Consider the following 57,671-nt stretch of genomic DNA (forward strand, 5'->3'; position numbering starts at 1 on the left):
TTTTTATTAAAAGCCTCAAGAAATAATCTTGAGGCTTTTTTTGTGGTTATACTTTTTTGTAAAAAGTACAATGTACAAAGTAAAATGTATTAAGTATAATGTAATTCTTACTTCAACGCATCTCCAAACTATGTTTTATAAAACAAGAAGCTTCCTTTTTACAACTAACTCAGAACTTACTACTCATAACTCTAAAACATGCTTATAATCCCCTCAAGGGGATATTGTTTAGAATTTTATTTTGTTAGCCTTAAATCTTACGTCTCATAACTTATCAATCAAAACTTATAACTTGAAAAAGATTCTTCACTCCGTTATCGCTACATTCTGAATGACAGTTTTTATTTTTGCTTACAACTTACAACTTACAACTTACAACTTACAACTTACAACTTACAACTTACAACTCAACCCGCGTTAGGGATAGTAGTGGAAATCCTTTTGTAAGAATTGGATTTTCTGTAATCACCTCAATCTTCTTCTACAAAAGATTGCAACGCATAGTCCGACCGAAGGAACGCCCAAATTAATTTTTGTTAGGCACTATAAATTATTTGAAATTTATTAATTTATATAGATCATTTACTTTTTTAATAGAATCATTATCTAAATAATATAGGAAAAATAGGTTCTTGTCTATCTCAACAAAACCAGTAATCATATAAGATTTTTCGTTTTTTGATTCAATTAATAAATCAGGTTTATAATCATTGTTAATATCTAGCTCAACTATACCTTTTAAAGCATAAAGCTTTATTCTATCATTTATAATTGAATCGATGGGATTTCCTTTTATATTATAATTTACAATGGGTTTATGTATAAAGAAATCATCTGGAAAGTACATTTCTTCATATTTAGTATTTTCAAAATTATATACATCAGGACTCCGAAAAAATGATATTTTTTTCATCATTCTTTTATTAATTTCGATAATTTCTCCTAAGTTATATATCCTTATGATTGATTTTATTTTATCATCAATTGTTTCAGGATTGTATGTGTAATTTAAATTTACTTGCCTTACTTTATTTGATTTGGAATCGAAATTTACTGTAATATTCTTTAAGTTTTTATCGTCAACAATTGAAAACAAGTGAGAATTAAAAGATTTTAACGATTTAAATTGTGCATTATTTACAGGTGGAACTTTATAATAAAGTTCATTATAAGATTCAAATTGATAATTATTAAAAGTCTTACGAACTAAATATAAAGTATAAGTTGCAGAAAGTACCAATAATATAAAGGATAGAAATATAAATATCTTTTTCATAATTAATTATTATCGAAATATCAATTGTAGTAGCTTTCATAGATGCTTTTAAAAGTGTTATCCATTCATATTCATTATCCATAAATATATGAATAAAAAAGAATTACACATACAAAAAAAAGCCCAACCGAAGTTGAGCTTGTATTTATCCAAAATAAAATGAATCTCTATCATTTAGAAAATTGAAATGCTTTCGAGTTTTATCTTGTTCTTCTTTATCAATTTCGAATTGTAAAATTTCGGGATGATTGTTTATTGTTTCCAAATCTTGTCCCAATGTATCAAATAAATGTGAATCCCCTTGATACTGGAGATTATAGCCATCTACTCCAATTCTATTTACGCCAGCAACAAAAGCCATATTTTCGATTGCTCGTGCTTTTAGAAGTGAAATCCAAGCTTCTCGACGCGCTTTGGGCCAACTTGCGTTACAAAGTATCAAATCGTACGGATCTTCTTCTGTATTGCGAATCCAAACAGGAAATCGTAGATCGTAGCAAACAATAGGACGAATTTGCCATCCTTTATAATCTATCGTTACAATTTTATCCCCTGCAGAATATACCCCAGCTTCTTTTCCGTAACTGAACAAATGTTTCTTATCGTAAATGTAAATAGAGCCACTTGGACAGATGAAATAAAATCGGTTATAGTATTTATCGTTTTCATGCGTAGAAATGCTTCCAGCAATCGCAGAATTTAATTCTTTGGCTTTATGTTGCATCCATTCGAAGGTTTCTCCAAAAGGCTTTTGACCAATTTTTTCTACATTCATCGAAAATCCCGAAGCAAACATTTCTGGTAACAATATAATATCAGTTTGATGATTGGCTAATAATTCATCTAAATAAGCGTGATTAGCTTTTGCATCTTCCCAGATTACATCGTATTGTATTAATGATATTTTAAGTTTATTCTGAATTTCCATTGTTAATAAATTTTTGATCTAATTTTGGTTTATTAGATTGATTGATGATGTAATACATAAAGATAAATATAAAAAAACCAATAAACGAACCACCAACAGTATCAATCGCAAAATGACGCGATAAGTAGATTCTACTAATTGCGATACTCGGAAAATGGAGTGCGAAAAATAATTGTAACCATCTGTTTTTGGTTAATAAACATAATGTCATCGAAATTATTGCGGCTGTTAATGAATGCCCTGAAGGAAAAGTTGAAGCCATTTGTATCGCATAATCTTTGACTAGAATAATGTCTATTTTTTTCTGCGTAAAATAATATCCAGGACGTAAAACTTGTTCGAAATAGACATTCTTAAAGAAAACACTAATTGTTGTTGCAACTGCTCCAGAAACTAATAAATAATAAAAATATCTTCGAGTTGTTTTCCAAAATAGATAACCAAGAAGTATAAAAAATAAATAATAGGTTCCGAAATCGGTATAAAAAACAAAGAGTTTATCGAGATAATGATTGCTGTACTGATTGAAATGCAGATGTAATTCGTCGCGTCCATAATATTGCGTCATAGCAATTACAGCAAAATTGTAGATGAAAAATACGACAAAAAATGGCCAAATTCTTAGAAATAAATCTTTTTGTTGATTCATTTGAGTTGGGTTTTTAAATAAAATTTATGATGAGATTCCAAATAAAGTCTAGAATGACATTCATTCAAATTTAAGCAAAAAAAAACTTGACTAAATAGCCAAGTTTTAAAACGTTTTAATATTGTTTAAAAAAATTATTTTACTTTTTCTACGATTGCTTTGAAAGCTTCTGGATTGTTCATCGCTAAGTCAGCTAAAACTTTACGATTTAATTCAATTCCAGCTTTGTGGATAGCTCCCATAAATTTAGAGTAAGACAATCCGTGTAATCTTGCTCCAGCGTTAATTCTTTGAATCCATAACGCACGGAAATTTCTTTTCTTTTGACGTCTATCGCGGTAAGCGTATACTAAACCTTTTTCTACTGCATTTTTAGCAACAGTCCAAACGTTTTTTCTTCTTCCGTAATATCCTTTTGCAAGTTTTAAAACTCTTTTTCTTCTAGCTCTTGACGCAACTGCGTTTACTGATCTTGGCATAATTTTTAATTTTTTTGTAGTGGGCGAGATTGCTCTGCTTTAAGGCCCATCGACAGGGTTAATAATGAATTAATAAACCAAATAAGAACACGTTCTTATTTTAATCTTAATTGTTGTTTTACTGAATGAACATCAGCTTGATCAACTAAACCAGTTTGAGTTAAATTTCTCTTTTGTTTAGTCTCTTTTTTTGTTAGGATGTGGCTTTTAAAAGCGTGTTTTCTTTTAATTTTACCTGTTCCTGTTAATTTGAAACGTTTTTTCGCTCCAGATTTTGTTTTTAATTTTGGCATGATTACAAATATTTAAAATTAAAACGTTTTTTATTTTTTGTAAGATGATAAGAACCTAATTATTTCTTAGGTCCCATCATCATAATCATTCTTTTACCTTCAAGTTTTGGCATTTGTTCTACTTTTCCAACATCTTCCAATTCTTGAGCTAAACGTAACAATAAGATTTCTCCTTGATCTTTAAAGATAATAGAACGTCCTTTGAAGAAAACATATGCTTTCAATTTTGAACCTTCTTCTAAGAAAGATCTTGCGTGACGTCTTTTGAATTCGTAATCATGATCATCTGTTTGAGGACCGAAACGAATTTCTTTTACGACAACTTTCTGCTGTTTAGCTTTAAGTTCTTTTTCTTTTTTCTTTTGTTCGTATAAGAATTTTTTGTACTCTACGACACGACAAACAGGTGGAATGGCTTTTTCACTGATCATTACCAAATCTAAACCTTGTTCTTCTGCAAGTTCTAAAGCTTTAGCTATTGGATATACACCAGGTTCTATACCTTCTCCAACAACGCGTACTTCTTTCGCGTCAATCTTATCATTGATCTTGTGTTGATCTTCCTTAATTACTCTGGCTGGACCTCTGCCGCCTTTTCTTCTAATTGCGATAGTTATTCTGTTTTAAATTATTTTAATTTGATTTGTTCTTTCATGAAGTCGATAAATGCTTGAATCGTCATCTCTCCTAAATCACCTTCTCCGTGTCTTCTTACAGAAACTGTACCGTTTTCTGCTTCTTTTTCACCGATGATTAACATGAAAGGAATTTTACCGATTTCGGCATCACGGATTTTTTTACCAGTTTTCTCGTTTCTACTGTCAATCAGTCCGTTAATTTCTTCTTCGGCCAGCAAATTTAATACTTTTTCTCCATATTCCACATATTTTTCACTAATTGGTAAAATTGTGAATAAATCTGGTGTTAACCAAAGTGGTAAATTACCTGCTGTATTTTCTAACAAAATGGCAATGAAACGTTCCATAGAGCCGAATGGCGCACGGTGAATCATTACTGGTCTGTGTTTTTCGTTGTCTGCTCCAGTGTAAGTTAAATCAAAACGTTCTGGTAAGTTATAATCCACTTGGATTGTTCCTAATTGCCATTGACGTCCTAATGCATCTTTCACCATAAAGTCTAACTTAGGTCCATAGAATGCAGCTTCGCCATATTCTACAACTGTTGGTAAACCTTTTTCTGCTGATGCTGTGATAATTGCTTGTTCAGCTTTTTCCCAGTTTTCATCAGATCCGATGTATTTTTCTTTATTCTCTGGATCTCTTAATGAGATTTGAGCCGAATAATTATCAAATCCAAGATTTGTAAATACATATAAGACTAAATCAATTACTTTTTTGAATTCTTCTAATAATTGATCTGGTGTACAGAATAAGTGAGCATCATCTTGAGTAAATCCACGAACACGAGTTAAACCGTGTAATTCTCCTGATTGTTCATAACGGTAAACTGTACCAAACTCTGCATAACGCTTTGGTAAATCGCGGTACGACCATTGAGAAGTTTTGTAAATCTCACAGTGATGTGGACAGTTCATTGGTTTTAACAAGAATTCTTCTCCTTCGTTTGGCGTTTTAATTGGCTGAAAACTATCTGCACCATATTTAGCGTAGTGACCAGAAGTTACATACAATTCTTTTTGACCAATGTGCGGAGAAATCACCATTTCGTAACCCATTTTTTGTTGCTCTTTCAATAAGAAGTTTTCTAATTTTCTTCTCAAAGCAGCTCCTTTTGGTAACCAAAGTGGTAAACCTGCACCAACTTTTTCTGAGAAAGCAAATAAACCTAGTTCTTTCCCTAGTTTACGGTGATCACGTTTTTTTGCTTCTTCTAATAACTCAAGATATTCTGTTAAATCTTTTTGTTTTGGGAATGTAATACCGTAAACACGAGTCAACATTTTGTTTTTCTCGTCTCCACGCCAATAAGCTCCGGCAACATTCAAGATTTTTGCAGCTTTCACAATTCCAGTGTTCGGAATGTGTCCACCACGACATAAATCTGTAAAATTATCGTGAGTACAGAAAGTAATATCTCCATCATTTAAGTTAGAGATTAATTCTGTTTTGTATTCATTGTCTTTATACGTTTCTAATGCTTCTGCTTTCGAAACTGAATATAATTTGAATTCAGCTTTTTTCTTTGCATTCTCTAACATTGCTTTTTCTACTTTCGCAAAATCAGCTTCTGTAAATTTATCCTCACCAAAATCAACATCGTAATAGAAACCTTTGTCAATCGCAGGTCCAATTGTTAATTTAGCATTTGGATAAAACTCTAAAATAGCTTGCGCTAATAAGTGAGCAGATGAATGCCAAAAAGCTTTTTTACCCATTTCATCATTCCAGGTTAACAATTTGATCGTTGCATCTGTGGTGATTGGGGTTGTTGTTTCAACTTGTTGATCGTTTACTATAGCCGAAATTACATTACGTGCTAAACCTTCACTAATGCTTAGCGCCACGTCCATAGGAGTTACGCCACTCTCATACTGTTTTACACTTCCATCTGGAAGAGAAATGTTTATCATCTTACTTTTAGAATTTGTACTAAGATGCAAAATTACGAATTTTCTGTAAGTTGACGAAATTTTTGAAGAGTTGATTTTAGCTAAAATATTAAGTAAATAGTTGAGCTATTGTTTTGAATGAAATTATCTTGTTTTAGATAAAACTTATATTGAATTATTTTTTTATAAACTTTAAAATTTCGTTCGATTCTTTTGTTTTAATATAATAGATTCCAGCCGCTAAGCCTTGACAATCAATTGTTATATTTGATTGATTATTAATGCGAACCGATTGTATAATTTGTCCAACTGAATTGTAAATAAAAAGTATATTATTTTGAGCATTTAATTGAGTTTTATCAACTCCAATTATAATTTTATCATTCGTAATGTTTTCTGATTTTAACCAGATAAAAGGTTTTGATTCAATTGATTTTGTACTTAAATTCTCATGAATTTTAAATTGCATCACAATAGGTAAATGATCGCTCATATTGTACAAATTAGTTCGCAAAGTTTGTGAGTAGATACCTGTACAATCAGAATCTTTAACATCTTTATTCAAGCAATCTCCATTATTTCCATATGCTTTATAACTATCATTTACAAAAGAAAAACGTGTGCTTTTTTTGAAGTTTTCGCTCATCATAATAAAATCAAAACGATCATCCAAACCGCCACTTGCTCCTGCATTAGTTCCGCTTCCAAAACCTATGTTAGAAACGCGTGTACTTTGAGTGTGTAAATAACTAAAAGCTGGATTATCTTGCCAACTTCCAGGCGCATTGAGTGGATCAATCATCAAAATAGCATTTGCTGGATTGATGATTTCTTGATATGCTGGTTCTGATGAATTATAAAAATTAAAATCTCCAGCAAAAAGAACATATGTATTAGGTTGTGTTAATTTTTTCAAAGATTTTGTGACTTCTTGCACCATTTCCAAACGCATTTGACGATTTGCAGGTCCTGTACTCGATTTTAGATGCGCAACAAAAACTTCTAAATGAATAGGATCGTTTGAAGTAATATTTAATTGAAAAGAATATTGATTGATGTCACGATAAACTGTGGGGATTTTTTGTTGATTAACTAACGTCAATTTGCGTGTGTTATAAAAAACCATTGTTTGTAACGGATCATCTAATTTTGTTGTGTCAGCTACAAAAAGTGCGCGAGCAAATTTATCCGGTTGATTTTGCAAAGATGTATTTAAGATTAAATCAGCGCCATTTTCTGTTACTAATTCACAAATCATAAATAAATCTGGTTTGTATTCGTCTAAAATATCTCTTAAGATCAATTGACGATTTTGAGGAAGTGAATTCGGAAATTTGAACACATTATAAAACATTGTATTTAATGTTTCTTGCGAAAAAATAGAAACCGAAAGGATTAAAAATAAAAGGAGTAAATTTTTTTTCATGTCAATTGATTTTAGTTTTACACTTCAACTTTTTTTAAATCTAAGAAATTAATTTAGAATATCTTAAAGTTATTAATTATCAATTGAATAAAAAATTTTATTTCTGAAAACTGATGAATTTAAAAAGAATTATTTTAGTTAAATTATGGTGAGTTTTTAGATGGATTCAATAAATTATTTACTTGTATTGTTGATACAAAAAAAATCCAGTTCGAAAAGAACTGGATTTTTGAAATATTTTATGAACGTGCTCGTCTGAAATATAAAAACAAAGTTAGTAATCCGAAGACGATGTTTGGTATCCACGAGGCGACAAGTGGCGAAACATATCCTTTTTCGGAAAACGTAGACGTTGTTTGCGAGAAGAAAATGTAGACAAACGCTAACGAAATACCAACTGCAAGATTGATTCCGATTCCTCCACGACGTTTTTTAGATGAAAGCGATAGAGCCAAAAGTGTCAAAATAATAGTTGAAAATGGACCGCTCAAACGGTTATTTAATTCATTTTCGTATGTATTTACATTGGCCGAACCTTTTGCTTTTTGTTTCTGAATAAATTCATTCAATTCGAAGGTATTCATTGTTTCAGCAACATATTCTTCTGGTAAAATTTCGTCAGGAGAAGCTGGCAACTTCAAATTTGTATTGGCTTCGTAATTTAACTTTTCTGTTTTATCCTTGTTAATATCACGCGTGTAAACACTCATTAATGCATAAGTAGAATCTTTATCATTCCAATTAAAACTTGAAGCAATGATTTGTTTTTTCAACTCAGTCGAATCAAATTTTTGATACATAAAAGAACTTCCTAACTTTTCTGTTCTGTCATAACTATCAACAAAAACAAATTCGTCAGGAGAAATTTGCGAACCGATACGTTGTCGTTTATAATATTCTTCCTTGTCGTTATTACTCAATAAATGGGTGTATTGGTATTTATTTTTTTTAATATTTGCCCAAGGCAAAACCACATTTCCTACTACCAAAGCAGAAACAGCTAAAAATATAGCAACCCAAATATATGGAAGTGTAAATCGATAAAAACTAATACCACCCGAAAGTACACCTACAATTTCGGTTTGCATCGTCAGTCGTGATGTAAAATAGATCACAGTGATAAAAACGGCAATTGGTAAAAAGGTGTTAATAATCCAAATAGACCAATAAGGGTAAAATTGGGTTAAAGCCGAAAAAGCTGTAGAACCACTATCATTAATACGTCCTAATTTTTGACTAAGATCGACAATAACGGCGATAGTAGACAAAATCAAAACCATGAAGATAAAGGTTCCGATAAAGTTTCGGATGATGTATTTATCAATTATTTTCAAACTACAGACGTTGTTTTAATTGTGGAACAATTTGTTCTTTCCATTGAGCGAAATCTCCTGCTAAGATATGCTGTCTTGCAACTCTTACCAAATCTAAATAAAACGCAAGGTTGTGAACAGATGCAATTTGTTTTCCTAACGCTTCGTTGGCATTGAACAAATGACGAACATAGGCTTTTGTGTAATAACTATCCACATAGCTTGTTCCGTTTTCGTCTAATGGTTCGAAACAATCTTTCCATTTTGCATTTTTCATATTCATAACACCATTCCAAGTGAATAACATTGCGTTACGCGCGTTACGTGTTGGCATAACACAGTCGAACATATCAACTCCAAGAGCAATACATTCGATGATATTCCAAGGTGTTCCAACTCCCATTAAATAACGAGGTTTATCTTGTGGAAGAATTTCGGTTACGATATCCGTCATTTCGTACATCACAGGTTCTGGTTCACCAACAGATAATCCACCAATTGCATTTCCTTCTGCACCGAAATCTGCAATATATTTTGCTGATTCTTGACGCAAATCTTTGAAATCATTTCCTTGTACAATAGGGAAAAGCGTTTGTTTGTGATCGTAATATTCAGGATTATTGTTTAACCAAGTTCTACAACGCTCCAACCAACGATGTGTGACATGCATCGCACGTTTTGCATCATGATATTTTGCTGGAATTCCTGTTAATTCATCAAAAGCCATAAAAATATCAGCTCCGATATAACGCTGAATTTCCATTGATTTTTCTGGCGTAAACATGTGGTAAGAACCATCGATATGCGATTTGAAACGCACACCTTCTTCAGATTTTTTACGACTTGTTGCCAAAGAATACACTTGGAATCCTCCAGAATCTGTCAAAATTGGTTTTTGCCAATTCATAAATTTATGTAATCCACCCGCTCTGTGCAAAATATCAGTTCCTGGACGCAAATACAAATGATAAGTATTTCCAAGAATGATTTGGGCTTTAATATCTTCTTCTAATTCACGTTGGTGAACAGATTTTACTGTACCAACCGTACCAACTGGCATAAAAATAGGTGTTTCGATTTTACCATGATCGGTTTCTACAACACCAGCTCTTGCCTTAGAAAATTCGTCTTTTTTATCGATTGAAAATTTCATAGTGTGCAAAGATATTAATTGTTTAGCTTGTTGCGAGTTGGTTTCGAAAAAAATAACAAAAAAATAAGGATAAAGTTGCCTTTACCCTTATTTAGAAATTTTATGAAATGATTATTTTGTAAAACGTAATGACATTTTGCGATCAGAAGCTCTTTCTGCGTCAGAAGCTGTTTCAGCTACTTTTGCAAATTCTTCTCCGTAACCTTCGGCAGCAATAACTTGTGCACCAACACCACGTTTTGTTAATTCAGCTTTTAAGTAATCTGCTCTTTTTTGAGAGATTTCTTTGTTTTTCGCATCATCACCAACTTTATCTGTGTATGCTCCAAGTTTAATTTTTGCAGTTGGATATTTTTTCAAAATTGCAGCAACATTATCTAATTGAACGTCAGAACCTGGCTCTAATTGATCAGTTTTACCAAAAACGAAGTTAACATTATCAAAGTTGAACCATTTTTCTTTCAATTGATCTTCTGTCATTGTTGCAAAATCTGGCGCTTTGATAAATTTGATAATTTGATCTTCTAATCCATTTGCATATCCTTTCAATGCAACACCATCTAAATCGATATCAGATAATTCTTTCGGTGCAGCGTTTAGAGAATCCTCATTCAATGAATCAACCACAATTTCAGTTTCTTCTGTAACAACTGTTTTATCTTCGTTCTTATTGCATTTTTTTAATAAGAAAAAGGCCGCTAAAGCAACTAAAATTAATGGAATTAACCATTTCCAAAAACCTCCACCACCATTGTTGTTATGAGTTTCTGCGTAAGCATCAACTGGTGCTACATAAGGTTTTTCTTCTGGTTCTACATCAACTACTTTTCTTGTTTCTGTAATAGTTTCAGTTACATGATCTTTTGCAACATCTATTGTTTCAGTGATTTTAGGCGCATCATTAAACATTGTTCCTAAACCTAAAGCTCCAAGTCCTAAACCAGTTGGAATTAATCCTAAAATTTTATCTTTAATTCCTCCTAAAGATGAAAAGAAATCAGCTTCTGTTACATTGTTAAATTCGGCTTCTTTTCCAATGGATCCAAAAGTTGTTAAAGCTGTTAAGTCTAATAATTTTGAAGATGAACCTGTCGAAATTCCTGCATATTCAGCAATTTTAGAAACGATTGGTTGCGCATTCGAACCAAAAATAACATTGATTAATTCTTTAATCGTGTCGGGTGTTTCTTGTTCTGTCGAAATATTTGCTAATCCACGAGAAGCACCAAAAGATTTGATGGTATGAAATAAGCCTGTAGTAGAATTCTTTTTTTCTAAAACACCTCCTAAAAGAATAGGAATGAATGCATTGATTGCTTTAGAAATTCCCGATTCATTTTCACCTAATTCTGATGAAGTTTTCGAGATCAAATCTGGGGTAATATACCCTTTTACTAATTCAATAATGTTCATAGATTTTAATTTTTAATTATAGCCTTTTTTTAAGTTGTAATCTGTTCTTAACGAATATTGTACCAATATTCATATTTATTAAAATTAGTTAAAAAAAATGATAATTTTTCTATTTTTTTGAAAAGATGTTAGATTGGAACTAATTTTATCAACTGAATTACTAATAAAAAAGAATAATTATGCAAGAGCAAGACAAAGTAGATAGTTTGCAAGATGTAATAACAACTCCATTTAAGGATTTAGAAAACTTTACACAATGGTTATTAACGAAAGGTTCTGAGGTTGGATGGAGCTTAGTTTCTGCTTTATTAACCTTAATAATTGGTTTTTGGGTAACAGGTAAACTTGTCAAGTTAATCGAAAAAAGAATGGTTGCACGAAATGTCGATTTATCAATTCGCACGTTTTTAATTCCAATTCTTAATATATTGTTCAAAGCTATTGTATTAACTTTTGTTGTAGGGCGATTAGGTTTTAATGCTTCTGGTTTTGTTGCAGCTTTAGGAGGTGTTGGTTTAGCAGTTGGTTTAGCTTTGCAAGGTTCTTTGTCGAATTTTGCAGCAGGAATTTTAATTATTCTTTTCAAACCTTTTAAAGTTGGAGATTATATCGTATCGCAAGGAAATGAAGGAAGTGTAGAGTCGATAAATTTACTAAATACAGTAATTGCAACTGCAAAAGGACAGATCATAACTTTGCCAAACGGAAATTTATTTAACAATCCAATTACCAATTATTCTGTAAAAGAATATCGTCGATTAGATGTAAATGTTGGTATTTCTTATGATGATGATTTTGACAAAGCGCGCGAAGTTTTGTTGAATGTTTTAGAGAAAAATGAATTGGTTGATGATACACAATCTAAAACGGTTGAGATTCTAGAATTTGCTGCAAGTTCTGTGAATTTGGCTGTGCGTTGTTATGTGAAAAATAGTGATTATTGGACGGCTTATTGGCAATTGTATCGTGCGGTGAAATATGCGTTAGACGACAATAATATCTCGATGCCTTATCCACATACAGAAATGATTATTAAAAACGAATCGAATTCGTCAACAATTCCTTTCGAGAACAAAGATTAATGAAGTATTTACTTACCATATTATCAATTTTTTTGTCTGTGCATCTTTTTGCGCAGACCGAATTAATTGAGAAACATCTCAATTCTGATTTCTATTCCACTCAATTCACGGGATTTTATTTGTATGATCCAATCACGAAAGAAGAAATTTATAATTATAACGGAAACAAATTTTTTATTCCAGCATCTAACACCAAAATTTTTACGTTGTATACAGCGATGAAAATGTTGAACGATTCTATTCCTGCATTCAAATATCAGTTGATTGGTGACGAATTGCATATCGAAGGAACTGGAGATCCAACTTTTTTGCATCCAAAATATAAAAATACACGAGCGTTAGATTTCCTGAAAAATAATGGTTCTAAAATTGTTTTTCATTGGAATAATTTCGACGAAGAATCTTTTTTACCAGGTTGGACTTGGGACGATTTTAGAAAAGATTATGCACCAGAAAGAAGTCAGTTTCCGATTCATGAAAATTTAGTTTCGATTTCGAAAAATGGAAGTTCAATCAAAACATTTCCAACATATTTTGAAGAATTGACAGAAATTAAAGAAATGCCAGAACCGAGGAATTTCTATGACAATAAATTTTATATCAGTAATAAAAAACGAACAGAAAAAGTTCCTTTTATTGTGAATGAAACGGTGATAGAAAAATCGTTGTCGCAAATTTTGGGAAAACCTGTTGATATGGTCAAAACGCCAATGGTTAATAATCCGAAAGTGTTTTATAGTCAGAAATCAGATGATGTTTACCGCGAAATGATGGAAAATAGCGATAATTTTTTGGCAGAACATTTATTGATTTTAGCTTCGAGTACTTTGCCAGGAAAATTAAGCGCTTCTGAAACGATTACTTTCTCAAAAAGATATTTGTTAAACGATTTAAAACAACAACCAGAATGGTTTGACGGTTCGGGATTATCGCGTTATAATTTGTTTACGCCACAAAGTTTTTCGCAAGTTTTAGAGAAAATGTACAACGAATTTCCAGAAGAACGTTTGTTTTCTATTTTCCCAATCGGAGGAAAAACGGGGACAATCAAAAATAGATATAAAGATTCGGCGCAACCTTATATTTATGCCAAAACAGGAACATTGAACAATAATGTAACGTTGAGTGGTTATTTGAAAACAAAATCTGGAAGAACGTTAATTTTTAGTTTGATGAATAATAATTCGATCAAAGATTTATCTTGGATTCGAAATGAGAACGAAAAACTTTTGAGAATTGTTAGAGATAATTATTAAACATATTTGAAATAAAAAAGCCTTCCGATTTCGGAAGGCTTTTGCTTTATTAGAAAGACATCTTTACGGTGTCGTTATTTCCTGTTAATACTTTCGTGTCTTTTTTGTTTTTGACATCAAAAGTTACAATGTTTTGTTGATCGTTAAAAATATCTGTCAACAAAGCCACTTTTAGTTCTATCGAGCTGATATCAGAAATTTTATCAAACTTAAAGAAAACTCGTGTCGATTTATCATTTACCTGATAACCGTAATAAGAAGTTCCTAAAGCTTTACCATTTACTTTGACATCAACTTTACTGTTTACATACGCTTTCAACTTGTTCTCAAAGTTAGATTTGTTCGAAACATCAGCACCAACTGCTTTTTCCAACTGATTGGTAAATGTACGCGCGGTTATGTTTAAAGTTCCGGTTTCTTGTTCGTAATCAACCTTGATATTTGCTGTATGAAAATCTTGGGCACTTAGGTTAAAAGCTACTAAAACCAAAAGCAAAGAGAATAGATATTTTATATATTTCATTTTATTTCTTAGTTTGTACAAGTCTATTTCAAATCGAGTGCCAAAGATTCTTAAAATTTAAAAGAAAGCTTTAGCGACTTGTTAATAACGAAATTAGAATAAAAAAATTATAAATCACATAAAAATATAAAAAGAGTATTAATAACTTAATACTCTTTTCTATGAATTTATTCTAAATTTTTAAGCAAACCAAACATGGTAAGGAATTCTACTTAAAATACAAACTAAACCAATAATTGCAAAGACTGCAACGCTCATTGGTACAGTTGTAGATCGTTTTAATTTTGCATTAGCAATTGTCATAAAAACAACACCTGCAATCATCATCATAGGGTGTTCAACAAAAGTTAATCTTAAGCCAGAATCTTTCATTATTCCTGATGGTTCTAAAGCAGAAAACATCATAATATAGTAGACTAATCCAAGTAATAATTGAACGTGAAAAGTAATGGTTGTAAATAACCCGATTTTTTTAATCGTTGCGTTTGTATCTTTTTTAGAAATCGCATAAATTAATGTTGAAATCACAAAGATAACGCCCATCAAAATCACAAGATAAGCCCAGCCACTATGAAATTGTTTGATAAAATCCATTTTTCTAATTTTAGTTTTTCAATACAAAAATAATAAACCTTTTTACATAAATACTATTTGATGATATTTATGTGTTTTCAGAACAGTTTTTTAGATTAATCAAAATCTCGTAATTTCGCGCAAAATATATCCGAAATGGGAAAAGATAAAATCAGAAGATTTAACGAAAATAAAACTTTTCAGAATGTTGTTCAACCAACACGAGAAGAGGCGATTAATGAGTTTGCATTAAAAGGAAATTGGAACAAAGAATTTTTCAAGAACGATAATCCAATTGTGTTAGAACTTGGATGCGGAAAAGGAGAATATACAGTTGCAATGGCGCGTCGTGACAAGGATCGTAATTTTATCGGAGTAGATATTAAAGGATCAAGATTTTGGCGTGGTGCTAAGACTTGTTTGGATGAAGGAATAGAAAATGCTGGATTTCTTCGAACTCAAATCGAAATTATCGATCATCTTTTTGCAGAAAATGAAGTGAGCGAAATTTGGATTACTTTCCCAGATCCACAGATTAAATACAGAAGAACAAAACATCGTTTGACAGATCCTGAATTTTTGAGACGTTACAATACAATCTTGAAACCAGAAGGAACAGTAAACTTGAAAACGGATTCTGAATTTTTACATGGGTATACACATGGTGTTATTCACATCGAAGGTCACGAAGTGATTCGTTCTACACACGATGTTTATCATCCAGATCATTCGGATATTCCTGCAATTGTAACTGAAGTACAAACATATTACGAATCGAAGTTTTTGGAAGAAGGTAAAAAGATTACCTATATAAAGTTTCAATTAAAATATTAATAAAAAATCCATCGACAGATGGATTTTTTATTTAAAATAAATTTCATAAAGATTTATTAATCATATATTTGTTGTAACACTAATATGATTTTATGAAAAATAAATTTTTATTCCTTACACCTTTTTTATTCCATGCTATTTTTTCTTTTGGGCAATCCAAAGAAAACTTCATTTTTGCGACAATGGAGACAGATAACGCAATTCTTTTACAAAAAAATTATGCAGATTCAATTGATATAATATCTTCGAAAGATAATTTATCTGCAATTTATTTTCATCCTGCAATTGCTGAAAGTTTGCACGGAAAATTTGCGCATGGACATGGTTATGTTTTTAGAAATACGAAAGAAGATGCACTTGAATCACTTGAATCACTTCAAGAAAAGTTATCTCAGAAAAAAGCTCCTTTCAATTATACAATAACAGAACAAGCCTTTATTAACAAGGTTTTGAACGATGTTGATGTGAAAGAAATTGAGAAAACAATTTTGATGTTAGAAGGTTTCAAAACGCGTTATCATACACGACAAGAAGCAAATGATGCGGTTCTTAAATTGAAAAATGTTTGGGAAAAAATGATTGTTGATGCAGGGAGAGTAGATGTCGCCGTAAAAATCGTTGATCATGTGAATACACCAATGAAATCGTTGATTTTGACTTTTTCTGGAAGTGAAAAGAAAGATGAATTTGTTATTATTGGAGGTCATGCCGATTCTACTGTTGGTTGGGTAGCAGACCAAACTTATGCGCCAGGAGCAGATGATAATGCATCGGGAATTGCAACAATTACAGAAGTTTTGCGTGTATTGTTAAAAAATAATTTTAAACCGCAACGAACTACCGAAATTATGGCTTATGCAGCAGAAGAAATAGGTTTGGTAGGATCGAAAGAAATTGCGCAGAAATACGCTTCGGAGAATAAAAATGTAATAGGTTATGTACAATTTGATATGACTAATTACAAAGGTTCTGCAAAGGATGTTGTGTTAATGACTGATTATTATTGTGATGCAAACCTTAATTCTTTTTTGATGCAATTGATGGACGAATATAATAAAACGGGTTTACATCAATTTACATACGATACGTCAAAATGTGGTTATGGATGTTCAGATCATGCGAGTTGGTCGGAAAATGGTTATGCGGCGACTTTACCTTTCGAGTCTAAAATGGGAGAAGATAATCCTAATATACACACAACCGGAGACACTTATGCGTTTATGGGAAGTACATCTATGCATGCGGCGAAGTTTACAAAATTAGGGATAGAATATATAGTTGAAGCTGCTAAAACCTCGACTTTAGGTACAAATGATATTGATGAAAATTGGTCTAAAATTTATGTTTCAAATAAAATATTAAATTATCAACTAAATTTTAAATCACCAATTTCGATCAAAATAATTGATGCAACAGGACGAATGATTAAAACGATAAATACAGAAAATTCTAACGGAAGTGTAAATCTTTCTAATTTATCTACAGGATTTTATGTTGCAAGATTTCAAGATGAGAATGGAAATAGTGTTTCGCATAAATTTGTGATGAAGTAATTTCATTATAAATAAAAAACAAAAAGCAAGCTGAAAAAAGCTTGCTTTTATATTTTTGAAATTTATCTAAATCTTAGTCATTCAAACTTTGTAGGTAAGAAACCCAACCTAACGTTTGGTATTCTTTTGCCGCAGTTTTTACATCAGCAGCTTTGTAAATTCCACGACCAACAATCATAAAGTCTGTGTGGTAATTTTTGAAAACTAATTCTGGCGTATTATACTGTTGTCCTTTGCTATCTCCAGTCGAAGAAATATTAACACCAGGCGTAAACAATAACAAGTTATCAGGAATTTGGCGTTGTGCAACAGCTCCTAAAACATTTCCAGATTGTTCCGAAACATTAATTGCTTTTGTAAAGTAATAATCATCAGTCAATGTTCCTTTCGAAGACATTTCAACAATTGTGATAACTCCGGTATTTTCGAAAACTTTTAATGATTCTAAACCTCCAATTGGATGAACAGTTACTAAATCTGCCCAATCAGAAATTTTGTAAATCGATTTCTTAAATTGTAATTCTTGCGTATTTCCAATATCTCCAAACTTGCGATCTTCGAATAATAAGAATTCTTTTTCACGTGCGATTTTTTTCAACTCAACAATTAAGTTATCCGAAAAATCTTGAATAATATCTGAATGTAATTTTAACGCAACAATATGATCACCAACCTTTTTAGCGAAATCTGTAATTTCTTCAGAAGTAATTAAATCTGCAGAAGCAATTAAGTTAGATTGTTTTTTCAATGCTAATTCAACCAAACGTTTTCCAACTGGATGTACAATTTTTTTGTTTTCCAATGCAATACGTTGTTTTGCAGGAACCGCTTCTGGAGGTAGAGCTAAAAAGTCTTTGATTTTTTTCGCTTCATCATCACTTAAACGGTGATATTTATGTAAAATATCGATTACCTCGTGAATTGTAAATAACGTTTTCACATTGTAACCTTGTTCTTTCAATTTTTCAGATCCACCTTGCGCACGATCTAAAACAACCACCAAATCTTTTACACGTAAACCTTCGCGCTCAACTTGATCAATTGTTTCTAATAAAGATTGTCCAGAAGTAATTACATCTTCGACCAAAAGACAAGATTGTCCTTCCGCAAAAACACCTTCTACCATACGTTTAGTACCGTAACCTTTGTTTTCTTTACGTTTGATAATCAAAGGAATATTCGATGTTAAACTCATTGTAGTCGCCATTGGCAAAGCTGCATAAGGCACACCACAAATCAAGTCGTATTCTACATCTTCAACTAAATCTAATAAGTTATTTGCTAAAGTTTTTAGTAATTGTGGACTCGAAGCTAAAGGTCTTAAATCGACATAGAAAGGAGATTCTATACCACTTTTTAAAGTAAAATTTCCAAATTTTATAATTCCCAGCTCATAAGCTTTCAATAAAAAATCTTCTCTTGGTTGCATCTGTGTAATGTTTGAGCAAAGTTAATAGGTTTTTGAGTCATTTATGGCATTTTCACGAAAATTAATTTTAAGATGAATAAAAATTGAATATTTATACTGATTTGATTTATAATTTGTTCGAAAAGTGAAATATTATAAATTCTGAAATAATTTTTCTAATTAAGAAACATTCAATTTGGAGCCGTTTTAGATGAAAACTTCATAAAATAACTTTACTTTTGAAATCTATACAAACACAAATGAAAAAATATATATTCGCTAGCATCGCTTTTGTAAGTATGTTGGTTTCGGCACAAGAAACGCCTTTCAAATTCAAAGAATTAGTTAATAATTCTGCACTTCCTATTATTTCGCAAGGAAAAACGGGAACTTGTTGGTCATTTTCGACAACTTCTTTTTTAGAATCGGAAGTGAAACGTTTGACAGGAAAAGATGTCGATTTATCGGAAATGTATAATGTACGTTTTACTTACCCTGTAAAAGCTTATAATTATGTATATCGCCAAGGAAAAGCGCAATTTAGTGAAGGAGGTTTGTCGCATGATGTGTTAAATTCGGTTCGTAAAAATGGATTAGTTCCAAACGAAGTTTATGCAGGTTTTGCGAATGGAACAGATGTAAAACATAACCACGAAATGTTGGTAAAGGATTTGAAAGTTGGATTAGATTCGATTGTAAAAAATCCTAAAAAATATTTAACAGCAGATTGGAAATCAAAATTTGATCAAAAATTGAATGATAAATTAGGTGTTCCTCCGACAAAATTCAAATTCGAAGGAAAAGAATATACGCCACAAGAATTTGCAAAATTTTTGAAAATTAATCCAGATGATTATGTCACATTAACATCTTTTCAGCAAGCGCCATATTATTCACAATTTATTTTACAAGTGCCAGATAATTTTTCAAATGGTTCATATTATAATTTACCGTTAGATGAATACATGAAAGTCTTGGACGAAGCGTTATATAAAGGATATACAGCAGCTTTTGATACAGATGTTTCTGAAAAAACATTTTCTAAAAAGTATGGAATGGCAATTTGGCCTTCAGAAGGTTTAGAATCAGATTATTTTGTTCAGATTTTACCTGAAAAATGGGTGACGGCTGATGAGCGTCAAAAAGGTTTTGAAGATTATTCGACAGAAGATGATCATTTAATGCATATTACGGGAATTTTGAAAGATCAATTGGGAAATCAATATTATGATGTCAAAAATTCTTGGGGAACAACAGATTTAGGAAATAATGGACATATTTATATGTCGAAACCATTTTTCAGAATGAAATCAATTGCTTTTACAGTGCACAAAGATGCGTTGTCAAAAGAAGTGAAAAAGCAATTAGGTATAAAATAAAACCACTCACAAATGAATACATTAGAACAAGCGATTGAAAAGTTAGATTATAAAGGTTATTTGGATGTAGAAATCCCAAAAGGAACCGATTTGATTGCGGAAATCAATAAATTACGCAAAGAGAAAAATGCGGTGATTTTAGCGCATTATTATCAATCTGGAGAAATTCAGGATTTAGCAGATTATTTAGGCGATTCGTTACAATTGGCGCGTGCAGCTGCAAAAACTGAAGCTGATATGATTGTTTTTTGTGGTGTTCATTTTATGGCGGAAGCCGCAAAGATTCTGAATCCGTCTAAAAAAGTTGTTTTACCCGATACAAAAGCAGGTTGTTCTTTGGCAGATTCTTGTTCGGCAGAAGGTTTGCGTGGTTTGCGTGAGCAACATCCAAATGCAATTGTGGTAAGTTATATCAATTGTGATGCGGGTGTTAAAGCAGAATCAGATATTATTGTCACTTCTTCGAATGCGGAAGCGATTATTAATTCGTTGCCAGAAGATCAAGAAATTATTTTTGCGCCAGATCGTAATTTAGGTCGATACTTAAATCAAGTTTGTAATCGCAAAATGATTTTGTGGGACGGCGCTTGTATCGTACACGAAGCGTTTTCATTGGAAAGAATAGCGCAGCAAATGGCTGATCATCCAAATGCAAAATTAATTGCGCATCCAGAAGCGCAAGAAGATCTATTGAAGTTTGCACATTTTATTGGTTCTACTTCTCGTTTGTTAGATTATGTGGTAGAAAATGATGCGCAAGAATTTATTGTTGCAACGGAAGAAGGAATTTTACACGAAATGCAAAAACTTGCTCCGAATAAAACATTAATTCCAGCTTTGGTTCAAGATGAATCGTGTAATTGTTCTGAATGTTTTTACATGAAACTTTCTACTTTAGAAAAGTTGTACTTATGTATGAAATATGAATTGCCAGAAATACAAATCGAAGAAGATTTACGTGTAAAAGCGTTGGCTTCGATTAATCGTATGTTAGAATTATCTGAAAAAATAAAATAATGGCGATTCAAGATGTTTTAGTAATTGGTTCTGGAATTGCCGGACTTTCTTATGCGCTGAAAATTGCGATTCGTTATCCCGATGCAAAAATTACAATTGTAACAAAAGCAAACGAAGACGAAACAAATACAAAATATGCACAAGGTGGAGTTGCTGTGGTAAGTGATTTCGAAAAGGATAGTTTTGAAAAACATATCGAAGATACACTTCGTGCAGGAGATGGTTTGTGTAAGTTAGAAGCGGTTGAGGTTGTCGTAAAAGAAGCGCCAGAACGCATCAATGAAATTATTGATTGGGGTGTTCGTTTCGATAAAAATCATGAGGGGATTTATGATTTAGGTCGAGAAGGAGGTCATACCGAAAACCGAATCGTTCATCACAAAGATATTACGGGTTGGGAAATTGAACGTGCAATGCTCGAAGCAATAAAATCTTACCCAAATATCAAAATGCTAACACATCATTTCGTAGTTGATTTAATTACAGAACATCATCTTCGTCAAGATAATACAGATAAAATAACATGTTTTGGTGCATATATTTTAGATTTGAATACCGATAAAGTTGAGCAACATTTAGCCAAAGTAACTTTGTTAGCAACTGGCGGAGTTGGTCATGTTTATAAAAATACAACGAATCCTATTATTGCAACTGGTGACGGAATTGGGTTGGCTCGACGTGCGAAAGCAACCGTTTCGGGAATGCAATTTATTCAGTTTCATCCAACAGCTTTTTACAGTGAGTTTGATGGGCAATTGTTTCTGATTTCGGAAGCAGTTCGTGGTTTTGGAGCAAAATTGCGTACAAAAGATGGCGAATTGTTTATGCATAAATATGATGAACGTGAAGAATTGGCTTCGCGTGATATTGTGGCGCGTGCGATTGACAACGAAATGAAATTGCGTGGAGATGATTATGTTTATATTGATTGTCGACATTTAGAGAAAGAAAAATTCTTGGAGCATTTCCCGAATATTTACGAAAAATGTAAATCCGAAGGTTACGATATGTTTACCGAATTGGTTCCGGTTGTTCCAGCTTCGCATTATTTGTGCGGTGGAATAGACGTCGATTTAGAAGGAAAAACATCTATCGAGAATTTGTTTGCGGTTGGCGAATGTTCGAATACAGGTTTACATGGTGCAAATCGTTTGGCTTCGAATTCGTTGTTAGAAGCGATGGTTTTTGGTCATCGTGCAGCGTTAAAAACGGTCGATTTATTAAATGATAATCAATTTTCGATTTATAATTTTGAGTTTCCAGAATGGAACGAAGAAGGGATGAAAGTGCAAGAAGAATTAGTATTGATTTCTTATTTACGCAAACAATTACAAGCGATGATGAGCGAATTGGTCGGAATTGTACGAAGTGATAATCGTTTGCAAATTGCACAGAATCGTATCAATGAAATTGAGAAAATGGTCAACGAAATTTATTATTTTACGATTGTTTCACCTAAAATTTTAGAACTTCGAAATTTGGTTGATGTAGCACATTTAATCATTGAGCAAAGTATCAATCAAAAAGAAAATCGAGGAACTTTTTACAACAAAGATTTTAATTAATGAAGAAGTTATATCTGTTCGTTACATGTTTTGCAATGAGTTTTTCTTTTGCTCAAAATTCGAAAGAAAAACAAAACGTAAGTTTGACTTTTGGTAAAGAAGCTAAGAAAGCGGTTGTGTATTTTGGTTGCGAAAATTTCAAAGAGAATAGCGAGTTACAAACATGTATGAACAAAAACTTGAATCAAGATATTCAAACTCAAATTTCATTCTTTTCTAATATTGCTGATTATCTTCATATCGAAACTGCTCAATCTAAATTAGGTTTTAAAATTAATGAAGATGGTAATTTTGATGATGTCTCGACTGATGGTTCAAATCCAATTTTTAATAGTGTAGCATTGTCGAGTTTAGTTTTGTTGAACAATAAAATGGAACGAGCTAATTTAAAAATAACGCCTGCAAAAGGAGTTGATGGAAAAGCGGTTGCGATGAAATATACAATGCCTTTACGTTACGAATCGGCAGAAAAAAATAATGATTTTGAAACTTTCCCTTCAGAAAATCGTGTATTGTTTACTTTAAAAACTGATGAAGAAACGATTGAAGTAAGAATTGATAAAGAATTTAATTTAACAACTTTTGGTAATAACGGAAGTCGAGAATATTATTTAGGAAAGTTTTCTAATCTTTTCGAAATGGCTTCTATTGATCCTTATGCAACTGCTTTTGATTCGGCGTTCAAATCTGGAGCAATTGACATTACAAAAGGTAAAATTGATGACAAAGAATATAAACTTCAAATCAAAAACTTCTTCGAAAATGATCCTTCAGTACAAGTGTTGATTACAGTTGTGCGTGAAGAAAACGGTACTTGGGCTGAATATTATGAATACAAAACCAAGAAAGAATTTAATCAATCAAAATTTGCATCCTTAACATATAGATAATGAATTTTCCTCCATATATCACACAAGAAAAATTACAACTTTTTATTCGTCAAGCTTTTTTAGAAGATGTTGGCGATGGCGATCATTCAACGTTAGCGTCGGTTCCGTATGATGCAATTCAAGAAGCGGAATTGAAAGTGAAAGATAACGGAATAATTGCTGGAATTGAATTAGCAAAAATTATTTTCGATACGTTTGATCCATCTTTAAAAATAGAACAATATATAAATGATGGCGATAATGTTCAATTTGGTGATATTGCTTTCAAAGTGAAAGGGTCGTCACAATCAATTTTAACTTGCGAGCGATTAGCGTTGAATTGCATGCAGCGAATGTCTGGTATTGCGACTTATGCACATGAAATGATGGAATTGGTAAGCGGAACAAATGCCAAAATTTTGGATACAAGAAAAACAACACCTAATTTTCGTATGTTAGAAAAATGGGCTGTTAAGATTGGAGGAGCAGAAAATCATCGTTTTGGATTATACGATATGGTGATGTTAAAAGATAATCATGTCGATTTCTGTGGAAATATTACTAAAGCAGTTGTGCAAACCAAAGATTATTTGGAAAAACACCATTTACATCTAAAAATAGAAGTGGAAACACGTAATATGGATGAGGTAAAAGAAGCTTTGAAGGCAAATGTTGATTTTATCATGTTGGATAATTTTGAGCTTGAAACGATGAAAGAAGCCGTTCAATATATAAATGGGCGAGTAAAAACAGAAGCTTCGGGAGGAATTACAAAAGAATCTGTTCGCGCAATTGCCGAAACTGGTGTTGATTTTATTTCTTCTGGTGCGATTATCCATTCTGCTCCTAACTTTGACTTAAGTTTGAAAGCTGTTAAGGTTTGATTTCTTTAACATTTCGATTCTTTTTTATGATTAAGAATACAATACAACAAGTTTTAACGTTAGTTGTATTGTATTTAAATAATTTGTTTTGAAAATTTATTAGTATTAGCTTATAAATAAAAAAGTTATTGAATTTAATTTTATTAATACTGATTCTAAATAATTAATTTTTTCTTGAGTTTTCATCTTTTATCTGAAAAAAAATCAGAGAATGAAGAAAATTAATGTTAAAAATTAACATTTTCGTTATGTTAATTTTTGATAAAATGTTAAATAATCTTTAAAACTTTATACGAATACAAGAGCTAATTTATAATATTGATAATATATAGATTATTTTGAATAAAATATAATAATTAATATTTAAGATGTTAATTGATTTTATAAAATTTTACCATAATTTAACAATAATCTCATTTAAAGTATAGAAATTTGCGGAAGTAAACTTTTAAACTATTTCATAAGATGAGGTTAAACTCAACTAAGCTTTTACTTGTAGGAGCTTTTGCCTTAATGGCATCATTATCTTTCGCCCAAGTTGTTGAACCAACAGATTCTACAAAGGTTGAACAGGGACAAGAAAACGTATCTTTAGGAGAGACATTAATAATTGGAAAAGGAGTTATTGATGTAGAGGAAAATCGTAAAACACCAGTTGCTGTTTCTACAATTACGAAACAAGAAATTCAAGATAAAGCAGTTGGTAATGTAGAGTTCCCTGAAATTATGGCAAATACGCCATCTGTATATGTATCTGATCAATCTGCAGGTTTTGGAGATTCTCACATGTATTTACGTGGATTTACGGAACAAAATACCGCTTTCTTATTGAATGGACAGCCAATCAATGGAATGGAAGACGGTAATATCTATTGGTCTAACTGGTCTGCGATGACTGAAGTTGCAAATGCAGTTCAAATTCAACGTGGTTTAGGATCTTCTAAATTAGCCATTTCGTCTGTAGGTGGTACTGTAAATATTATCACGAAAGCAACAGAAAGAAAACAAGGAGGTTTTGCTCGTTTCGTAGCTGGAAATGACTCTTATTTAGGAGGAACAGTTTCTTATGATACAGGATTACAAGGAAAGTGGGGGTTCTCAGTTTTGTTAAACCATTGGCAAGCGCATCGTAAGTATGCAAAAGGTACAGATGGTAAAGGACAAGCTTATTTTGTTTCTGTAGGATATAAGCCAAGTGAACGTCATAATTTAAACTTTATGATTTTTGGTGCTCCGCAAGAACATGGTCAAAACTATTCTACAAAAAAACAAGCTCAATGGGATAAAGGAGCTGAATTTGGTAGAAAATATAATACAACATATGGTTACTTAGATGGAGAAGGGGTAAACTTAAGAACAAACTATTACCATAAACCTGTAGCGAACTTAAACTGGGACTGGACAATTAATGAAAACATGAATTTGTCTACAGTAGCTTATGCTTCTACTGGTGTTGGAGGAGGGACTTCTGGTGTTGGACGTTCAACAAATTCTGTAAATACAACAATTAATGGGGAAGTTGATTTTGATAAAATAGTTCTTGAAAATGCTACAAATTCTGCATCAACAAATGGAATTTTAGATTATACAAAAGGAAGTGGAATTCGTTCTTCTGTTAATAACCACTTTTGGTATGGAGGTGTAACAAATTTTACATTTGATACAAAAAAAGGATTAACATTTAATGTAGGAGCAGATGTTCGTTTTTATGAAGGACGTCATTTTCAACAAATGGTTAATTTATTTGGGTTAAAAGGATGGAATGAAAAAAATAAATTTTCTGGAGAGACAGTTACTGCAACAGAAACATTTTCTACAAATCCATGGAAAGCATTATTCAAATATGCTGATCCAAGTCAACGTGTAAGTCGTGATTATAGCGAAAAAATTAACTATCAAGGAGGGTTTGGTCAAGTAGAATATTCTGTAGGAGGGTTCTCAGTTTTTGCTCAAGGGGCTGTTTCGAACCAATTTTACCAAAAATTTGATCGTTGGAATTATGGAGGAGTAGAAAAAGCATCAGAAAAAGTAAATAAATTAGGATGGAATGTAAAAGGAGGAATGGCATATTCATTCTTAAAAGATCATGCTGTATTTGTTAACGTAGGTCGATTCTCTCGTCAACCATTCTTAGATAATATCTTCCAATTTAATACTGTTGATTTGCAAGCGCAAGAAGTAGCTAACGAAGAGATTACTGGTTTTGAAGCAGGTTACCGTTACAAAACAAGAAACTTGAATGTTAATGTTAACGTTTACCATACTGAATGGTCTCACCGTTTCTTATATCTAGGAGATATTGCTGTAATAGATCCGGCAGATAATTTAACTGTATTATATACAAAGTCTCAATACGCAACAGACTTAGGACAAACTCATAAAGGTGTTGAAATTGATTTTGATGCTAAAATATCAAGAGCATGGACATTAAGAGGGTTTACTTCTTATGGTGATTGGAAATACAATGACTCTACTCCATATTTTGAAGTAAATAATGAGACAAACGAAGTTTTACCTGGAGGAACTGCTAATATCAATGGTTTCAAAGTTGGGAATGCAGCTCAGTTTACATTCGGAATGGGTACGAAAGTTGACGTAACTAAAAATTTATCATTCGATACAGATTTCAATTACTACGCGAGATTATATGAGAATTTAGATTTTACTAAAGAGAATTTAACTAGTAACAAAGAGCCTGAAAAATTAAGACCTTATGCTAAAGTTGATTTAGGTGCGAGTTATCAAGTTAAATTTGGTTCTCAAAAATTAAGATTTAGAGGAAATATTAAAAACTTATTCAATGACCAATATATCATCAAACAAGATAAAAATGGTTATGGATGGGGATTAGGTAGAACTTGGAATGCAAGTGTTGCATATAGCTTCTAATAAGAATTAGAATTTCTTAACATATTAAAGTGGACTTTGCAATAAGTCCACTTTTTTTATGAAGTATTGTGACTGAATTATTTGTATTAAATTAATAAAACCTTAAAATATAATTTATAATAAATCTAAATAAATTTATTTTAAGAATAATTATTCAATTGTTAATGAATTATTATACATATTGTTTTTTTTAAGTGTTATTGTTTATTTGGTCTGTTTTTGATAAAGAATTAAAATTTTTATTATCTGGTAATTTTATTTTAATTAGATTTTCATATTCATAAAATATTAAGAAAAATATTATAATCATTTAAAATTGATTTTTTAAGTAATAATTATTCTTAATTAACATAACGTTTGTAGTCATTTTAACATATATACACCTCAACTTTGCAGCGGTAAACATTTAAACTATTTCATAAGATGAGGTTAAACTCAGTAAAGCTTTTATTAGTAGGAGCTTTTGCCTTAACGGCATCATTATCTTTCGCTCAAGTTGTTGAACCAACAGATTCTACAAAGGTTGAACAAGACGAAAATGTATCTTTAAGTGAAACATTAATCATTGGTAAAGGTGTAATCGACGTTACAGAGAATCGTAAGACTCCTGTTGCTTCTACAGTTATTACAAGAGAGGAAATCCTTGATAAAGGAGTTGGAAATGTAGAATTTCCAGAATTATTAAAAAATTCGCCATCTATTTATGTTGCAGACCAAGCTTCAGGTTTTGGAGATGCAAAAATGTATATGCGTGGTTTTGATCAATCAAATACTGCTTTCTTATTGAATGGGCAACCAATCAACGGAATGGATAACGGTAGTTTATATTGGTCAAACTGGCAGTCTGTTTCTGATATTGCAAATGTTATTGATTCTCAACGTGGTTTAGGATCTTCAAAATTAGCTATTTCTTCTGTTGGAGGAACTGTAAATATCGTAACAAAAGCTACTGAGAAAAAAGAAGGTGGTTTTGTACGTTACTTAACAGGTAACGATTCATACCAAAAACAAACTATTGGTTATAATACAGGTATGAAAGGTAAATGGGGTGCTTCATTTATGTTTGATAACTGGTCTGCTCACAGAAGTTTTGCACGTGGAACAGAAGGTAAAGGTCAATCTTACTTTGTTTCTGTAGGTTTCAAACCAAATGCACGTCATACATTCAACTTTATGATTTTTGGTGCTCCACAAGAACATGGTCAGAACTATTCTAAACCAATGGATACTCAATATCGTAATATTAAAGTTAATGGTGTAAATAAAAGTATTATTGCAACTCCAGGTTATGATATTACGGGTCGCTTAGGAAACTCTAACTATGGTTTCTATAATGGAGAATCTTTATCTGCTAAAACAAACTATTATCACAAACCAGTAGCTAACTTAAACTGGGATTTTACAATTAACGAAAACTTGTCTTTGTCTACAGTGATTTATGCATCTACTGGTACAGGAGGAGGGACAAGTACTTTAGGTAATGGTCCTGGATATACTGATGGAGGTTATAAATCTAATGGAGAAATTGATTGGGATGTAATAGCAGCGAAGAATCAAGAATTAAAAGATGGAATTTCTAATGGAAATAACGGAACTGTTTTAGCTTCTTCAGTAAATAATCACTTTTGGTACGGAGGAGTTTCTAACTTAACTTTTGATACAAAAAAAGGTTTTGTATTTAATGTAGGTACAGATTTACGTTTCTACCAAGGGGAACACTATCAACAATTAAATAATTTATTAGGAGCTTCTGGTCGTGCTGCATCTAATGCGCAACGTTCAAAAGACTATGTAGTTGATAAAACTTTCAGCTCAAGCCCTTGGAATTCTTTATTCAATAGAGCTAAACATAGTGAGAGAATTGGATTTGATAATTCAGAGAGAATTAACTATCAAGGTTTCTTTGGACAAGCTGAATACTCAAACGAATTATTCTCAGCATTCTTTCAAGGAGCTTTATCTTGGCAAGAGTATGAAAAATATGATAACTGGAACTATACTGCAGAATCTGCAGAAAAACAAGGAATCAAATTCAAAAACGGTAAAGCTTATTCAGGTGAGCGTACAGAAATTGGTTATAATTTAAAAGCTGGTTTCTCTATTAATTTAAATAAAGAAAATAGCGTTTTTGTTAATGGAGGTAAATATTCTCGTCAACCATATTTAAATAATATGTTTGTACGTAATACAGTTACTTTTGTAGATCCAACAGTTAAAAATGAAGAGATTCAAAGTGTTGAAGCTGGTTACCGTTACAAAACTCGTACATTAAGAGTTAATGTGAATGCATATTACACTGAATGGGATAATAGAGCAGATACTTACAACGATAGAGATTTTACAGATGCTAATGGTTTAGTACACTCTAATGTTCGTTATTTATTAAATAATTTATCTCAAGTACACAAAGGTTTAGAGGTAGATTTTGATGCTAAAGTAACACGTGATTGGACAGTTAGAGGTTATGCTTCTGCAGGAGATTGGAGATACCAAGGAGATTTTACTTACCAAGTTCAAGATACAGATACACAAGAGATTGTAGCTGGAACAGAGAATGGTAAAGGTAACTTAGACGGTGTAAGAGTAGGTAATGCAGCTCAATTTACATTTGGTATGGGTACTAAAGTTAAAGTAACAAAAGCTTTATCTTTTGATACAGATTTTAACTACTATGCTCGTTTATATGAAAACGTAAACGTTGCTGATGTTGCAAAAGCAAATATTAATGGACAAGTCTACAAAAATGCAAGTATTAGCCCATTTGCTACAGTAGATTTAGGAATGTCTTACAACTTTAAAATTACAAATAGTCAATCTATTAAATTTAGAGGTAACATCAAAAACTTATTCAATGATCAATACATTTCTCGTAAAGATAACTACGGTTACTTCTGGGGGAATGGAAGAACTTGGAATGCAGGTGTAACTTACACTTTCTAAGAAATATTTCATTATCATAACAAAAAGACGAACGCTTGTAGTTCGTCTTTTTTTTGTGTTTACCTTTACTAAAATTTTATAGAAAAATGATTCAACCCGATTTTCTAAAAGAAGGTGATAAAATAGCAATTGTTGCGCCAGCAAAACGAATGTTACAAGGCGAATTGGAGGAAGCAATAGACTTAATAAAATCGTGGAAATTGATTCCTGTTCTTGGGAAAAATATTTATGCTGAATATGATTTTGGCTACAAATATGCTGGAACAGATGAAATCAGAACCGAAGATTTTCAATGGGCATTAGATGATGCTGAAATCAAAGCGATTTGGTGCGCACGTGGTGGATATGGTTCAGTAAAAATTATTGATGAATTAGATTTAACCAATTTCAAAAAATCTCCAAAATGGATAATTGGTTATTCTGATATTACTGTTTTTCATAATCATTTTAACCGATTAGGTTTTCAAACAATACATGGTGTTACAGCAAAGAAATTAGCAAATACCGAATATCATCCAACATCTTATCAAAGTGTTTACGAAGCATTGTTTGGACATGAAATTAATTACCAAATTCAATCACATGCTTACAATAATTTAGGCGAAGCAAAAGGAGAATTAATTGGCGGAAATCTTTCGATTGTGTATTCACTTTTGGGGAGCGAATCTGCGATTACAAATCCTTCGGATAAGATTTTATTTTTAGAAGATTGGTTCGAGAATTGGTATGCAGTTGATCGAATGTTGATGAATCTTAAACGCAACGGAATTCTTACTCATGTAAAAGGAATTATTTTAGGAAACTTTACGCATATGGATACCGAAGAAGAAAATGCTGATAACTACAATCATCCATTCGATCCAAAAACTTTTGAAGTCATTTATAGTTTTACAAAAAAAATAAATATTCCAGTAGCTTTCGGATTTCCTGCAGGGCATACAGGTCACAATGTTGCACTAAAAATGGGTGCGAAAGTTCAGTTAAATGTTACTTCAAATAATGTAACTTTGCATCATTATACAAACAAATATGAAACAAGATAATTTAACAGTTATTACTCACCCGTTGGTAAAAGCAAAAATTACGCAAATGCGTGATAAAAACACAACAACGAAAGAATTTGGTGAATTAGTAGACGAAATTTCAGGTTTAATGTGTTACGAAATTACGCGTAACATCGAGCTTGAAGAAGTAGAAGTTGAAACACCAATTATCAAAACAATCGGTTACAAATTAAAAGGAAATGATATGGCTATCGTTCCAATTTTACGTGCTGGATTGGGAATGGTAAAAGGAATTCATCAATTAATTCCAACAGCGAAAGTTGGTCATATTGGGCTTTACCGCGATCATGATACATTACAACCTGTTGAGTATTTGTGTAAGCTCCCAACTGATTTAGATTCTCGCGACGTGATTTTGGTTGATCCAATGTTAGCAACAGGAGGTTCTGCAATCAAAGCAATCGAAATTTTAAAAGAAAAAGGAGCAAAATCTGTTCGTTTGGCTTGTTTAGTTGGTTGTCCAGAAGGAGTGGAAGCGGTACAAAATGTTTATCCAGAAGTTCCAATTTTCTTGGCTGCTTTGGATGAAAAATTGAATGAAAATGGATACATCGTTCCAGGTTTAGGTGATGCTGGAGATCGTTTGTACGGGACAAAATAATTTTTTTGAATGAGTATTAGTTACGATTTCGGAAAAGAAGCAGAAGATTTTGCCGTCAATTATTTAATCCAAAATGGATACAAAATATTGGCTCGAAATTATTTTTTCAGAAAAGCCGAAATCGATATTATTGCTCAATTTGAAAATGAGATTGTTATTATAGAGGTTAAGAGTCGTACTTCAAATTATGTTGCCGAGCCAGAAAGTTCTGTTAACACAAAGAAGAAGAAATTGTTAATTCTTGCCGCAGATGATTTTATTCAGAAAAATAATTTTATTTCTGAGGTAAGATTTGATATTTTAGCACTTTTAAAAAAACAACAATCTTGGAGCGTAAATCATATCAAAAATGCATTTAATGCTTCGGAAATTTAATCAACTTTTATGGAAGTATTTATGAGTCTTTTTGACTTTATTATGCATATCGACCAGCATTTAGCAGAGTTTGCAAATGAGTATGGTTTGTGGCTTTATGCAATTTTATTTTTAATCATTTTCGTGGAAACAGGTGTGGTTGTGATGCCATTTTTACCTGGAGATTCACTGTTGTTTGCGGCAGGTATGTTGGCTGCGCAAGAAACAAATGATATGAATGTGTGGATTATGATTGCAATTCTTTTGGTGGCCGCCATTCTCGGTGATACGTTGAATTATACGATCGGGAAAAAAGTTGGTTACAAAGCAACTAAGGTTAAGATTTTTGGTAAAAATTTCATCCAAGAAGAACATATTAATAAAACGCACGAATTCTACGAAAAATATGGTTCTAAAACCATTGTAATTGCACGTTTTGTACCAATCGTAAGAACTTTAGCGCCTTTCGTTGCAGGAATCGGACGAATGGGATATTCTATTTTCATTACATATAATGTGATTGGAGCTGTGTTATGGGTTGTTGGTTTAACACTTATTGGATACTTTTTAGGAAATATCGAATGGGTTCAAAAGAATTTTTCAAAAGTAATTTTAGGAATAACAATCGTTTCTATACTTCCAATTTTTGTAGAAATTATCAAAGAAAAGTTTGGCAAAAAAAAGATTGCTGAACAAGAATAACAATAAAAAATTAACTCGACTTCGGTCGAGTTTTTTTATACCTTTAAATCATGGAAATTTTAGATTACATACTACATATCGATAAATATTTAGAAACCATTTTGAATGATTATCAAAATTGGTTTTACTTGATTTTGTTTCTCTTAATATTTATCGAAACAGGTTTGGTTGTCATGCCTTTTTTACCTGGCGATTCGCTTTTATTTGCGGCAGGAATGTTGGCTGCGGCTTTTCCAGGTCAACTTAATATTTATATCGTATTAGGTTTGCTTTGGGTTGCGGCGATTGCAGGTGATACGGTCAATTATACGATTGGAAAAACCTTAGGAACGAAATTAGTTACAGCCAAAATTTTCGGAAAACGAATTATTAAAGATTCTGCCATTCAAAAGACCGAAGATTTCTTTACAAAATACGGTTCAAAAACCATTGTAATTGCACGTTTTGTTCCGATTGTAAGAACGCTTGCACCTTTTGTTGCGGGAATTTCTAAAATGCATTATGGCACATTTATTAAATATAATTTTATAGGTGGAACAATTTGGGTTTTCGGGATTACATTGGCTGGATATTTCCTTGGAACAATTCCATTTATCAAAAACAATTTCGAGATAGTTGTCATGGCAATTATTGTTTTTTCTTTAGTTCCGATTGTTGTAGAATTCGTCAAAGAGAAAATGAAAAAATAAAAAAATTCCGCAAGATTTTCTTGATGGACATAATATTGAACAAGTTAAAGTTTCGAAACTTTTTATTTGGATTTAGATAATCATTCAAATAATTCGTATCTTCTATTTTTAAAAATATCAATCAATGAAAAACCTATTAATTATTTGTTCTATCCTTTTTTCTTTTGTTGTAAATGCACAACAAGGTTATCCTGTTCCTCCAAAATCAGAAAATAGATTATTTTACATTCAACACAACGACAATAAAAATACGTTTGTTTACGATGCACTTTTTTCGAGCAAAGGAATTTTAGATGATGATAATCCAGTTGATATTTATCGCATTCTTTATGCTGAAGATGGCTCAAAAAAGCCCTTGACTTCTATACAAAAGAAATTGGCATATGGTTTAGATATTAAGAAAATTGAAAAGAATGTTTTTCAGTTGACATTAGTATCTTATCCAACTCAAAAATTAACGCTTAAGCTTGATTCTCAAAAAAATCCAATTGTTCAAACAACTGTTAATAACAAGTTGATAACATTGAATCGCGTTTTCTTAAAACAGAAGAAAGGAACGGCTGGAATTTCGGTAAAGCTTGATTATATTTTATTTTACGGAAAAGATAAAAACGGAAAATCTGTAGAAGAGAAAATTGTTCTCTAAAAAATTCTTCCTAAATTAGAATCTGTTAGACGCAATTTAATAGCATATGATCGAAGTAAGAGAGGTGAATACGCCAAGTGAAATGAAGAAATTTGTCGATTTACCTTTTGAAGTGTATAAAGATAATCCGTATTGGGTGCCTTCTTTAAAGAAAGATGAACTCGCAAGTTTTGATAAAAATAATGCAATTTTTGAGACGGTTGAAGCTAACTATTTTTTAGCTTACAAAGGAAAAGAAGTCGTTGGACGAATTGTTTCGATTATTAATTGGACCGAAGTAAAAGAACTTGGAAAGACTAAAATTCGGTTTGGTTGGTTAGTTTTTAAAGATGATATCAACATTTTAAAAGCTTTATTAACAACTGTTGAAAACATTGCTAAAAATAATAAACTGAGTTATATAGAAGGTCCGATGGGATTTTCGAATATGGATAAAGCTGGATTATTAACAGAAGGATTTGATAAAGTTGCCACTTTGATCGGTTTATATAATTACGAATATTATCCAATATATTTGCAAGAATTAGGTTATCAACCAAAAGCCGAGTGGTTAGAATATTCTATTGATATTGCCAATTTGGGCAAGGTAAAGCAAATGGATAAATTGTGTGAAATGCTCAAAAAACGTTACGAAATAGATACGTATAAATTTGATACAATTGACGAAATGTTACCTTACGTAGATGAGATGTTCGATTTGTTGAATGTGACGTATGCAGAATTGCAAAGTTTTGTTCCGATAGAAAAATTTCAGGTTGAACATTACAAAAAGAAATATCTAAAATTTATTCATCCTGATTTTATTTCGTGTGTAAAAGATAAAAACAACAAAATGATTGCTTTTGCGATTACAATGCCTTCATTTTCGAAAGCATTTCAGAAAACGAAAGGAAAATTGTTTCCATTTGGTTGGTGGCATTTGATGCAAGCGCAAAAAAAGAACGATCATGTCGAATTTTATTTGATAGGAATTGATCCTCATTATCAAAATAAAGGTGTAAATGCCTTGATTTTTAAAGAACTTTATGATCGATTTATAGCAAGAGGGATTAAAACTTTAGAAACGAACCCTTTGCTTGAGGAAAATACAAAAGTGCAACAATTATGGAAAAACTTTGATCCTGTTGTTCACAAGCGACGAAAAACATTTTATAAAAATATAGAAGCATAAAAAAAGGTTAGGATTTTGTCCTAACCTTTTTAATTGAAATAATAATTAATCTTGATTGTCTTCTTTCCAATCTTTGATTGTACTTTCAATTTCTTCTCTAGATTTTCCTGTTTTTTCCTGAATTTTACCTACAACTTCATCGTATTTTCCTTCAGCATAAACTTTGTCATCATCAAACCAATCACCATATTTTTGTTTTACAGCACCTTTGATTCGATTCCATTTTCCTTCTAATTCTAATTTGTCCATAATTTTTTGTTTTATAAGTTGTAAATAGATTTATACTATATGTTGAACAAATATTAAACCATAGATAATGAAATAATTATAAATTAATGTTAAAAAAAATGAAGAATAATTTCCTTAGAAAACTGCGAAGTAAATCAAAATAATGATGATAATAACAACTACTATAAATTCAAAAATGGGGATAGTTCTCCCTCCAGATTTTAAATTTCTTTTTCTTTTCGAATACATACCAAACCAACTTATAACCAAATAATGATCTAAATTTATGAAAAATATTATAAATCATTAGAAAACAATAAATCATAAAAAAAAGACTTTGAAAATATTTCAAAGTCTTTTCTGTTGTACGGGCGGGGAGACTCGAACTCCCACACCTTGCGGCACTAGATCCTAAGTCTAGCGTGTCTACCAATTCCACCACGCCCGCTAAAATCTCACCGATTTGGATTGCAAATATACACAAGTTTTCTTTCTAACAAAATTTCGAAATAAAATTTTTTTAATCTTTTTTTACATTCTAAATTTGTACAAAGCTTTTACAAAAATGGAAATTACAGGAAGAATTAAAAAAGTATTTGAAACTCAAAATATTACTGCAAGTTTCAAGAAAAGAGAATTCGTTGTTACAACGCAAGAACAATATCCACAAGATATTTTAATTGAGCTTACACAAGATAAGACAGACGTGTTGAATGCTTACAAACCTGGTGATGAAGTGAAAGTTTCTATCAACATTCGTGGTCGCGAGTGGGTGAACCCAGAAGGTGTAGCAAGATATTTCAATACAATCCAAGCGTGGAGAATTGAAAATATGGCAAATGCAGCTGCACAAGCACCTCAAGGTTACGATAATTTTGCACCAGCGCCTCCAGTAGATACTTTTTCTAACGGAGATGATGATGATTTACCATTCTAAGGAAAACAAAACATCAATTAATACTAAACGTGTTCTTTATTGGACACGTTTTTTTAATTTTATATAAATTATACACAAAACGATATGTATTGGTTAAGTTCTGATTTAATCTTTCCTGATTACGATGAAGTGAATAGTGAGGGAATTATAGCTGTTGGAGGAAATCTTTCGCCAGAACGCTTAATTCTGGCTTATCAGAAAGGAATTTTTCCTTGGTTTAATGAAGAAGATCCAATTATTTGGTGGTTTCCTCAAGATCGATTTGTCTTGTTTCCAGAAAATTTACATGTTTCGAAATCGATGAAGAAAGTTTTTCGAGATCAAACATTTACGTATTCAGAAAATAAAGCGTTTCGAGAAGTGATTACAAATTGTTCGCAAGCGTATAGAAAAGATCAGGACGGAACGTGGATTACGAATGATATGATCGAAGCATATTGTACGTTACATGAAATGGGAATTGCTAAAAGTATCGAAGTTTGGCAAAACGACGAATTGGTTGGTGGTTTTTATGGAATTGATATGGGCGATATTTTTTGCGGAGAAAGTATGTTTGCGAAAGTAAGCAACGCTTCCAAAGCTGGTTTTATACAATTTGTTGCAAAATATCACAAGAAATATAAATTGATCGATTGTCAGGTTTATACAGAGCATTTAGCGAGTTTGGGTGCAATGGAAATTCCGAGTGATGTTTTTTTGGAATATTTAGAACATAATCAATCAAAATAATATGAAAAAATTTACAGTTGCCGATATAGAAAAAGCACACGAAAAAGTGAAATCTGGAGCAGATTTTCCGAATTATATCAAAGAGATTAAATCTTTAGGCGTTATTGTTTTCGAGACTTGGGTGGTAGATAGTCATACCAATTATTTTGGGACAGATGATTTTGAAACGACTTCTGATACACAATACGATGATTTAATGATTGAAGATGATGTAAATATTGAGAAATTTACAACATATCTAAAAATTCATCAAAAAGGTGAAACAGATTATTTTACATTTTGTAAGCATTGTGCAGAAACAGGCATAGAGAAATGGATTGTTTCTTTAGATAATTATACTTGTACTTATTTTGACAAAAACGGAAACACAATATTAAATGAAAAAATCCCGCATTAATAGCGGGATTTTTTTATGATTTACAATCAGTTTACTTCGTAAAAGTAATTGGATATTTTAAATTACTATATTCGTTAAGATCTGCATTTAATGATCCAACTAATAGTCCAGCTTTTATTTTTAATGGAACTAAGTTATCATCGTCAGAAACCCACATTGTAACCGATTCTGATTCTTTGAAAACACGACCAGATTGTACGTAAGGACGAATTTTGATTGCTGCAATTTTCCCGAATTTTGTTTTTAGGGTTTCACGTCCCAAAACTTTCAATCGAAATTTAAGCGTTTCATCACCAAGAAAAATATTTTCGTTCAAATAATCTCCTGTTTTAAGAGTGGCATGATTGGCATTACGTAAGCTATAAAAAGCAGAAAGTAAATCTTGCGCATCGTACGGAATTGTTTCTGTTGTGACTTTTCCATCTCGTTTATTTTCAACTTTTGCTTTTCTATTGGCATGATCAAAATAATAGATTTGATGACGTTTGTAACTTCCTTCTACAATATTTCGAACAAATTTTGTTGGTTTCAAATCTGTTTTGTCAATATATGATTCGTAATTATCATCTACCTTAAAAAAAGCACGTACCGCACCAGTAGAAGTTCCTTTTCCTACGATATGAAAATGACTTTTTCCGTTCAATGTAGCTTCTTTTACATCAATTGATGCGAAGCCTGCATTCAATCCAGAATAATGAACTCTAAATTTTAGATTTTCGCCAACTTTGTAGTTGTTTTGAGCATTTAAAGGCAATGCAAATGAAAGGATAATAAAAGTAAAAAATAAAATATATTTTTTCATTTTGAATTTTTGGTTTTGAGGTTAAGATTCAAATTGTTTGCCAAAAATAATAAAACGCCTTTATAAATTGATATAAAGGCGTTTTAATTTATGAGAATCTAATGATATTCTAATTTTCTTCTTTTAAGGAAGATATTTGATCTGCTTCAGTTGAAGTTTCAAAATCTGAAACATTGATAACCGAAACAATTTCTGGAACATATTTTTTGATGGTCATTTCAACACCTGACTTTAAGGTCATTTGGTTGACAGAACATGCTATACATGCACCTGTAAGGCGAACTTTTACAATATTATCTTCTACAGATACTAATTCGATATCGCCTCCATCTGAATTTAAGAATGGTCTAATTTCAGTTAAGGCCTTTTCAACTTCTGAATATTTTTCTTCTGGAGTCATGATCTTTTACTTTTTTAATTTTTTGCCGAACAACCTGCCATCGTTGTAATACGGACAGCTTCTGTTGGAGGCAAAGTATTGTTACGTTCTACTAAACTTTGTACTGCGTTACGTGCAATTTCTTTGTAAACATTAGCTACAACAGTATCTTCTTGCATTGCAGCTGGACGACCAACGTCAGCAGCTTCGCGAATAGATTGTACAATTGGAATTTCGCCTAAGAAAGGAACACCAATTTGTTCTGCTAAGTTCTTTGCACCATTTTGTCCAAAGATATAATATTTGTTGTTAGGTAATTCTTCTGGTGTAAAATACGCCATATTTTCTACAATTCCTAAAACTGGAACATTAATCGCTTCCATTTGGAACATTCCAACTCCTTTTTTCGCATCTGCTAATGCAATATTTTGAGGTGTAGAAACCACAACTGCTCCTGTAATTGGAACTTGTTGAACGATAGATAAATGAATATCACCTGTTCCTGGAGGTAAATCGATTAATAAGAAATCTAATTCTCCCCAATGTGCATCACGAATCATTTGATTTAATGCTTTTGCAGCCATCGGTCCTCTCCAAACAATTGCTTGATCTGTATCAGCAAAGAAACCAATTGATAATAACTTGATTCCGTAAGCTTCTACTGGTTTTATTTTCGTTTTTCCATTAACTTCTACAGAATATGGACGAGCATCTTGACAATCGAACATAATTGGCATAGAAGGTCCGTAGATATCAGCATCTAATAAACCAACTTTGAATCCCATGTTTGCTAAACTAATTGCTAAGTTTGATGAAACAGTAGATTTACCAACACCACCTTTTCCTGATGCTACAGCGATAATATTTTTAACACCTGGCAATTCTGAACCTTTGATTTCGTTCGGATTTTTTTCTTCAACTTCAACAGAAATGTTAAGTTTAAGATTTGACTCAGGTAAATTTTCTTTAAATGCATTTTTCAACGCAATTTCCAAACGCTTGCGTTCGTGCATTGCAGGCGAAGGAGAAACAATATCCAAAATAATATCATTTCCCATCACTTGAGCGTTACGCATCCAATTGCGAATACCCAATTCTTCTAATACTTGATATATTTGATCTCTTGTGTAAGCCATCTTTTAAATTTAATGAGACAAAATTACGAAGAATCAAAGACTTTAAATAATCTAAAAACGTGATTTTAATTGTTTTGCTTTATAATTTGATAAATAGACTTAATTTGATGTATATTTAAACTTTAAATCTGACTATGGAAGAGCATATTATTTATCTGACGAATATAAGAAAACAGATTATTGATGAGCTTGAACAACACTCTCTGAAACAACTACTTTATATACCTGTTGGCTATAAAAACAATTTGTTTTGGAATGCTGCTCATGTTTTGGCAACACAGCAATTGATCCATTATTATTTAACCGATAATAGGATGTTGGTCGATATTCAGTTTATCCAGAAGTATAAAAAAGGAACAATTGGAAATACGGAAGTAACAGAAGAGGATGTGACAGAATTGAAGGAAATGTTGGAAAGTACACCAATGCAGATGTTCAAGGATTATCGTTCGGAAAAACTATCGTATTATCGATCATATAAAACAAGTTTTGGTATGACGTTAGAATCGATTGAAGATGCAATTTTGTACAACAATATTCACGAAGCAATGCATTTGGGCTATATGATGGCGATGAAAAAGAATATTCCTTTTTAAAATCAAACGCAGAATAAAATTTAAAAATTTAGATGTTAACATATAGAGATGCTAAACGAAGCGATTTAGAAAAAATAACAGAAATTTATAATTCTACAATAGCTTCACGATTAGTAACTGCCGATACAGAACCAGTTTCAGTTGAAAGTAAAGTAAAGTGGTTCGAAGAACATTCACCTGAAAAAAGACCACTTTGGGTTGTAGAAAATGAATCGAAAGACATTGTAGGTTGGGTAAGTTTTCAATCTTTTTATGGAAGACCAGCTTATGATGCAACTGTAGAAATTAGCATTTATTTAGATGCAGCGCAACGTGGAAAAGGTTTAGGAAAACAAGTGTTGGAATATAGCATTACGAAAGCACCAGAATTTGGAATTAAAACGATTTTAGGTTTTATTTTTTCGCATAATGAACCGAGCTTGAAATTATTCAAATATTTTGGTTTCGAAGAATGGGGAAATTATCCCAGTATTGCAATATTAGACGGAATAGAAAGAAGTTTAACTATTTTAGGAAAACGAATCGTATAAAAAAAACCTCACTTCATTTGAAGTGAGGTTTTTTGTTTATCAGATAAATTTTATTTCCCAATACTCCAAATCAGAGCTTTTTCTTTAGTTGCTCTGTAAATTGTAGCATGTTCTTCTTTCGGTTCTGGAGAATAATTCCATTGTAGATTTGGAAGTTTTTCTTCCGTTAAAATATTCTTCAAATCATCTGTATAAGGCAAAATATCACTTGCTCCAGATCCTGCAAACCATATTTTTTTTGGAGTTGAAGGAAATTTAGCTAAATCATCTTTTGCATTCAATAACATTTTATGATCGTTCCACCAAAGTGAAGGATCAATTGCGATGTAAAAATCAAACATTTCGGGTTGTTTCAGAAAAGTTTCCATAATAAATAATCCAGCCAACGATTCGCCAATAATCCCTTTTTGGGATTGAGTGTGATACTTTTTCGTGATTTCAGGAAATAATTCATCCTTGATAAAACTTCTAAATTCATTCGAACCTCCCACAACATCGGCTATTTTTTTATCCTCTTCGTTTTCGGTTGGTGGACTCAAATCTTTGCGACGTTGTATGTTTTCTATTCCAACTAAAATAACTGGTTTTATTTTTTTCGAAGTAATCAAACTATCCAATGTATTCGCAATATGTGGAAAATCCTCTTTTGTTCCGCCATCAGGCATATACAAAACCGATAATGAATCCTGAGAAGTTGAATATTCTTTTGGAACCCAAACATTAATAATTCGTTTTTCATTAAGAATTTTAGAATCAATTGTAAATGTTTCGTGTTTCGGAATTGGATCGTCGTAAACAACGGGATTAGAGTTTTTGCAAGATGTCAAAAAACTAATAGAGATAATAATTAATAAATAGTTAAAAATCGATTTCATGTATTTCATATTAAAGTATTTAGTCAAATATACAAAAATCATAAAGAGTTGATTTTCTATTTAATAAAAAAGACCACTAAAAAATTAGCAGTCTTTCTCAAATTATTTTTTTCAGAAGATTTTTAATATTCTAAAAATCTCACTTTATCTTCGATTGGTTGACGAACAGCTTCTGGCGATTCACCATCAAATTTTCCCATATAGAAAACACCAACACATTTTTCGCCTTCTTCCATAGTTGTAAACTCATCAACATTGGCGATAATGTTTGCTGGAGAAGACCAATATGCACCAATGTTTAGCGCACTTGCCATTAACCACATATTTTGAACAGCCATAGAAGTTGCAGCTAATTCTTCCCATTCAGGATTTTTTTCTGTGTTGATAAAATTGATTAATACAATTTTATTCGACTTATCACATTTCTCAATTAATGCATTTATTTTTCTGTCGCTCAATTGATCTGTTGGCGTTCCTTGCACATAAACACGCTTCACGTATTCGCGGAAACGGTCTTTTGCAGGACCTTCTAAAACGACAAAACGCCAAGGTTCAGTTTTTTTATGAGAAGGCGCCCAATTTGCTGCCTCAAAAATTTGATTCAATTCTTCGCGCGTAATTTCTTCTTGATTGTATTGCGGAGGAAATATAGAGCGTCTATTTTTTATGATTGATAATAAATCGTTTGCATTCATGTTGTAACAATTATTAATTTTATTCTACTAATCAAGCAAATTTACATTAATTTCAATTAAACCAACGTTAAGATGAAAACATTAGATTACAACAAAATTGAATATTAAAAAAACAATAAATTTCAATTTGATATTGGGAAATATTTCAATTAATCATTAGAGCTTTTCCAAAACAATTGGCAGCTATTTGTGATTTATGCCCTTATGGTAGCCATTATTTATATGTTTACTTCGTGCACTGTAATTGGTTATTTTTTGTGATGTATCCACTTATAACGGGATTTATGATTGGTGCAGACGTACTGAAAACAAAATGTCGTTAGAGCTAGGTGACTTTTTTGGAGGTTTCAAAAATATAGGAAGCTATTTCCTTTTAACGCTTATCATTATGGGAATTTTGCTAATTTGAGTTTTATATGCAATGCTTCCAGTAAGGTTTCCAAAATTAAAATTATAGTAAATCAAGTAAGTATTTTAAAAAAAAAAACTATCCCAAGGCAAAATTTATTCTTTTTTCTAACGCTCATCAGCACATTTACAAAAAGTCAACGCTAAACCAACAATTTATTTTGTAAAAGAATTGTTTTCCATTCTTATATGAAACAGTTATTTTGAAATTTCATTATTTTTGTACATACTTATAAAGAATGAATCACTCAAAAATAAATTTTTTACTATTTCTTTGTCTTACAACATTCTGTTTTGCTCAGCAAAAACTAGAAGAAAAGAAATCTGTAAATTTTGAGTATTATAAAAAATTGCTGAATACAAATTCGAATAACTATAATTTTAATTCTGAAGCCCTTCTTCAAAATGCACAAACTTCTGATGAGAAGTTTTACGCAAATTATATTATGGGTGGAATGAAATATAGAAATGGCTTTTATATTCAAGCAGTCTATTATTATGAAGAAGCTGGAAAAATAGGCAAAAATATTGATTCAATAAATCTAAAAATGGCCTATACAAATGGTTTAGTAATGTCATATAGAAGGGCAGGGCTTATAGAACAATCAAATGATGCTTGGCAAAACTATATTAAACTACAAAAAGAATATAAAAATCCCTTCAAAGAAGCTGAATATTATTATAATCTATCCAAAATCTATGATATTGATGCGGATTATTGTAAAGCTTCTGAAGCTAGAATAAAATATTTAAGTTTAGTACCTTTAGACATTCAAAAAAAAGATCCTGATTACATTTTTGCAGTGTATGCCCAAAATGCTTTTACTCAAATGAAATGCGGTAATATTTTTGAAGCAGAGAAAAATATAAAAAAAGCAGATAACACAATACGTGATGTAACCATAAGGGAAAACTCATCGTTATATGAAATTTATGAATTAGCTAAAGCTCTATTAGCAATAAAAAATGGAAAAAAAGAGGAAGCGAAAACTTATTTTTCTTCAGCATATTCTAGATCTAAAACCAAAAACACAGTTGCAGCTACAAAACTTATTTTAAAAGAGAGACTCGCCGCAAAAATAGATTCACCTGAAGAACAATTATCCTTTGTCGAAGAAATAGATAAGTTAACCCATAATGAAACCTTAAATATACAAGAGTTAATTAAATATGAAACGAGAAAGTCAAAAAATAAGATTCAAGAAGAGAAATATAAAACAAGTATTAGTTTTATTATTATTTTATTCTGTACAATAGTTGTGATTATTTTGATTTGGTATAATAGATTTAAGCGTAAAAAGCTAACTTCTGCATTTCAGGAGATTATTGCTGGTCTTGAACAGAAAAAAAATGTAAAAACAACAACTCATTCTATAATTTTCGAGAAGTCTAGAGAAATTGAAAATGAGGATCAAATTATCAAAAAATTGAAGAATTTAGAGCAAAAACATTTCTTTTTAGCTCAAAATTTTTTAGCAATCCAATTAGCATCGAAACTTAATATCACTCCCAGAAATTTAAGTTTTCTACTGAAAAAATATTACAATCAAGACTTTAATAATTATATGAATGATTTACGAATCGATTATTTTACACAATTACTAAAAGATAATCCGCAATATCGTAAATACAAAATTGCAGCTCTTGCAGAAATGTGTGGTTATAAATCGTACAACCAATTTGCTGTAAATTTTAAGGCTAAAACTAAGATTTCACCTTCACAATACATTACTTATTTACAAAAAGAATCACATCAATAATAAATTTTTTGTTTAGATGACTCAGCTATTTTTATTGCAAATTTCTTTAATAATTCCATTTTTACCTATCAATTTTATTTGTTTAACTAGATATCATTGTCTCAATGACTACACATCTAAAATTCTTTTTTCAAAAAATTCATATCACTGATAATCAATTGAATGTATTCAATTGATTATAGTCATTTAATATGTTGTTATAATTGATTAGTCTTGTATGTTAAGCTTTCATATTGTGTTTTAATGCTTTCTCTTTGTATCTAATTGAGATCATAATCACAAATGAAAATTATGTTTTCGGAAAAAGCACATTCAATATTTTTTACACATTCAATATTTTTTAGAAATAAAAAGTATTGTTGTGCTTTCTTATTTTCATTGATCTCAATATTTTTTCAAGCGCAAGTTTTTCAAAGTAGCAATTCTTCACTCTATGTTTCCGAGGGGACAACAATAATAGAAATACATGATGGATTAAATATTGAGAATGTAAAACCTTCAAAGGCTGTTTTTTATATTTCTAAAAACGCTGTTGTATCCGATGATAAAAAAAATCTTTTTGCAAAAGTAGTTGTTATAGATGATTCCAAAATTAGCACTACACCAATAAAGCACTTAGCAGTTTGTCACAAGAAACAAAAACAAAAAACAGAGATAAGACCAATAATAAAATCGTCATATAGATTTGAATGCTCAAGGTCTTCTTTGTTTTATGATATTGGGAATCAGATAGGAAAGTTTATATCTACAATTAGTAATACACAATTAGTAGGAGTTTTTTCAAGCCAAACAAAAATCGACTATCGAAAAATTATTTTAGGAAAATCAATTAAATCTTTCTATAAAAACAAAGGTTTAAGTAAAATAAGCGAAACATATTTTTCAATTCGACCACCACCTATAGTTTGTTGAATAATAATTAATAAAAAGTAACAAATAAAAATAACCAAATGAATAAAAATCTTTATATAATAATTGCAATTTTAATTTCAGGAGTAGCATTCTCACAAGTAGGAGTAAATACATCAAATCCACAAGGGGTTTTTAATATAGATGGAGGTAGAGACAATCCTCTTACAGGTGCAGGTTCTACTTATACTCCAGCACAACAACTGAATGATTTTACAGTACTTGTTAATGGTAATACAGGTATAGGAACAATTAACCCTTCCCAAAAATTAGAAATTCAGACAGGAGGTACTGCCACTGCTCCAGTAACAGGTCTTAAATTAGTGGATGGTAACCAAGCCAATGGATATGTTATTACTAGTGACGCTAATGGTGTTGGAACTTGGAAGGCCATTGCTCTTCCAGGTATTAAAGGAACTTTTGGTGGTGGTAATATCGCATCTGACAAAAATACAACAAGTACTACTTATAAGGACAGTGGTGCTTATATCACTTTACCTAAAGGGACTTGGTCTGTTAATTTTGGAGCAACACTTATTTCTCCAATGACGGGAACGGGAAAATTCTGGTTGCACGCTCGTGTGACAACTGACAATACTGATCTTAATAATACAAAATCAAATGGCGTTAATGCAGTACTACCAGGTGGAGCAACACTTTGCGCAGGTAATATTTTTAGCAGCTATAATATGATTCAAGGCTCTAAAGTATACACAGTTACTGCAGATAGTGTAACCTTATACATCTTTTTTGATAATACAGATAATAGTACACAACCTTGGACTTTTAGTCCTGGAAACTGGGAAAATTATCTTTATGCAACAAGATTAAATATCAACTAATTAAATTATTAATGCAAATGAAAAAAAATATCACAAAATTATATATAGCCACTTTTTTTATTATACTATCTGGATCTGCAATGGCTCAGGATGGAGGTGTGGGTGTCAATACATCAACACCAGCAGCAACGCTAGATGTTGTTGCATCTCCTAACATTTCTACGAGAGTTGATGGTTTAATAGCACCCCGTCTAAAAGGATCAGAATTACAAACGAAAGATGCTTTATATACAGCAATACAAGATGGCGCAATCGTTTATGTTACTGAAGCTGTAACAACGACAACAGATAAGACAACCAATGTTACATCTATTGGTTACTACTATTTCGATAAGACGCAAGGTACAGTAGGTCGTTGGATGAAAATAGCTAATCCTGCTGTAGCTGCAGCATATCAAGAGCCTTGGAATATACAAGGAACATCGACTCCTTCGACAGCCAATACAGATGCAATCTATCAAAATAATATCGTAGCTATTAAAAAGCAAACAGGTATTGCAGGTGTTGATCTTGATGTTTTAGGTTCAATTAGAGGAGGAAATGCTTTAGTTTATTCAAGTGGGACAACCCCAGTAATTGTTGGAAATAATTCAATTGCTGTGGGAGATGGAAACTCAGCTACAGGAGATAATACAGCCGCATTCGGTTATCAAACAACTTCTGCTGGAGTAAGCTCCTTTGCTGCAGGTTATCAAAATACGACAAAAGGAAATTATAGTATTGTTGCTGGAAAAGGAAATACACTAGGTTCTGGCAATACTGCGACTAGTGGACATGCAAGTTCGGTATTTGGGGAGGTTAATCAAGTTAATCACATCCTTTCTTTTGTAAATGGATATGGAAACAAGTTAGTTGATGCAGATGGTCAAGCCGGTACGAATTTTGTGTCTGGTGACTCAAATGAGTTAACTGGTAATACGAGCTGGAATTTTGTTTCGGGACGATTAAATAAAATTTCTGGCATCACTACTTTCACAGCTGGTTCAGCCAATACCGTATCTGGGAACGGAGCTGTAGCTATTGGTTCTAATCTAATTAGTGACAATAGTGGACAGATTTCTTTAGGAAAAAATAACTTTAGCTTCCTTAATGCTTATTTAACAATAGGTAATGGTGCAAGTACATCAGCTAGAAGCAATGTGATTGCAGCAGTTGTAGATCAAACAAATGCAACAACATTAGCGAATTCTTGGGTAGCAATTGGCAGTAATAATGTTGTGCCAGATAGGTTAAACAATACAATAAAGTTAAGAGTCTATGGTGGTATTCAAACTGCTGCGAGTACATATGCCGATTATGTATTTGAAGATTACTTTACTGGACATTCTGCAATTAAGCCTGGATATAAATTTAACTCACTGTATTCTGTTGAAAGTTTTGTAAAAGAAAATCACCATCTACCAGGTGTAACATCCATAAAAGATCTCGAAAAAACATCAAATGGTTATGCTTTTGATCTAACCCAACTATCCACACAGACCTTAGAAAAAGTAGAAGAGCTTTACTTACATACTATTGAGCAACAAAAACAAATAGATGAGCTGAAAAATTTGGTAAGAACACAACAAGAACAAATCAATAAGTTACTGTCTAAATAATAGTTGTGAATTTCAAAAATATCCATATTGGAATCTTAATTAACCAAGCAGTTACAGAAAGCGGAATAGAAATGTCTCGCATCTGTAACTTCTTTAAATGCAAAGAAAAAGAAGTTACTGAAATGTATCAGGCTAAAAGTTTAGATACAGAAATTTTATTGAAATGGAGCAAGCTCTTAGAATATGATTTTTTTAGAATATACACACAGCATCTTATTTTGTATGCACCACCAGTCAAACAAGAAGAGAATGAAAATAATAAAAAATCATCACTCCCGCAATTCCGAAAAAATATCTATACCAAGGAAATAATCGATTTTATTCTAGAACAGATTTCAAATGGTAAGATGACAAAAAATGAAGTAATAGAACGGTACAGAATACCAAAAACTACTTTGTACAAATGGATAAGTAAATATAGCGAGATAAAATAAGCAACCATAAACCAAGAGGATGGACTTAACTAAACCATTTTAAACCTAAATTCAAGTTCTGCTAACTGTTGAAAATATGGTTAGCAGTTTTTTTATAATGAACATTTTGAAAAAAAATACTTCAAACAAAGAAGATAAGGTAATAGTTTAATACACAAAAAATAAATATGAAAAATAATCAGCCCAACTATAGAAGAATTTATTCAGATATCCTCAACAAACACCCAGAAAAGAAAGCGGAATGTCATCCCTTATTGAAAAAGGAGAATCTTTCGGTTTTAGACATCATCGAACTTAACAAAATAATATTTGGTATTGTTGATAAACAAAAACAAGCAGAAAACCAAAAACACCGCTCTTATAGCAAATCTGATATTCTTAAGATATTGGATTATCAGAAAAAAAACAATCTGAATAATACTCAATTGGCAAATAATTTTTCATTAAGCAGAAACACTATTGCCAAATGGAAAAAAATGTTTTTAATTATATAATACATTATACAAATCAAACATCAAAACCCAAGACTGTAATAGAGCTTTTCTATGTTCTTATTTCCTTACTGCCAAAAAAGAATAAATTTTCCTCACCATTCCGGTATATTTCATGTTAAAAGATATGATTTTGACAGATGATGAAAAAACAGAAATTGATCTACTTGGTACAAATCAAGAATAATATTAATTTTATCGAATGTTAGCAAAGCATTCGATTTTTACGAAAATGAATGAATTGGGAGCTGCAAAAGTTCCCTTTTTTTTTATGATCGATTTTTTGAAAGAAAATGGAGAAGTAATTCCGTTAAATGAATTACCTGATGAGATAAAATTTGAAATAGATTCGCCAAAAAAAGAATCTTTTCAGAAAGATTTTAAATTCAATAAATTCCCGATTTCCTTTGATGAATATTTGCCAAAATTCAATTATGTTCATGAGAATCTTTTGTTTGGAAATTCATATTTAACGAATTTAACGCTTCCAACAAAAATCGAAACTGATTTGTCTTTGAACGAAATTTTTCAGTTTTCTGAAGCAAAATATAAACTGAAATATAAAGACGAATTTGTTTGTTTTTCTCCCGAACGTTTTGTAAAAATTGAAAATCAAAAAATCTTTTCAAATCCAATGAAAGGAACTATTGATGCTTCGATTCCAAATGCGAAACAACTCATTTTGGATGATGAAAAAGAAGCTGCCGAACATGCTACAATTGTCGATTTAATCAGAAATGATTTGAGTCTTGTTTCCGAAAATGTTGAGGTAACAAATTATCGTTATATCGATGAGGTGAAGACAAATGATGCAACACTTTTGCAAGTAAGTTCTGAGATAAAAGGTGATTTAAATGATGGTTATTACCAAAACTTAGGAACGATTTTCGATCAACTTCTACCTGCTGGTTCTATTTGTGGTGCGCCAAAAAAGAAAACGGTCGAAATTATTTTAGAAGCCGAGAAATATCATCGTAATTTTTATACAGGAGTTTTCGGTGTTTTTGATGGTGAAAATCTTGATAGTGCGGTGATGATTCGTTTCATTGAAAATAATCAAGGCGGATTGTTTTTCAAGAGTGGAGGAGGAATAACGGCAAAAAGCAAAGCAAAAGCAGAATATGAAGAATTAATTCAGAAAGTATATGTTCCAATTTATTGAATCGATTTGTTGTGTGAATAAACAACTTCGAAATTTAGAATTTCATCAAGCGAGATTTGATCGAACAAGAAATGATAATTTTAATGAAATCAATCCGATTTTATTGAACGAAATTATTAAGTTTCCAACAGATTTAACGGATGAAAAATATAAAGTTAGAATTGTTTATGATCGAGAAATTCAATCGGTAGAATTTCAATCGTATCAAATCAAACCAATTGAAAGTATTCAACTTTTTGAAATCGAAAGTAAAATTGATTATTCATATAAATATTTAGATCGTTGGTTTTTTGATGAATATTTAAAAGAATCAAAAACAGATGATTTGGTCTTGGTAAAATCAAATTATATTACAGATTGTATTTATTCGAATATTGTTTTTTTTGACGGTTCTCAATGGATCACGCCACGAACTTTTTTGTTGAAAGGAACAATGCGAGAAGCTTTGTTGCAATCAGGCGAAATCATTCAGAAAAATATAAAGGTTTCAGATCTAGTTAATTTTAAATCATTCAAACGAATCAATGCGATGATGAATTTAGATGAAAGTCAAGAGTTGGATATTTCATTGTTAATTCAATAACTCTATAAAATTGATAGAGTATTATTTGCTTTTTCATTTTTTAACATTACCTTTGCACAACTTATCAAGAAAGGTGGAGGGATTGGCCCTGTGAAACCTTAGCAACCAGATGACTTATAATCTAAGGTGCTAAATCCAACCTATTAGAGGGAAAGATGAGTAAAAGTATTTCACTTTTATCTGTTGGTTTCTTGAAAGTTTTATGAAAATTAAAAATGAAAAGAAACAAATTTTTACTTGCTTCATTCGCATTTATTTGCGCATCTACACTTTTCGCTCAAGAAGTTGAAAAGGAGGAAACAAATCTTAACGAAGTTATTTTAATTGGTGGTCGTACATCAGAGAGAACGGTAGTTAATTCGTCAGTTCCTGTCGATATTATCGATGTTGAGAAATTGAAAACGTCTTCTCCTCAATTGAGTGTGAATGATATTTTGAATGTGGTTATTCCTTCTTTTAATTCGGTTCGTCAATCATCTGCCGATGGAACGGAGCATATCGATCCTGTGACATTGCGTGGAATGGGGCCAGATCAGGTTTTGGTTTTGATTAATGGAAAACGTCGTCACACAACTTCGTTGGTGAATTACCAAAATACGGTAGGTAATGGTTCTGTAGGAACAGATTTAGGCGCAATTCCGATTTCAGCGATCGATAAAATTGAAGTTTTACGTGATGGTGCGGCTGCGCAATATGGCTCTGATGCAATTGCGGGAGTTGTAAATATTGTTTTGAAATCTAAGCCAGGTGGTGACGCCTCTTTGACGTATGGTCAGACTTCTCGAAATGATGGAGAAACGTACAATTTTAACGGAAGTTATGGAACTAAATTAGGCCAATCGGGCTCTATTGTTTTTTCGGCGGTTGTAAGTGAGCGCAAGAAAACAAATCGTTCAAAAGATCATAATTTAGATATTTTTGGAGATAATTTCGCATACGATTTTGCAGATGATCCAGATGCTGCGAGAGCTGCGGATGATGCGAAAATTGCTGCTTTAGGACTTTCGAGAAAAGATTTTAGATTTCAAATTGGAGATGCGGCAATCAAAAATCAACAATTTTTTGTAAATGCTGAAACGGCGATTAATGATCGATTAGATTTTTATTCATTTGGAGGAGTTTCTTTACGTCAAGGAAATGGATTTGGTTTTAGAAGATTACCAAGCGAATTGTCTGAAGATGCGTTAAAAATTTATCCAAATGGTTTTCAAGCTACCTTAAAATCAAATGTAAATGATTATTCAAATTCGACAGGATTACGTTATTCATATGATGGATGGAAAGTTGACTTGAGTAATACTTTTGGTTTAAATTCATTCAAATATGATTTAGAAAATTCAATTAATCAATCATTAGGCTTAAACTCTCCAACCGATTTTTACGCAGGAAAACATCAATTTTTACAAAATACAGTCAATTTAGATTTTTCGAAACGAATTAACCAAAATGTTAGTTTAGCGTTTGGAGGAGAATATCGTTTTGAACAATATAAAATAGAAGCTGGAGATGAAGCTTCTTACGCAGGTTCTGGATCTGAATCTTTTGTAGGATTTTCTCCATTGAATGCTGTAAAAGGTGATCGTCATTCAGTTGCGGCTTATGTAGATGGAGAATTGAAATTTGGAGATTTTACAGCTGATTTAGCTGGACGATTCGAAAATTACTCAGATTTTGGAAGTACAATCAATGGAAAATTAGCGATGCGATATGAATACGCAAAAGGATATTCGGTTCGTGGAGCAATTTCGACAGGATTTAGAGCGCCTTCTTTGCAACAAAAATACTTCAGTAATTCATATACTGATTTATTCTTGAATGATAATGGTGATCAAGTTTTGGTAACAAAAGGAATTATCCGAAATGAGTCTGAATTGTCGAAAGAAATTGGTTTGGATAAATTGAAAGAAGAAAAATCAATCAATGCAAGTTTAGGTTTAACATTTCGTCCGACTTCAAAATTATTCATCACATTGGATGGATATTTTATAAAAGTTGATGACAGAATTGTCTTGACTTCTGATATTACAGATCCTGCTTTAGAAAAATATAATGTTGCGACAGCGCGTATTTTTACGAATGCAATTGATACTGAAACCAAAGGTTTGGATTTAGTAATTTCCTATGATACTCGTTTAGGTCGAGGAAAATTGAATGCAAGTTTATCAGGAAATATCAACGAAACAAAAATTGTCGGTTATCATTTTCCAACAGCTTTAACAATTCCAACGGAAGAATTTTTTGGCCCTGATCAAGTCAATATTATCGAATCGTTAAGTCCAAAAACAAAAGCAACTTTAGGATTGAATTATGCAATTTCTGGATTCAATTTTATGGTGCGTAACACGTATTTCGGAAAAGTGACAAAAGATGGATATCCTTGGGGAAGTATCCAAGAACATACGGGAAAAGCGGTGACGGATGCTTCGATTGGTTATGATATTACAAAGAATTTCAACTTTACAATTGGTGCAAATAATTTGTTTGATGTTTTCCCAGACAAGCAAGTTTACGAAAATTCTTATTATGGAGTTTTTCCGTATGCACCGGTGCAAATGGGGATGACAGGAGCGTATTATTTTGCGCGTGCAAGTTTTAAATTTTAATCAATAATAAAATATTCTAAGTGTCAATTTTAATGTAAATTCAAACATTCAATTGGCACTTTTTTGTGTATGGCACATTCAAAAATTGGTTGGAAAACCGCAGCAGCATTAGTGATTTCGAATATGATCGGAACAGGTGTTTTTACCAGTTTGGGTTATCAAATTTCTGATCTTAAAAATACAACTTCTATCTTATTATTGTGGTCAATAGGAGGTTTGTTAGCGTTGATTGGCGCATTTATTTATTCGGAATTAGCTTCAAAATTTAAACAATCAGGTGGAGATTATATTTATTTATCTCGGACATTTCATCCCGTTTTTGGTTATTTATCAAGTTGGATTTCTTTATTCGTTGGTTTCTCTGCTCCAATATCTTTAGCGGCTTTGGCAATGGGAAAATATCTCAATGTTTTTGGATTAGATTTAGGAAAAGAATTTGCAATAGCAATGATTTTGATTGTTGCAGTTTTTCAATCATTCAGCCTAAATTTGAGTAGTAAATTTCAGAATATTTTTACTATTCTTAAAGTTGTATTTATCATCGTTTTAATTGCTTTAGGTCTTTATTTTGCCCCAGCAGTTGAGCCGAATGCAATACTTTTTGACTCGACTTGGAAAAATGAATTATTACTTCCAGCATTTGCCACATCTTTGGTTTATGTAACTTTCGCTTATACAGGTTGGAATTCGGCTTCATATATCGTAGAAGAAATCGATCAACCAAAACGAAACTTACCAAAAGCATTATTTATAGGCGTTATCTTTGTGACAATTTCCTATGTTTTGCTAAATTATGTTTTTTTGAAACATGCGTCATCAGCATCTTTAGCTGGACAAGAAAATGTAGCGAATATTTCGTTTGGTAATCTACTTGGAAATAATGTGAAATGGGTGAGTTGCTTTATTGCTTTGCAATTGATTGCGACGATTAGCGGTTATTTGTGGATTGGTTCTCGTTTGACACAAGCCACCGCGCGCGAAAATAAATTGTGGAATTTTATGGCAAAAGAGAATAAAAATAGAATTCCGGTTCGTGCAATTTGGGTGCATACAGCAATTAGTATTTTGCTTATTTTTTCAGGAGATTTTGAAGTGATTTTTACTTACACATCTTTCGTTTTACAAATATTAGCAACATTAGCAGTTTGTACAGCGTTCTTCATCAAACAAGATCAATTAACCATTATCAAAAGTAAATTCTTTTATGTTTTACCTGCGATATTTTTAGCATTTAGTTTATACATCTGTTATTTCGTTTTGATGCAAAAACCCAAAGAAAGTTTATTTGGTTTAGGTATTATCGCATTAGGAATTGTATTATTCTATTTTGATAAGAGAATTGAGAAAGAGAAAAATTAGCTATAAATCTTAAGATAAAAAGAATAATTATCCGTTTAAAATAATTTAAACGCTTAATAAACGGATAATTCATTTATTATATAGAATTTTAACATATTAATTAACATAAATTAGTATGATAAGAAAATTACTTCTATTTAAATGTGTAGTATTGTCATTTTTAGTAGGCAATATTTCTTTTGCACAAAACAAACCTATTGAAGTTTGTGGAACTGAAGATTTACAAGCTGATTTTTTTAAAAACAATCCTGGATTTAAAGAAATTTATGAAGCTAAAATTAAAGAATTTGAGCGATCAAGAAAAAATGGGGAATTTGCTAATAAGGCAAATCAAATTATTGAAATTCCTATTGTTGTTCATATTCTAGATGATGGAAAAGGTTTATACGTGCCAACCAATGCCCAAGTAAATGCTTGGATTGCTAGAGCAAATGCAATTTGGGACGGATCAGCATCTGATATTAAGGGTCCAGGAGCTGGAGGTACTACATTACCTGTTCGTTTGGTATTAGCAAAAAGATCACCAAGTTGTGAGGCAACAACAGGGATTATTAACCATGATTTATCAAAAAATCAAACGTATGTAGACAGTGGAATCGCAAATGGATCTTCTAATCCTGGTATTCCTTATACAACGATAAATTCAACATATAATTGGGATCCAAGTTCTTATTTTAATATTTATATTACAAATAAGATAAACGGAGTTAATCCTTCTACTCCTGGAATTGTCTCATATACAGCAGGTTTTGCAACATATCCAGGGCAATCTGTAGATTTATCTGTGATGTTATATCATGTTGTTATAAAATCAACAGATACTGTATTAGCACATGAAATGATGCATGCATTTGGTATAAAACATGTATTTGCAGCTGATTCAGGTTCAGATGATGGGAATGGTGCAACTTGTGGAGGTGTAGTAAATGATGGAATAGAAGATACACAAAGAACTAGAAGTGGACTATTTTTTGGTTCATCAAATAATCAGAATGGTCAATACAATCAATATAAAGTGTATCCAGATAATAACACGATAAATGATTGTACCAATACAAAATTTGATGGTGTACAATATAATATGATGAGTTATGGTTCTAAACTAGATCGCTTTACACCTGGACAAGGAAGCTATGCAACTGATGTTATTTATGCGATGAGACCAAGTTTCTTTAAATCTAAAGCTTTAATCTCTATTACAGGTACAGAAACAAATCAAACACCAAAAGAAGCATGTAAACCTGTTAACTTGTTAAAGCCAGCTTCAGATGGTCAATCATATGGTATAGGTATTACAAAAGTAAAGTTTGGTGATATTAATGTTACTTCTGGTGTACCAACAGGTACAACAGGTGTAGTATTCTATTCTGATTATACTAAAAATAGTTGTATATCTGATGCTTTTATAACAGAAGTAATAGAAGGCAATACGGTAAATATAGAATTAACAGGTGGAGCTAATACTGCGCAGGAAACATTTTATGTTTACATAGATTATAATAACAATGGTACATTTGAAACTAGTGAGTTAGTCATGTCAAAAACTGCTACGAATAATATAGCAAGTTCTACGATTAAAATTTCTACAACTTCTGTTAAAAATACACCTTTAAGAATGAGAGTTATTGGTGATTATGGAGGTAGTAGCTTAGCTTGTAATGATAGAAATTATGGTGAAGTAGAAGATTATACGATAATTATAAAAGAAGCAGCTTCTACTACTTATGAAAACATGGCTTGGAGTGTTGGAGAACCAAGCGCTACCAAGGAAGCTATTGTAAAAGGCGATTTAGCATTGACTAAAAATATTACGGCAAAGAAATTAACATTAGAGTCTGGATCAGTAACAGTAAAATCAGGAACTGTATTAAAAGTTGAAAACGAAATCATTAATAAATTAACTGCTGATAAATTTATTATTGAAGATGGAGGAAATGTTATTCAAACAAATGCTGTAACAAATACAGGAAGCTTCACAGCAATCGCAAATAGTACACCAATGATTTTTAATGATGCAACTTTATGGTCGTCTCCAGTAAATGGTCAAAATGTACGTAGTTTTTCACCAAATACTTTAGATAAACGTTTTTATATTTATAATGAACAAACGAATAAGTTTGCAAGTTTGTTTGTAAATGATCCGTTATATCCAAATAGTAATTTACAAAATCCAGCAACGTATAATTTTGAGAATGGATTAGGTTACCACATTCGTGTAGCAAACAATCATACACAAACAGCTCCAGGAGCCATTTTTGCTGGTAAGTTTATAGGAAACTTAAATAATGGAAATTATACAAAATCTGTTACGAAGCAAAATTTAGGTTATCATTTAATAGGAAACCCTTATCCTTCTTCTCTTGACGCTAAAAAGTTCTTGCAAGCAAATCCTTCTGTAAAAGCATTGTATTTTTGGACACACCAAGCTCCATTAACTTCTGCTGGTTATGCTAGTAATAACTATGCTTCATATAATCTAACAGGAGGAACACAAGCTGCTGCTGGAGGTGTTATTCCGAATGGGATTATAGGTAAAGGACAAGGATTTATTGCAGAAATTAATGCTGCTACTACTTTAAAATTTGATAATACTCAACGTACAGATTTGAGTGCGATTTTTTACAAAAATGAAGATGATTCAAAACGAATTTGGATTGATTTATTTGAAGGAACTCAAGCTAAAAACCAAATATTAATTGGTTATGTACAAGATGCAACAAACGAATTTGACGAAAGAATGGATGCGAAACTTAATCAAA

General features: G+C 31.7%; 54 protein-coding genes, 1 tRNA gene and 1 riboswitch (1 of these 56 running past the window's edge). Of the genes, 34 read left to right on the forward strand and 21 right to left on the reverse strand.

Features of this window, described 5'->3' with window-relative positions:
• Positions 1–550 precede the first annotated feature (550 nt).
• The 11 genes from B2217_RS13305 to B2217_RS13355 form a co-directional block, all read right to left on the reverse strand.
• Positions 551–1,276 (reverse strand): hypothetical protein, encoded by a 726-nt coding sequence (locus B2217_RS13305; RefSeq protein WP_280045847.1) that lies wholly within the window; start codon positions 1,274–1,276, stop codon positions 551–553.
• Between the two features lie 145 nt (positions 1,277–1,421).
• The gene (locus tag B2217_RS13310) at positions 1,422–2,204 is read right to left on the reverse strand and encodes a nitrilase-related carbon-nitrogen hydrolase (RefSeq protein WP_280045845.1); all 783 of its coding nucleotides are present in this window, start codon (positions 2,202–2,204) and stop codon (positions 1,422–1,424) included.
• On the reverse strand, positions 2,188–2,853 hold the full coding sequence (locus B2217_RS13315; RefSeq protein WP_280045843.1) for a phosphatase PAP2 family protein: 666 nt from the start codon (positions 2,851–2,853) through the stop codon (positions 2,188–2,190). Before B2217_RS13315 ends, B2217_RS13310 begins: the two co-directional genes overlap by 17 nt.
• A gap of 134 nt (positions 2,854–2,987) precedes the next feature.
• Positions 2,988–3,332 (reverse strand): 50S ribosomal protein L20, encoded by a 345-nt coding sequence (rplT, locus tag B2217_RS13320; RefSeq protein ID WP_038337134.1) that lies wholly within the window; start codon positions 3,330–3,332, stop codon positions 2,988–2,990.
• Between the two features lie 95 nt (positions 3,333–3,427).
• Positions 3,428–3,625: a 50S ribosomal protein L35 gene (gene rpmI, locus B2217_RS13325; protein ID WP_038337133.1), complete on the reverse strand. Its 198-nt coding sequence runs from the start codon at positions 3,623–3,625 to the stop codon at positions 3,428–3,430.
• A gap of 59 nt (positions 3,626–3,684) precedes the next feature.
• Complete coding sequence (infC, locus tag B2217_RS13330; protein WP_236688239.1) at positions 3,685–4,194, reverse strand: translation initiation factor IF-3; 510 nt, start codon at positions 4,192–4,194, stop codon at positions 3,685–3,687.
• Positions 4,195–4,253: 59 nt separating this feature from the next.
• The gene (gene thrS / locus B2217_RS13335) at positions 4,254–6,176 is read right to left on the reverse strand and encodes a threonine--tRNA ligase (RefSeq protein ID WP_038337131.1); all 1,923 of its coding nucleotides are present in this window, start codon (positions 6,174–6,176) and stop codon (positions 4,254–4,256) included.
• Positions 6,177–6,330: 154 nt separating this feature from the next.
• The gene (locus B2217_RS13340; RefSeq protein WP_180905409.1) at positions 6,331–7,581 is read right to left on the reverse strand and encodes a hypothetical protein; all 1,251 of its coding nucleotides are present in this window, start codon (positions 7,579–7,581) and stop codon (positions 6,331–6,333) included.
• Positions 7,582–7,820: 239 nt separating this feature from the next.
• Complete coding sequence (locus B2217_RS13345) at positions 7,821–8,915, reverse strand: LptF/LptG family permease (protein WP_180905408.1); 1,095 nt, start codon at positions 8,913–8,915, stop codon at positions 7,821–7,823.
• Between the two features lies 1 nt (position 8,916).
• A complete protein-coding gene (gene tgt, locus B2217_RS13350; protein ID WP_038337127.1) occupies positions 8,917–10,047 on the reverse strand; it encodes a tRNA guanosine(34) transglycosylase Tgt in 1,131 nt (376 codons plus the stop codon).
• A 111-nt stretch (positions 10,048–10,158) separates the two neighbouring features.
• Positions 10,159–11,460, reverse strand: a complete 1,302-nt coding sequence (locus B2217_RS13355) for an OmpA family protein (protein WP_180905407.1) — start codon at positions 11,458–11,460, stop codon at positions 10,159–10,161.
• 179 nt (positions 11,461–11,639) lie between these two features.
• Between B2217_RS13355 and B2217_RS13360 the strand changes: the two genes are divergently transcribed.
• The gene (locus B2217_RS13360; RefSeq protein WP_180905406.1) at positions 11,640–12,542 is read left to right on the forward strand and encodes a mechanosensitive ion channel family protein; all 903 of its coding nucleotides are present in this window, start codon (positions 11,640–11,642) and stop codon (positions 12,540–12,542) included.
• Entirely contained in the window at positions 12,542–13,798 is a 1,257-nt protein-coding gene (locus B2217_RS13365) for a D-alanyl-D-alanine carboxypeptidase/D-alanyl-D-alanine-endopeptidase (RefSeq protein ID WP_180905405.1), read from the forward strand. The genes B2217_RS13360 and B2217_RS13365 overlap by 1 nt, the downstream gene beginning before the upstream one ends.
• 49 nt (positions 13,799–13,847) lie before the next feature.
• Here B2217_RS13365 and B2217_RS13370 read toward each other — a convergent pair whose 3' ends face one another.
• Positions 13,848–14,321 (reverse strand): DUF6702 family protein, encoded by a 474-nt coding sequence (locus B2217_RS13370; protein WP_180905404.1) that lies wholly within the window; start codon positions 14,319–14,321, stop codon positions 13,848–13,850.
• Positions 14,322–14,501: 180 nt separating this feature from the next.
• On the reverse strand, positions 14,502–14,915 hold the full coding sequence (locus B2217_RS13375) for a hypothetical protein (protein WP_125349592.1): 414 nt from the start codon (positions 14,913–14,915) through the stop codon (positions 14,502–14,504).
• 135 nt (positions 14,916–15,050) lie between these two features.
• Between B2217_RS13375 and trmB the strand changes: the two genes are divergently transcribed.
• Positions 15,051–15,728 (forward strand): tRNA (guanosine(46)-N7)-methyltransferase TrmB, encoded by a 678-nt coding sequence (gene trmB / locus B2217_RS13380; protein ID WP_038337121.1) that lies wholly within the window; start codon positions 15,051–15,053, stop codon positions 15,726–15,728.
• A 92-nt stretch (positions 15,729–15,820) separates the two neighbouring features.
• Positions 15,821–17,281: a M20/M25/M40 family metallo-hydrolase gene (locus B2217_RS13385; RefSeq protein WP_180905403.1), complete on the forward strand. Its 1,461-nt coding sequence runs from the start codon at positions 15,821–15,823 to the stop codon at positions 17,279–17,281.
• Between the two features lie 73 nt (positions 17,282–17,354).
• On the opposite strand, the gene B2217_RS13390 is transcribed toward B2217_RS13385, so the two are convergent.
• On the reverse strand, positions 17,355–18,710 hold the full coding sequence (locus B2217_RS13390) for an orotate phosphoribosyltransferase (protein ID WP_125349589.1): 1,356 nt from the start codon (positions 18,708–18,710) through the stop codon (positions 17,355–17,357).
• A 239-nt stretch (positions 18,711–18,949) separates the two neighbouring features.
• On the opposite strand from B2217_RS13390, the gene B2217_RS13395 reads away from it, so the two are divergent.
• The 14 genes from B2217_RS13395 (at position 18,950) to B2217_RS13460 (ending at position 35,459) form a co-directional block, all read left to right on the forward strand.
• On the forward strand, positions 18,950–20,068 hold the full coding sequence (locus B2217_RS13395) for a C1 family peptidase (RefSeq protein WP_038337115.1): 1,119 nt from the start codon (positions 18,950–18,952) through the stop codon (positions 20,066–20,068).
• Between the two features lie 12 nt (positions 20,069–20,080).
• Complete coding sequence (nadA, locus tag B2217_RS13400; protein ID WP_291068919.1) at positions 20,081–21,085, forward strand: quinolinate synthase NadA; 1,005 nt, start codon at positions 20,081–20,083, stop codon at positions 21,083–21,085.
• Positions 21,085–22,650 (forward strand): L-aspartate oxidase, encoded by a 1,566-nt coding sequence (nadB, locus tag B2217_RS13405; RefSeq protein ID WP_280049329.1) that lies wholly within the window; start codon positions 21,085–21,087, stop codon positions 22,648–22,650. The genes nadA and nadB overlap by 1 nt, the downstream gene beginning before the upstream one ends.
• Entirely contained in the window at positions 22,650–23,540 is an 891-nt protein-coding gene (locus B2217_RS13410) for a hypothetical protein (protein ID WP_180905401.1), read from the forward strand. Before nadB ends, B2217_RS13410 begins: the two co-directional genes overlap by 1 nt.
• Entirely contained in the window at positions 23,540–24,403 is an 864-nt protein-coding gene (nadC, locus tag B2217_RS13415) for a carboxylating nicotinate-nucleotide diphosphorylase (protein WP_180905400.1), read from the forward strand. The genes B2217_RS13410 and nadC overlap by 1 nt, the downstream gene beginning before the upstream one ends.
• Positions 24,404–24,868: 465 nt before the next feature.
• Positions 24,869–27,292 (forward strand): TonB-dependent receptor, encoded by a 2,424-nt coding sequence (locus B2217_RS13420; RefSeq protein ID WP_291093827.1) that lies wholly within the window; start codon positions 24,869–24,871, stop codon positions 27,290–27,292.
• 423 nt (positions 27,293–27,715) lie between these two features.
• Complete coding sequence (locus tag B2217_RS13425; protein WP_280062775.1) at positions 27,716–30,232, forward strand: TonB-dependent receptor; 2,517 nt, start codon at positions 27,716–27,718, stop codon at positions 30,230–30,232.
• Between the two features lie 86 nt (positions 30,233–30,318).
• Positions 30,319–31,275 (forward strand): S66 peptidase family protein, encoded by a 957-nt coding sequence (locus tag B2217_RS13430; protein ID WP_280062774.1) that lies wholly within the window; start codon positions 30,319–30,321, stop codon positions 31,273–31,275.
• Complete coding sequence (gene upp, locus B2217_RS13435) at positions 31,262–31,897, forward strand: uracil phosphoribosyltransferase (RefSeq protein WP_125349581.1); 636 nt, start codon at positions 31,262–31,264, stop codon at positions 31,895–31,897. Before B2217_RS13430 ends, upp begins: the two co-directional genes overlap by 14 nt.
• A gap of 9 nt (positions 31,898–31,906) precedes the next feature.
• On the forward strand, positions 31,907–32,272 hold the full coding sequence (locus B2217_RS13440; protein WP_125349580.1) for a YraN family protein: 366 nt from the start codon (positions 31,907–31,909) through the stop codon (positions 32,270–32,272).
• Positions 32,273–32,281: 9 nt separating this feature from the next.
• The gene (locus B2217_RS13445) at positions 32,282–32,953 is read left to right on the forward strand and encodes a DedA family protein (RefSeq protein WP_286486557.1); all 672 of its coding nucleotides are present in this window, start codon (positions 32,282–32,284) and stop codon (positions 32,951–32,953) included.
• Positions 32,954–33,003: 50 nt separating this feature from the next.
• Positions 33,004–33,642: a VTT domain-containing protein gene (locus B2217_RS13450; protein WP_291122837.1), complete on the forward strand. Its 639-nt coding sequence runs from the start codon at positions 33,004–33,006 to the stop codon at positions 33,640–33,642.
• Positions 33,643–33,766: 124 nt separating this feature from the next.
• On the forward strand, positions 33,767–34,288 hold the full coding sequence (locus tag B2217_RS13455; protein ID WP_114998697.1) for a DUF4833 domain-containing protein: 522 nt from the start codon (positions 33,767–33,769) through the stop codon (positions 34,286–34,288).
• Between the two features lie 46 nt (positions 34,289–34,334).
• The gene (locus tag B2217_RS13460; RefSeq protein ID WP_280035407.1) at positions 34,335–35,459 is read left to right on the forward strand and encodes a GNAT family N-acetyltransferase; all 1,125 of its coding nucleotides are present in this window, start codon (positions 34,335–34,337) and stop codon (positions 35,457–35,459) included.
• Between the two features lie 45 nt (positions 35,460–35,504).
• Here the strand turns inward: B2217_RS13460 and B2217_RS13465 are convergent, their stop codons facing one another.
• A complete protein-coding gene (locus B2217_RS13465) occupies positions 35,505–35,708 on the reverse strand; it encodes a CsbD family protein (RefSeq protein WP_038336421.1) in 204 nt (67 codons plus the stop codon).
• A gap of 345 nt (positions 35,709–36,053) precedes the next feature.
• Positions 36,054–36,135 (reverse strand) — tRNA-Leu (locus B2217_RS13470).
• 117 nt (positions 36,136–36,252) lie between these two features.
• Between B2217_RS13470 and B2217_RS13475 the strand changes: the two genes are divergently transcribed.
• From B2217_RS13475 to B2217_RS13485, 3 genes are all read left to right on the forward strand, one after another.
• Positions 36,253–36,624, forward strand: a complete 372-nt coding sequence (locus B2217_RS13475; protein ID WP_038336420.1) for a DUF3127 domain-containing protein — start codon at positions 36,253–36,255, stop codon at positions 36,622–36,624.
• Between the two features lie 84 nt (positions 36,625–36,708).
• The gene (gene aat, locus B2217_RS13480; RefSeq protein WP_280045834.1) at positions 36,709–37,353 is read left to right on the forward strand and encodes a leucyl/phenylalanyl-tRNA--protein transferase; all 645 of its coding nucleotides are present in this window, start codon (positions 36,709–36,711) and stop codon (positions 37,351–37,353) included.
• Position 37,354: 1 nt separating this feature from the next.
• Positions 37,355–37,750 carry a DUF1398 domain-containing protein gene (locus B2217_RS13485; protein ID WP_280045833.1) on the forward strand — a complete coding sequence of 132 codons (396 nt, stop codon included), beginning with the start codon at positions 37,355–37,357 and terminating at the stop codon, positions 37,748–37,750.
• 31 nt (positions 37,751–37,781) lie between these two features.
• Here the strand turns inward: B2217_RS13485 and B2217_RS13490 are convergent, their stop codons facing one another.
• From B2217_RS13490 to B2217_RS13500, 3 genes are all read right to left on the reverse strand, one after another.
• A complete protein-coding gene (locus tag B2217_RS13490; RefSeq protein WP_280045832.1) occupies positions 37,782–38,552 on the reverse strand; it encodes a DUF3108 domain-containing protein in 771 nt (256 codons plus the stop codon).
• A gap of 109 nt (positions 38,553–38,661) precedes the next feature.
• On the reverse strand, positions 38,662–38,952 hold the full coding sequence (locus tag B2217_RS13495; protein ID WP_114998704.1) for a NifU family protein: 291 nt from the start codon (positions 38,950–38,952) through the stop codon (positions 38,662–38,664).
• A gap of 14 nt (positions 38,953–38,966) precedes the next feature.
• Positions 38,967–40,067, reverse strand: coding sequence for an Mrp/NBP35 family ATP-binding protein (locus tag B2217_RS13500; RefSeq protein WP_114998705.1), 1,101 nt, complete (start codon positions 40,065–40,067; stop codon positions 38,967–38,969).
• A 134-nt stretch (positions 40,068–40,201) separates the two neighbouring features.
• Between B2217_RS13500 and B2217_RS13505 the strand changes: the two genes are divergently transcribed.
• Positions 40,202–40,663, forward strand: coding sequence for a DinB family protein (locus B2217_RS13505; protein WP_038336414.1), 462 nt, complete (start codon positions 40,202–40,204; stop codon positions 40,661–40,663).
• A 32-nt stretch (positions 40,664–40,695) separates the two neighbouring features.
• Positions 40,696–41,193 carry a GNAT family N-acetyltransferase gene (locus tag B2217_RS13510; RefSeq protein WP_291122839.1) on the forward strand — a complete coding sequence of 166 codons (498 nt, stop codon included), beginning with the start codon at positions 40,696–40,698 and terminating at the stop codon, positions 41,191–41,193.
• A 50-nt stretch (positions 41,194–41,243) separates the two neighbouring features.
• Here B2217_RS13510 and B2217_RS13515 read toward each other — a convergent pair whose 3' ends face one another.
• Both B2217_RS13515 and B2217_RS13520 read right to left on the reverse strand, forming a co-directional pair.
• Positions 41,244–42,077: an alpha/beta hydrolase gene (locus tag B2217_RS13515; RefSeq protein WP_291122841.1), complete on the reverse strand. Its 834-nt coding sequence runs from the start codon at positions 42,075–42,077 to the stop codon at positions 41,244–41,246.
• Between the two features lie 113 nt (positions 42,078–42,190).
• Positions 42,191–42,763 (reverse strand): nitroreductase family protein, encoded by a 573-nt coding sequence (locus B2217_RS13520; protein ID WP_291122843.1) that lies wholly within the window; start codon positions 42,761–42,763, stop codon positions 42,191–42,193.
• Between the two features lie 647 nt (positions 42,764–43,410).
• Between B2217_RS13520 and B2217_RS13525 the strand changes: the two genes are divergently transcribed.
• From B2217_RS13525 to B2217_RS13575, 11 genes are all read left to right on the forward strand, one after another.
• Positions 43,411–44,931, forward strand: a complete 1,521-nt coding sequence (locus B2217_RS13525) for a helix-turn-helix transcriptional regulator (RefSeq protein ID WP_291122844.1) — start codon at positions 43,411–43,413, stop codon at positions 44,929–44,931.
• A 291-nt stretch (positions 44,932–45,222) separates the two neighbouring features.
• The gene (locus B2217_RS13530; protein WP_291122846.1) at positions 45,223–45,843 is read left to right on the forward strand and encodes a hypothetical protein; all 621 of its coding nucleotides are present in this window, start codon (positions 45,223–45,225) and stop codon (positions 45,841–45,843) included.
• A gap of 38 nt (positions 45,844–45,881) precedes the next feature.
• Positions 45,882–46,682 carry a hypothetical protein gene (locus tag B2217_RS13535; RefSeq protein ID WP_291122848.1) on the forward strand — a complete coding sequence of 267 codons (801 nt, stop codon included), beginning with the start codon at positions 45,882–45,884 and terminating at the stop codon, positions 46,680–46,682.
• 80 nt (positions 46,683–46,762) lie between these two features.
• A complete protein-coding gene (locus tag B2217_RS13540) occupies positions 46,763–48,280 on the forward strand; it encodes a hypothetical protein (protein ID WP_291122850.1) in 1,518 nt (505 codons plus the stop codon).
• Between the two features lie 5 nt (positions 48,281–48,285).
• A complete protein-coding gene (locus tag B2217_RS13545) occupies positions 48,286–48,714 on the forward strand; it encodes a transposase (RefSeq protein ID WP_291122852.1) in 429 nt (142 codons plus the stop codon).
• A 167-nt stretch (positions 48,715–48,881) separates the two neighbouring features.
• Entirely contained in the window at positions 48,882–49,208 is a 327-nt protein-coding gene (locus B2217_RS13550; RefSeq protein ID WP_291122854.1) for a helix-turn-helix domain-containing protein, read from the forward strand.
• 199 nt (positions 49,209–49,407) lie between these two features.
• Complete coding sequence (locus tag B2217_RS13555) at positions 49,408–50,367, forward strand: aminodeoxychorismate synthase component I (RefSeq protein WP_038336405.1); 960 nt, start codon at positions 49,408–49,410, stop codon at positions 50,365–50,367.
• Positions 50,351–50,950 (forward strand): aminotransferase class IV, encoded by a 600-nt coding sequence (locus tag B2217_RS13560; RefSeq protein WP_038336403.1) that lies wholly within the window; start codon positions 50,351–50,353, stop codon positions 50,948–50,950. Before B2217_RS13555 ends, B2217_RS13560 begins: the two co-directional genes overlap by 17 nt.
• A 58-nt stretch (positions 50,951–51,008) precedes the next feature.
• A riboswitch (SAM riboswitch) is annotated at positions 51,009–51,112 on the forward strand.
• Positions 51,113–51,165: 53 nt separating this feature from the next.
• Positions 51,166–53,553 (forward strand): TonB-dependent receptor plug domain-containing protein, encoded by a 2,388-nt coding sequence (locus B2217_RS13565; RefSeq protein WP_291122857.1) that lies wholly within the window; start codon positions 51,166–51,168, stop codon positions 53,551–53,553.
• A gap of 69 nt (positions 53,554–53,622) precedes the next feature.
• On the forward strand, positions 53,623–54,912 hold the full coding sequence (locus B2217_RS13570; protein ID WP_291122859.1) for an APC family permease: 1,290 nt from the start codon (positions 53,623–53,625) through the stop codon (positions 54,910–54,912).
• Positions 54,913–55,063: 151 nt separating this feature from the next.
• Positions 55,064–57,671, forward strand: the 5' portion of a protein-coding gene (locus tag B2217_RS13575) for a GEVED domain-containing protein (protein ID WP_291122861.1). 545 nt of this gene lie beyond the right edge of the window; the window shows 2,608 of its 3,153 coding nt (coding positions 1–2,608); it begins with the start codon at positions 55,064–55,066; its stop codon lies beyond the right edge, outside the window.

Origin of the sequence: Empedobacter sp. UBA7620 (assembly GCF_002484185.1) — a bacterium.
Classification (GTDB): Bacteria; Bacteroidota; Bacteroidia; order Flavobacteriales; family Weeksellaceae; genus Empedobacter; species Empedobacter falsenii_C.

Bases quoted from the DNA above. Each gene is read 5' to 3' on its own strand.
- B2217_RS13305 (WP_280045847.1), bottom strand. From the start codon at position 1,276: ATGAAAAAGATATTTATATTTCTATCCTTTATATTATTGGTACTTTCT.
- B2217_RS13310 (WP_280045845.1), bottom strand. From the start codon at position 2,204: ATGGAAATTCAGAATAAACTTAAAATATCATTAATACAATACGATGTA.
- B2217_RS13315 (WP_280045843.1), bottom strand. From the start codon at position 2,853: ATGAATCAACAAAAAGATTTATTTCTAAGAATTTGGCCATTTTTTGTC.
- rplT (WP_038337134.1), bottom strand. From the start codon at position 3,332: ATGCCAAGATCAGTAAACGCAGTTGCGTCAAGAGCTAGAAGAAAAAGA.
- rpmI (WP_038337133.1), bottom strand. From the start codon at position 3,625: ATGCCAAAATTAAAAACAAAATCTGGAGCGAAAAAACGTTTCAAATTA.
- thrS (WP_038337131.1), bottom strand. From the start codon at position 6,176: ATGATAAACATTTCTCTTCCAGATGGAAGTGTAAAACAGTATGAGAGT.
- B2217_RS13340 (WP_180905409.1), bottom strand. From the start codon at position 7,581: ATGAAAAAAAATTTACTCCTTTTATTTTTAATCCTTTCGGTTTCTATT.
- tgt (WP_038337127.1), bottom strand. From the start codon at position 10,047: ATGAAATTTTCAATCGATAAAAAAGACGAATTTTCTAAGGCAAGAGCT.
- B2217_RS13355 (WP_180905407.1), bottom strand. From the start codon at position 11,460: ATGAACATTATTGAATTAGTAAAAGGGTATATTACCCCAGATTTGATC.
- B2217_RS13360 (WP_180905406.1), top strand. From the start codon at position 11,640: ATGCAAGAGCAAGACAAAGTAGATAGTTTGCAAGATGTAATAACAACT.
- B2217_RS13365 (WP_180905405.1), top strand. From the start codon at position 12,542: ATGAAGTATTTACTTACCATATTATCAATTTTTTTGTCTGTGCATCTT.
- B2217_RS13370 (WP_180905404.1), bottom strand. From the start codon at position 14,321: ATGAAATATATAAAATATCTATTCTCTTTGCTTTTGGTTTTAGTAGCT.
- B2217_RS13375 (WP_125349592.1), bottom strand. From the start codon at position 14,915: ATGGATTTTATCAAACAATTTCATAGTGGCTGGGCTTATCTTGTGATT.
- trmB (WP_038337121.1), top strand. From the start codon at position 15,051: ATGGGAAAAGATAAAATCAGAAGATTTAACGAAAATAAAACTTTTCAG.
- B2217_RS13385 (WP_180905403.1), top strand. From the start codon at position 15,821: ATGAAAAATAAATTTTTATTCCTTACACCTTTTTTATTCCATGCTATT.
- B2217_RS13390 (WP_125349589.1), bottom strand. From the start codon at position 18,710: ATGCAACCAAGAGAAGATTTTTTATTGAAAGCTTATGAGCTGGGAATT.
- B2217_RS13395 (WP_038337115.1), top strand. From the start codon at position 18,950: ATGAAAAAATATATATTCGCTAGCATCGCTTTTGTAAGTATGTTGGTT.
- nadA (WP_291068919.1), top strand. From the start codon at position 20,081: ATGAATACATTAGAACAAGCGATTGAAAAGTTAGATTATAAAGGTTAT.
- nadB (WP_280049329.1), top strand. From the start codon at position 21,085: ATGGCGATTCAAGATGTTTTAGTAATTGGTTCTGGAATTGCCGGACTT.
- B2217_RS13410 (WP_180905401.1), top strand. From the start codon at position 22,650: ATGAAGAAGTTATATCTGTTCGTTACATGTTTTGCAATGAGTTTTTCT.
- nadC (WP_180905400.1), top strand. From the start codon at position 23,540: ATGAATTTTCCTCCATATATCACACAAGAAAAATTACAACTTTTTATT.
- B2217_RS13420 (WP_291093827.1), top strand. From the start codon at position 24,869: ATGAGGTTAAACTCAACTAAGCTTTTACTTGTAGGAGCTTTTGCCTTA.
- B2217_RS13425 (WP_280062775.1), top strand. From the start codon at position 27,716: ATGAGGTTAAACTCAGTAAAGCTTTTATTAGTAGGAGCTTTTGCCTTA.
- B2217_RS13430 (WP_280062774.1), top strand. From the start codon at position 30,319: ATGATTCAACCCGATTTTCTAAAAGAAGGTGATAAAATAGCAATTGTT.
- upp (WP_125349581.1), top strand. From the start codon at position 31,262: ATGAAACAAGATAATTTAACAGTTATTACTCACCCGTTGGTAAAAGCA.
- B2217_RS13440 (WP_125349580.1), top strand. From the start codon at position 31,907: ATGAGTATTAGTTACGATTTCGGAAAAGAAGCAGAAGATTTTGCCGTC.
- B2217_RS13445 (WP_286486557.1), top strand. From the start codon at position 32,282: ATGGAAGTATTTATGAGTCTTTTTGACTTTATTATGCATATCGACCAG.
- B2217_RS13450 (WP_291122837.1), top strand. From the start codon at position 33,004: ATGGAAATTTTAGATTACATACTACATATCGATAAATATTTAGAAACC.
- B2217_RS13455 (WP_114998697.1), top strand. From the start codon at position 33,767: ATGAAAAACCTATTAATTATTTGTTCTATCCTTTTTTCTTTTGTTGTA.
- B2217_RS13460 (WP_280035407.1), top strand. From the start codon at position 34,335: ATGATCGAAGTAAGAGAGGTGAATACGCCAAGTGAAATGAAGAAATTT.
- B2217_RS13465 (WP_038336421.1), bottom strand. From the start codon at position 35,708: ATGGACAAATTAGAATTAGAAGGAAAATGGAATCGAATCAAAGGTGCT.
- B2217_RS13475 (WP_038336420.1), top strand. From the start codon at position 36,253: ATGGAAATTACAGGAAGAATTAAAAAAGTATTTGAAACTCAAAATATT.
- aat (WP_280045834.1), top strand. From the start codon at position 36,709: ATGTATTGGTTAAGTTCTGATTTAATCTTTCCTGATTACGATGAAGTG.
- B2217_RS13485 (WP_280045833.1), top strand. From the start codon at position 37,355: ATGAAAAAATTTACAGTTGCCGATATAGAAAAAGCACACGAAAAAGTG.
- B2217_RS13490 (WP_280045832.1), bottom strand. From the start codon at position 38,552: ATGAAAAAATATATTTTATTTTTTACTTTTATTATCCTTTCATTTGCA.
- B2217_RS13495 (WP_114998704.1), bottom strand. From the start codon at position 38,952: ATGACTCCAGAAGAAAAATATTCAGAAGTTGAAAAGGCCTTAACTGAA.
- B2217_RS13500 (WP_114998705.1), bottom strand. From the start codon at position 40,067: ATGGCTTACACAAGAGATCAAATATATCAAGTATTAGAAGAATTGGGT.
- B2217_RS13505 (WP_038336414.1), top strand. From the start codon at position 40,202: ATGGAAGAGCATATTATTTATCTGACGAATATAAGAAAACAGATTATT.
- B2217_RS13510 (WP_291122839.1), top strand. From the start codon at position 40,696: ATGTTAACATATAGAGATGCTAAACGAAGCGATTTAGAAAAAATAACA.
- B2217_RS13515 (WP_291122841.1), bottom strand. From the start codon at position 42,077: ATGAAATACATGAAATCGATTTTTAACTATTTATTAATTATTATCTCT.
- B2217_RS13520 (WP_291122843.1), bottom strand. From the start codon at position 42,763: ATGAATGCAAACGATTTATTATCAATCATAAAAAATAGACGCTCTATA.
- B2217_RS13525 (WP_291122844.1), top strand. From the start codon at position 43,411: ATGAATCACTCAAAAATAAATTTTTTACTATTTCTTTGTCTTACAACA.
- B2217_RS13530 (WP_291122846.1), top strand. From the start codon at position 45,223: ATGTTTTCGGAAAAAGCACATTCAATATTTTTTACACATTCAATATTT.
- B2217_RS13535 (WP_291122848.1), top strand. From the start codon at position 45,882: ATGAATAAAAATCTTTATATAATAATTGCAATTTTAATTTCAGGAGTA.
- B2217_RS13540 (WP_291122850.1), top strand. From the start codon at position 46,763: ATGGCTCAGGATGGAGGTGTGGGTGTCAATACATCAACACCAGCAGCA.
- B2217_RS13550 (WP_291122854.1), top strand. From the start codon at position 48,882: ATGAAAAATAATCAGCCCAACTATAGAAGAATTTATTCAGATATCCTC.
- B2217_RS13555 (WP_038336405.1), top strand. From the start codon at position 49,408: ATGTTAGCAAAGCATTCGATTTTTACGAAAATGAATGAATTGGGAGCT.
- B2217_RS13560 (WP_038336403.1), top strand. From the start codon at position 50,351: ATGTTCCAATTTATTGAATCGATTTGTTGTGTGAATAAACAACTTCGA.
- B2217_RS13565 (WP_291122857.1), top strand. From the start codon at position 51,166: ATGAAAAGAAACAAATTTTTACTTGCTTCATTCGCATTTATTTGCGCA.
- B2217_RS13570 (WP_291122859.1), top strand. From the start codon at position 53,623: ATGGCACATTCAAAAATTGGTTGGAAAACCGCAGCAGCATTAGTGATT.